Annotated in this window: 49 protein-coding genes, 2 tRNA genes and 1 pseudogene (1 of these 52 only partly in view); 20 read left to right on the top strand and 32 right to left on the bottom strand. The window is 44.9% G+C overall.

Annotation, left to right across the window (positions count from 1 at the left end; translation table 11 throughout):
* From ACJJIE_RS02925 to ACJJIE_RS02900, 6 genes are all read left to right on the top strand, one after another.
* Nucleotides 1-759: the 3' portion of an AAA family ATPase gene (locus ACJJIE_RS02925; RefSeq protein ID WP_282932305.1), read on the top strand. 213 nt of this gene lie to the left of the window's left edge; 759 of the gene's 972 nt are visible here — the last part of the coding sequence; its start codon lies beyond the left edge, outside the window; it ends in the stop codon at nt 757-759.
* Nucleotides 759-1,736, top strand: a complete 978-nt coding sequence (locus ACJJIE_RS02920) for a DUF58 domain-containing protein (RefSeq protein ID WP_444893493.1) — start codon at nt 759-761, stop codon at nt 1,734-1,736. Before ACJJIE_RS02925 ends, ACJJIE_RS02920 begins: the two co-directional genes overlap by 1 nt.
* Before the next feature lie 127 nt (nt 1,737-1,863).
* A complete protein-coding gene (locus tag ACJJIE_RS02915) occupies nt 1,864-2,409 on the top strand; it encodes a DUF4381 domain-containing protein (protein ID WP_444893492.1) in 546 nt (181 codons plus the stop codon).
* Entirely contained in the window at nt 2,402-3,442 is a 1,041-nt protein-coding gene (locus ACJJIE_RS02910; protein ID WP_444893491.1) for a vWA domain-containing protein, read from the top strand. Before ACJJIE_RS02915 ends, ACJJIE_RS02910 begins: the two co-directional genes overlap by 8 nt.
* A 2-nt stretch (nt 3,443-3,444) precedes the next feature.
* Complete coding sequence (locus tag ACJJIE_RS02905; protein WP_444894740.1) at nt 3,445-5,310, top strand: vWA domain-containing protein; 1,866 nt, start codon at nt 3,445-3,447, stop codon at nt 5,308-5,310.
* The gene (locus ACJJIE_RS02900) at nt 5,304-7,073 is read left to right on the top strand and encodes a BatD family protein (protein ID WP_444893490.1); all 1,770 of its coding nucleotides are present in this window, start codon (nt 5,304-5,306) and stop codon (nt 7,071-7,073) included. Before ACJJIE_RS02905 ends, ACJJIE_RS02900 begins: the two co-directional genes overlap by 7 nt.
* Before the next feature lie 38 nt (nt 7,074-7,111).
* Here ACJJIE_RS02900 and ACJJIE_RS02895 read toward each other — a convergent pair whose 3' ends face one another.
* The 7 genes and pseudogenes from ACJJIE_RS02895 to ACJJIE_RS02865 all read right to left on the bottom strand — a co-directional run bounded on the left by ACJJIE_RS02895 (nt 7,112) and on the right by ACJJIE_RS02865 (nt 13,489).
* A complete protein-coding gene (locus tag ACJJIE_RS02895; RefSeq protein ID WP_282932300.1) occupies nt 7,112-7,882 on the bottom strand; it encodes a glycosyltransferase family 2 protein in 771 nt (256 codons plus the stop codon).
* Nucleotides 7,883-7,963: 81 nt separating this feature from the next.
* Nucleotides 7,964-8,920 carry a GDP-L-fucose synthase family protein gene (locus tag ACJJIE_RS02890; RefSeq protein WP_444893489.1) on the bottom strand — a complete coding sequence of 319 codons (957 nt, stop codon included), beginning with the start codon at nt 8,918-8,920 and terminating at the stop codon, nt 7,964-7,966.
* 3 nt (nt 8,921-8,923) lie between these two features.
* Complete coding sequence (gene gmd / locus ACJJIE_RS02885; protein WP_444893488.1) at nt 8,924-10,039, bottom strand: GDP-mannose 4,6-dehydratase; 1,116 nt, start codon at nt 10,037-10,039, stop codon at nt 8,924-8,926.
* A 77-nt stretch (nt 10,040-10,116) separates the two neighbouring features.
* A complete protein-coding gene (locus ACJJIE_RS02880) occupies nt 10,117-10,656 on the bottom strand; it encodes a glycosyltransferase family 2 protein (RefSeq protein ID WP_444893487.1) in 540 nt (179 codons plus the stop codon).
* Nucleotides 10,657-10,704: 48 nt separating this feature from the next.
* Nucleotides 10,705-10,818 (bottom strand): annotated as a pseudogene (locus ACJJIE_RS02875) (glycosyltransferase family A protein); the annotation flags it as partial.
* Between the two features lie 528 nt (nt 10,819-11,346).
* Complete coding sequence (locus ACJJIE_RS02870) at nt 11,347-12,438, bottom strand: glycosyltransferase family 4 protein (protein WP_444893486.1); 1,092 nt, start codon at nt 12,436-12,438, stop codon at nt 11,347-11,349.
* Entirely contained in the window at nt 12,431-13,489 is a 1,059-nt protein-coding gene (locus ACJJIE_RS02865) for a glycosyltransferase (protein ID WP_444893485.1), read from the bottom strand. The genes ACJJIE_RS02870 and ACJJIE_RS02865 overlap by 8 nt, the downstream gene beginning before the upstream one ends.
* A 274-nt stretch (nt 13,490-13,763) precedes the next feature.
* Between ACJJIE_RS02865 and ACJJIE_RS02860 the strand changes: the two genes are divergently transcribed.
* The 8 genes from ACJJIE_RS02860 to ACJJIE_RS02825 are packed head-to-tail and all read left to right on the top strand — an operon-like array spanning nt 13,764 to nt 22,332.
* Entirely contained in the window at nt 13,764-14,471 is a 708-nt protein-coding gene (locus tag ACJJIE_RS02860; protein ID WP_444893484.1) for an ABC transporter permease, read from the top strand.
* Nucleotides 14,468-15,166: an ABC transporter ATP-binding protein gene (locus ACJJIE_RS02855; RefSeq protein WP_444893483.1), complete on the top strand. Its 699-nt coding sequence runs from the start codon at nt 14,468-14,470 to the stop codon at nt 15,164-15,166. Before ACJJIE_RS02860 ends, ACJJIE_RS02855 begins: the two co-directional genes overlap by 4 nt.
* The gene (locus ACJJIE_RS02850) at nt 15,163-16,185 is read left to right on the top strand and encodes a hypothetical protein (RefSeq protein ID WP_444893482.1); all 1,023 of its coding nucleotides are present in this window, start codon (nt 15,163-15,165) and stop codon (nt 16,183-16,185) included. The genes ACJJIE_RS02855 and ACJJIE_RS02850 overlap by 4 nt, the downstream gene beginning before the upstream one ends.
* 17 nt (nt 16,186-16,202) lie before the next feature.
* On the top strand, nt 16,203-17,138 hold the full coding sequence (locus ACJJIE_RS02845) for a glycosyltransferase (RefSeq protein WP_444893481.1): 936 nt from the start codon (nt 16,203-16,205) through the stop codon (nt 17,136-17,138).
* Nucleotides 17,135-18,250 (top strand): UDP-galactopyranose mutase, encoded by a 1,116-nt coding sequence (gene glf / locus ACJJIE_RS02840; RefSeq protein ID WP_444893480.1) that lies wholly within the window; start codon nt 17,135-17,137, stop codon nt 18,248-18,250. The genes ACJJIE_RS02845 and glf overlap by 4 nt, the downstream gene beginning before the upstream one ends.
* 13 nt (nt 18,251-18,263) lie before the next feature.
* Nucleotides 18,264-20,045: a glycosyltransferase family 2 protein gene (locus tag ACJJIE_RS02835; RefSeq protein WP_444893479.1), complete on the top strand. Its 1,782-nt coding sequence runs from the start codon at nt 18,264-18,266 to the stop codon at nt 20,043-20,045.
* A 1-nt stretch (nt 20,046) separates the two neighbouring features.
* Nucleotides 20,047-21,195: a hypothetical protein gene (locus ACJJIE_RS02830; protein WP_444893478.1), complete on the top strand. Its 1,149-nt coding sequence runs from the start codon at nt 20,047-20,049 to the stop codon at nt 21,193-21,195.
* A 21-nt stretch (nt 21,196-21,216) separates the two neighbouring features.
* Nucleotides 21,217-22,332, top strand: a complete 1,116-nt coding sequence (locus ACJJIE_RS02825) for a hypothetical protein (protein WP_444893477.1) — start codon at nt 21,217-21,219, stop codon at nt 22,330-22,332.
* Between the two features lie 182 nt (nt 22,333-22,514).
* Here ACJJIE_RS02825 and ACJJIE_RS02820 read toward each other — a convergent pair whose 3' ends face one another.
* From ACJJIE_RS02820 to cysC, 6 genes are all read right to left on the bottom strand, one after another.
* Complete coding sequence (locus ACJJIE_RS02820) at nt 22,515-23,384, bottom strand: NAD(+) kinase (RefSeq protein WP_282932288.1); 870 nt, start codon at nt 23,382-23,384, stop codon at nt 22,515-22,517.
* 180 nt (nt 23,385-23,564) lie between these two features.
* Nucleotides 23,565-24,542, bottom strand: a complete 978-nt coding sequence (locus tag ACJJIE_RS02815; protein ID WP_444893476.1) for a 1-aminocyclopropane-1-carboxylate deaminase/D-cysteine desulfhydrase — start codon at nt 24,540-24,542, stop codon at nt 23,565-23,567.
* A gap of 411 nt (nt 24,543-24,953) precedes the next feature.
* Nucleotides 24,954-25,030: transfer RNA gene (locus ACJJIE_RS02810), tRNA-Asp, on the bottom strand.
* Nucleotides 25,031-25,057: 27 nt separating this feature from the next.
* A tRNA-Val gene (locus tag ACJJIE_RS02805) sits at nt 25,058-25,133 on the bottom strand.
* Between the two features lie 100 nt (nt 25,134-25,233).
* Nucleotides 25,234-27,600 carry a DUF6351 family protein gene (locus tag ACJJIE_RS02800; RefSeq protein ID WP_444893475.1) on the bottom strand — a complete coding sequence of 789 codons (2,367 nt, stop codon included), beginning with the start codon at nt 27,598-27,600 and terminating at the stop codon, nt 25,234-25,236.
* A gap of 196 nt (nt 27,601-27,796) precedes the next feature.
* On the bottom strand, nt 27,797-28,426 hold the full coding sequence (cysC, locus tag ACJJIE_RS02795) for an adenylyl-sulfate kinase (protein WP_282932285.1): 630 nt from the start codon (nt 28,424-28,426) through the stop codon (nt 27,797-27,799).
* Between the two features lie 1,258 nt (nt 28,427-29,684).
* Between cysC and nhaA the strand changes: the two genes are divergently transcribed.
* Nucleotides 29,685-31,115: a Na+/H+ antiporter NhaA gene (nhaA, locus tag ACJJIE_RS02790; RefSeq protein ID WP_282932284.1), complete on the top strand. Its 1,431-nt coding sequence runs from the start codon at nt 29,685-29,687 to the stop codon at nt 31,113-31,115.
* A gap of 121 nt (nt 31,116-31,236) precedes the next feature.
* On the opposite strand, the gene ACJJIE_RS02785 is transcribed toward nhaA, so the two are convergent.
* The 6 genes from ACJJIE_RS02785 to ACJJIE_RS02760 form a co-directional block, all read right to left on the bottom strand.
* On the bottom strand, nt 31,237-31,632 hold the full coding sequence (locus tag ACJJIE_RS02785) for a universal stress protein (RefSeq protein ID WP_282932283.1): 396 nt from the start codon (nt 31,630-31,632) through the stop codon (nt 31,237-31,239).
* 762 nt (nt 31,633-32,394) lie between these two features.
* Nucleotides 32,395-33,456, bottom strand: coding sequence for a hypothetical protein (locus tag ACJJIE_RS02780; protein ID WP_444893474.1), 1,062 nt, complete (start codon nt 33,454-33,456; stop codon nt 32,395-32,397).
* A gap of 90 nt (nt 33,457-33,546) precedes the next feature.
* Nucleotides 33,547-34,614: a hypothetical protein gene (locus ACJJIE_RS02775; protein ID WP_444893473.1), complete on the bottom strand. Its 1,068-nt coding sequence runs from the start codon at nt 34,612-34,614 to the stop codon at nt 33,547-33,549.
* A gap of 69 nt (nt 34,615-34,683) precedes the next feature.
* A complete protein-coding gene (locus tag ACJJIE_RS02770; protein WP_282932280.1) occupies nt 34,684-35,754 on the bottom strand; it encodes a hypothetical protein in 1,071 nt (356 codons plus the stop codon).
* 7 nt (nt 35,755-35,761) lie between these two features.
* Nucleotides 35,762-37,090 (bottom strand): hypothetical protein, encoded by a 1,329-nt coding sequence (locus ACJJIE_RS02765; protein ID WP_282932279.1) that lies wholly within the window; start codon nt 37,088-37,090, stop codon nt 35,762-35,764.
* 644 nt (nt 37,091-37,734) lie between these two features.
* A complete protein-coding gene (locus ACJJIE_RS02760; RefSeq protein ID WP_444893472.1) occupies nt 37,735-38,565 on the bottom strand; it encodes a glycerophosphodiester phosphodiesterase family protein in 831 nt (276 codons plus the stop codon).
* Nucleotides 38,566-39,458: 893 nt separating this feature from the next.
* On the opposite strand from ACJJIE_RS02760, the gene ACJJIE_RS02755 reads away from it, so the two are divergent.
* Entirely contained in the window at nt 39,459-39,737 is a 279-nt protein-coding gene (locus tag ACJJIE_RS02755; protein ID WP_444893471.1) for a hypothetical protein, read from the top strand.
* A 411-nt stretch (nt 39,738-40,148) separates the two neighbouring features.
* On the opposite strand, the gene ACJJIE_RS02750 is transcribed toward ACJJIE_RS02755, so the two are convergent.
* The 10 genes from ACJJIE_RS02750 to ACJJIE_RS02705 form a co-directional block, all read right to left on the bottom strand.
* Nucleotides 40,149-41,018, bottom strand: a complete 870-nt coding sequence (locus ACJJIE_RS02750; protein ID WP_444893470.1) for an RbmA family biofilm matrix protein — start codon at nt 41,016-41,018, stop codon at nt 40,149-40,151.
* Nucleotides 41,019-41,114: 96 nt separating this feature from the next.
* A complete protein-coding gene (locus ACJJIE_RS02745) occupies nt 41,115-41,978 on the bottom strand; it encodes an RbmA family biofilm matrix protein (RefSeq protein ID WP_444894739.1) in 864 nt (287 codons plus the stop codon).
* Between the two features lie 152 nt (nt 41,979-42,130).
* Nucleotides 42,131-43,000, bottom strand: coding sequence for an RbmA family biofilm matrix protein (locus ACJJIE_RS02740; protein ID WP_444893469.1), 870 nt, complete (start codon nt 42,998-43,000; stop codon nt 42,131-42,133).
* Between the two features lie 143 nt (nt 43,001-43,143).
* Nucleotides 43,144-44,013 carry an RbmA family biofilm matrix protein gene (locus tag ACJJIE_RS02735; RefSeq protein ID WP_444893468.1) on the bottom strand — a complete coding sequence of 290 codons (870 nt, stop codon included), beginning with the start codon at nt 44,011-44,013 and terminating at the stop codon, nt 43,144-43,146.
* 142 nt (nt 44,014-44,155) lie between these two features.
* A complete protein-coding gene (locus ACJJIE_RS02730) occupies nt 44,156-45,031 on the bottom strand; it encodes an RbmA family biofilm matrix protein (RefSeq protein ID WP_444893467.1) in 876 nt (291 codons plus the stop codon).
* A 1,374-nt stretch (nt 45,032-46,405) separates the two neighbouring features.
* Entirely contained in the window at nt 46,406-46,741 is a 336-nt protein-coding gene (locus ACJJIE_RS02725; protein WP_444893466.1) for a hypothetical protein, read from the bottom strand.
* Nucleotides 46,742-46,963: 222 nt separating this feature from the next.
* Nucleotides 46,964-47,086, bottom strand: a complete 123-nt coding sequence (locus tag ACJJIE_RS02720) for a hypothetical protein (RefSeq protein ID WP_282932271.1) — start codon at nt 47,084-47,086, stop codon at nt 46,964-46,966.
* Nucleotides 47,087-47,669: 583 nt separating this feature from the next.
* The gene (locus ACJJIE_RS02715; RefSeq protein WP_282932270.1) at nt 47,670-48,011 is read right to left on the bottom strand and encodes a hypothetical protein; all 342 of its coding nucleotides are present in this window, start codon (nt 48,009-48,011) and stop codon (nt 47,670-47,672) included.
* Between the two features lie 1,015 nt (nt 48,012-49,026).
* Nucleotides 49,027-49,353 carry a DUF5992 family protein gene (locus ACJJIE_RS02710; RefSeq protein ID WP_444893465.1) on the bottom strand — a complete coding sequence of 109 codons (327 nt, stop codon included), beginning with the start codon at nt 49,351-49,353 and terminating at the stop codon, nt 49,027-49,029.
* 508 nt (nt 49,354-49,861) lie between these two features.
* Nucleotides 49,862-50,119, bottom strand: coding sequence for a hypothetical protein (locus tag ACJJIE_RS02705; RefSeq protein WP_444893464.1), 258 nt, complete (start codon nt 50,117-50,119; stop codon nt 49,862-49,864).
* Nucleotides 50,120-51,619: 1,500 nt separating this feature from the next.
* On the opposite strand from ACJJIE_RS02705, the gene ACJJIE_RS02700 reads away from it, so the two are divergent.
* The 4 genes from ACJJIE_RS02700 to ACJJIE_RS02685 all read left to right on the top strand — a co-directional run bounded on the left by ACJJIE_RS02700 (nt 51,620) and on the right by ACJJIE_RS02685 (nt 54,721).
* The gene (locus tag ACJJIE_RS02700; protein WP_444893463.1) at nt 51,620-51,877 is read left to right on the top strand and encodes a hypothetical protein; all 258 of its coding nucleotides are present in this window, start codon (nt 51,620-51,622) and stop codon (nt 51,875-51,877) included.
* 77 nt (nt 51,878-51,954) lie between these two features.
* Nucleotides 51,955-52,194 carry a hypothetical protein gene (locus ACJJIE_RS02695; protein ID WP_444893462.1) on the top strand — a complete coding sequence of 80 codons (240 nt, stop codon included), beginning with the start codon at nt 51,955-51,957 and terminating at the stop codon, nt 52,192-52,194.
* Nucleotides 52,194-53,231, top strand: a complete 1,038-nt coding sequence (locus ACJJIE_RS02690; protein ID WP_444893461.1) for a tyrosine-type recombinase/integrase — start codon at nt 52,194-52,196, stop codon at nt 53,229-53,231. The genes ACJJIE_RS02695 and ACJJIE_RS02690 overlap by 1 nt, the downstream gene beginning before the upstream one ends.
* Nucleotides 53,232-53,281: 50 nt before the next feature.
* Nucleotides 53,282-54,721, top strand: coding sequence for a hypothetical protein (locus ACJJIE_RS02685; RefSeq protein WP_444893460.1), 1,440 nt, complete (start codon nt 53,282-53,284; stop codon nt 54,719-54,721).
* A 358-nt stretch (nt 54,722-55,079) separates the two neighbouring features.
* Here ACJJIE_RS02685 and ACJJIE_RS02680 read toward each other — a convergent pair whose 3' ends face one another.
* The 3 genes from ACJJIE_RS02680 to ACJJIE_RS02670 form a co-directional block, all read right to left on the bottom strand.
* A complete protein-coding gene (locus ACJJIE_RS02680; protein WP_444893459.1) occupies nt 55,080-55,541 on the bottom strand; it encodes a hypothetical protein in 462 nt (153 codons plus the stop codon).
* 389 nt (nt 55,542-55,930) lie between these two features.
* Nucleotides 55,931-57,184: a Y-family DNA polymerase gene (locus ACJJIE_RS02675; protein ID WP_444893458.1), complete on the bottom strand. Its 1,254-nt coding sequence runs from the start codon at nt 57,182-57,184 to the stop codon at nt 55,931-55,933.
* On the bottom strand, nt 57,184-57,573 hold the full coding sequence (locus ACJJIE_RS02670; RefSeq protein WP_444893457.1) for a LexA family protein: 390 nt from the start codon (nt 57,571-57,573) through the stop codon (nt 57,184-57,186). Before ACJJIE_RS02670 ends, ACJJIE_RS02675 begins: the two co-directional genes overlap by 1 nt.
* Nucleotides 57,574-57,671 lie beyond the last annotated feature (98 nt).

Here is a 57,671-nt window from a genome sequence, read left to right as displayed (position 1 = left end):
TTTACGCCAGATCTGCTTCCGGCGGATATTACCGGCACCGACATTTACCGGCCGGAAACCGGAGAGTTCCATTTTCAACCAGGTCCAGTGTTTCACAACCTGATACTGGCCGATGAGATTAACCGTGCGCCAGCCAAAGTTCAGTCGGCGCTGCTCGAAGCTATGGCAGAACGGCAGATCAGTGTCGGCCGAAAAACTTATCCCCTTCCCCAGTTATTTTTGGTAATGGCTACCCAAAACCCTATTGAGCAGGAAGGGACTTATCCTCTGCCAGAGGCACAATTAGATAGATTCCTAATGCAGGTAAATCTTGCCTATCCCAATGCGGAGGCGGAAGCAAAAATCCTGCGCCTGGCCAGATCCGAGGCTAGCCTTGGCGAAAATCGCCCCACTGAAATTATCAGCCAAGAAACCATTCTTCAGGCGCGCAACCAAATTCTGGAAATGCAGATGGTTGAGGCCGTGGAAACCTATACTGTCCAACTTGTCATTGCTACTCGCGAGCCGGCGAAGTATGACAGCGAGCTGGCGTCATGGCTAGATTTTGGTGCAAGTCCGAGAGCAACAATTGCATTGGATCGCTGCGCGCGCGCTCACGCCTGGCTCGCCGGGCGCGACTACGTCACCCCAGATGATGTGATGAATGTCGCTCCCGATATTTTACGCCACCGACTCCTGTTGAGTTTTGAGGCAGAAGCGGCGGGAATTACTACCGACCAGGTAATTGAGCGATTACTTCAACAGGTGCCTGCGATCTGATGTCCGCTGAAGCACCCCCAATTGAGCTCGAACTGCGCGGGGCATATCCCGAAGTAACGCCGTTGGTACAAATGCGCTACGCCGCACGGCAGTTGCAATTATTCAAACCGCGCCTGGCCCGCAGTGACCAGGCCGGCAGCCTGCTCACTCGCTATCGCGGCCGCGGCATGAATTTTGAGGAAGTGCGGAACTACCAGGCCGGCGATGATGTGCGCTCCATTGACTGGCGCGTAACAGCTCGAACCGGCCAAACCCACACCAAACTTTACCAAGAGGAGCGCGAACGCCCGGTAGTTATCCTGTTGGATTTGCGCTCGCCGATGTTTTTTGGCAGCCAAAGGGCATTTAAATCGGTGACGGCTAGCGGCATCGCTGCAGCGCTGGGTTGGGCTGGTTTACAGCACAGCGATCGGATCGGGGCGCTACTTTTCTCCGACCGGGAAATAGACACAGTGCGCCCGCGCCGCAGCCACCACGCCGTACTTTCGATGATTCACAGTACGGTTGCCCGCGCTGCGGAACTGAACAGCCCCATCCCCGAACAGGGCAGCCAAACACTGAAAACATTGCTGGAGGAAGCACGAAGAATCGCACGCCCCGGTAGTGCGCTCTTTTTAATCAGTGATTGTCACGATCTCGACGAGAGCTGCTCACAGCCACTCTATCTTTTATCCCGCCATGCCGACCTCCAGGTACTGAGGGTATCGGACCCGCTGGAGCAACATCTGCCCGGCCAATCCCTCACTATATCTGACGGTCGCCAGCGCACATTCCTTCATGCCGGCAATCGGCCGGTACACGAACATTTTGCCGAAAAGCAAGCCCGCGCCCGCGCCGAGGTTGAACAACTGTGCCGACGTTATCGGCTGCCGTTGCTGGACTTTGATAACACCCAACCGCTTATTCCAGCACTGATGTCCGTCTACGGCTCGCGGCAAAGAAATAATGGCTGGCAAAATACGAGAAGGCCCAAGTAGTAATGAGTTTGAAAGTGCAGAAAAAGCTAGTCGCCAGTGTTTTGGCGAACCAAGGAACGAAGGCAAAACGCACTGGCAATTTAATTGAGGGCCAGTCGTGATAAAAGGAAGTCTTCTGGCAAAACAAATGCAATCCCCAACACCGCAAGCGCCTTCGCCCGAGGCCCAGGAACTGTTATCGCAACTCCGCGATATACAAGAGCCCAATGCGGTTAATTGGTGGCCACCCGCTCCAGGCTGGTGGATGTTGGCCGTATTAATTCTTGTCTGTGTGGCCGCCGCTGCCCTATGGTGGCGGCAGCGGCGCAAAAAAATTGAACGCAATCGCTATCGTGTCGAAGCAGCCTCACTGCTCGCCGCAGTAAATACTGAGGAGCTGGATGCAGTTCCAGAAATTAATGAAATACTTAAGCGAGTGGCAGTTACAACATACAGTCGCACAGAGTGCGGCAATCTTATCGGCACAGCATGGGTCGAATTCCTGAAAAAGTCAGCCCCACTCGAGTGCCCCTCTGATGCGCAACAAGCACTCGTCGAAAACCTCTATCGTGGCAGCTGTGACCCAGACAAAAACCGAGCGCTACAGGAATATGCCATTTTGTGGGTGAAGCAGCATGGACAACCCACTAAAAACAACCCTCAACACCAGGGCGGGGAGGCCGCGCATGTTTGAATTCGCCTGGCCATGGGTTTTCTTTTTAGCCCCACTCCCGCTGCTCGCTCGCTGGCTGCTACCCCGCTCCAAACCCATGAGCAGCGCCCTGAAGGTGCCATTTTATTCTGAGCTATCCCAACGCGGCGGCGGCGAACAAAGCAATCTGCTCAATCTCTTTTTGCTGATTCTGATCTGGCTGCTTTTAATTAGCGCCGCAGCCCGTCCCCGATGGTATGGGGAGCCGATATCTCAACCCAGCAGCGCAAGGGATCTCCTTATTGCCGTAGATATTTCAGGCAGCATGGAAACGCCCGATATGGTAATTAATGGCCGACCGGCGATGCGTATCAATGCAGTAAAACAAGTGGTTGGTGACTTTGTTGAACGGCGCAAAGGTGACCGTTTGGGGCTGGTACTGTTTGGTACTCGCGCCTACCTGCAAGCCCCACTTACCTACGACAGAGAGACGGTAGAAACTCTACTAAAAGAGGCCCAGATCGGCTTTGCTGGACAGGGAACTGCTATCGGCGATGCCATTGGGTTATCGGTCAAACGCCTGACCCAACGCCCCGCAGAGCAACGCGTGCTGATACTCCTCACCGATGGCGCCAACACTGCGGGGGAAGTCTCCCCGCTCAAAGCTGCCGAGCTGGCACAACAAGCGGGCATTACGGTTTACACCATCGGTGTAGGTGCCGACGAAATGGTTCAACCTGGCCTTCTGGGGAGCCGTTTTGGCAGCCGTAGAATTAACCCTTCGCGAGACCTCGACAGCAAGACACTCAAGGAAATTGCCGACAAAACCGGAGGCCGCTATTTCCGCGCCCACAACCCGCAGGAGCTGGCAGAAATCTATGCCGAACTGGATAAATTAGAGCCTGTCGAACAAGAAGCGGAAAGTTACCGCCCCATGAAGTCCCTGTTCACCTGGCCCCTTAGTATCGCCCTACTACTGGCTGGAATTTGGGCCCTGATTCCCCTGGCGAGCAATTTTCAGCTTCCTGCCAGACGAGAAGAGTTAAGTCGTAACAATGGAGGTCAAGCCCAGTGAATATGCTCGACCTAATCCAATCCTTCCACTTCCTGCGCCCTGGGGTTCTGTGGCTGCTAATTCCCGCAGCACTACTCTGTTGGGGATTGGCAAAGATGGTGCTCAACAGCGCTCAACTGCAAAAGGTCATAGACCCAGATCTGCTGCCTCACCTTCTACTGCGCGGTGGCAGTAAAAGACCCTGGTTATTCGCATTAATATTTGCGCTGCTGGTCGCGATGATTATCGCTCTGGCCGGCCCCGCCTGGCGCAAGCTGCCAACTCCGGTGTACAGCAACCAGGATGCCCTGGTCATACTGCTAGACTTGTCACCGTCCATGATGGCGACAGATCTCTCGCCCAATCGACTAACCCGCGCCCGCCTTAAAATTTTGGATATTTTGCGCCAGAGAAAAGACGGCCTCACCGCGCTCGTCGCCTATGCCGGAGAAGCCCATGTCGTCACCCCTCTTACCGAGGACACGGCTACTATCGCCAATCTGGTACCCGCGTTGTCGCCCTCAATCATGCCCGTCCCCGGCAGCAACATCGAAATGGCCGTCGATACCGGGATTCGCCTGTTAAAGGACGGAGCTGCCGGACGCGGGCAATTACTTGCCGTTACCGATGGCATAGACTCAGTGGCCGCTGATGAGGTCGCCAAAGCTCTGTCCAACGCAAAAGTTGAGATGAGCATACTCGCCGTGGGCAGCGGTGAGGGCAGCCCCATCCCACGGGGGAATACCGGTGGATTTGTGACCGATAGTAAAGGGGCCATCGTCATCTCCAATTTCGATGCCAGTGAGCTTCGCCAGCTCGCCCAGTCCAGCGGGGGGCGTTTTGCCAAAATTACAGTAAATGACAGCGATATCGACTATTTACTGCCTCAAACTGACAGCCCGCAACAAGCGCAGCTCACTGAAAGGGAGTTCGACCAATGGCGGGATGAAGGGCCGCTATTACTCCTTTTAATACTACCTTTTGCAGCCCTACTCTTCCGTCGGGGAGCTCTGGCATGCGCCCTGCCCTTACTGTTGCTAACTGGGGTTTCAAGTGAAAGCCAGGCTATTGAGTGGCAGGATTTATGGCAACGCAAAGACCAGCAGGGCCAGCGCCTATTAGAAGAGGGACAGCCGGCAGAGGCCGCGCAAGAATTTCACAACCCCGAATGGAAAGGCACTGCCAACTATCGCGCAGGCAACTACGCAGAGGCCCAGGAAAATTTCGCCCAAAGTAATAATTCACAGAGTCTGTACAATCTTGGCAACAGCCTGGTGCAACAGGGGGACTACGACAAAGCTATCAAAGCCTACGATGAAGCCCTGCAAAAGCAGCCCGAGTTTGCCGATGCCGAGCACAATCGAGAAATTGCTGAAAAGCTGAAAGAGCTGCAAGAAAAACAGCAGCAATCCCAACAGCAGTCCGGTGAACAGCAGCAAAGCGAGCAGGAACAGAACCAGCAGGGCCAGCAGCAGAGCCAGGAACAACAGCAAAACCAAGAGCAGCAAGCTGAGAACAACGAACAGCAGTCCAGCGAGCAGCAACAACAGGGCAATAATCAACAGCCCTTTGGTTCATCAGAGTCCTCTGAGCAACAGCCCCAAGGTGAGGAGCAGCAGGGCTCCCAAGAAAAGGGCCAGGAAGAGCAGGAGAGCGAACAACAGGGTGAAGAACAACCGCTGCAAGGGGAATCGCAGCCTACTGGGGCTGAAGAAAGCCCACTCGACCAGGAAACCCAACAAGCCCTGGACCAATGGCTCCGTCAAATTCCCGATGATCCAGCCGGCCTGATGCGCGAGAAGTTCAAATACGAGAGCCTGCAAAGGCGCCGTGCCTATCGCAGCGGAGAGTGGGAGCCACCGGAAAATGGGGCGACACAAAGATGGTAAAGAACAGTAGAGCAATGTCGCTGGATTCAAGGACACTGATTTCAAAAATGCCTATGGACGCAATCATTAACAACCGAATAAAACTTTGGAGCCTCCCACTCAGCCACGCCTTCGCTTTGCTACTTCTTGCAATAGCACTTTGTCTGTCGACACCGGTTTTAGCAAGCGATCTCAGCGCAACGGTCGATAGAGATAAGATTGGAATTGATGAGACAGTCAATTTACGTGTGCGCTATTCAGGAGACAAAAGTGGTGGACAACCGGACTTTGACTTGTTGGAACAGGATTTCGATATTCTCTCACGCCAACAGTCCAACCAGTATCGCGTTATCAATGGCCGTGCAGAGAGTTTTGTCGAGTGGGTACTGGCGCTAGCCCCCAAACGGGAAGGCAAACTGTTTATCCCCTCTTTTAACTATCAAGGAGAGGTTTCCGATGCGGTTCCCGTCACGGTCACCGAGGCGCAAAGTGGACCTAACGGCGGTGAAAAGCAGGCTTTTCTGGAAGTAACACTCGACAAGGAAAAGGTCTATGTCCAAGAGCAACTGCTGGTAAAAATTCGCCTGTACACCACTATCGGCTTACACGATATCGCAACAGAGCCTCTCAAGGTTGCCGGCGCTCATGCAGAAAAAGTCGATGAGCAGCGATATGAGCGCAAGCTCAATGATGTGAGCCATGCGGTTTACGAAGTTACCTACGCCGTTTTCCCAGATAGCTCGGGCAAGCTCAGCATACCCGCACTAACCTACGTGGCCATCGCTGGGCGCAGGGACCCCTTCTCCCTATTTAATCGCAACAGTCAAAGGCTTCGACTTCGCTCCCAGGAGAAGTCTATTGAAGTGCTGCCAAAACCCGCTGACTACTCTGGCAGCCAATGGCTGCCCGCTGCCAGTCTCGGCATTGTTCAAAGCTGGAGCCAGGACCCGGACACCTTTGCCGTAGGCGAACCTATTACCCGAATTCTTACCGTACGTGCCGAAGGGCTCAGGGCCGCACAGTTGCCCCCACTTCCCAAACTCAACGTGGATGGCCTTAAAACTTACCCCGATCAACCGCAACAAGAAGACCAGGTTGGGCCCAACGGCGTTACCGGAAGCCGTATTGAGACAACCGCGATTGTGGCTACACAACCCGGGGACTACGAGCTTCCTCCCGTCACTGTGACCTGGTGGGATACAAAAAGCCAACGACAACGCACCACTCAACTACCGGCATTCCGCTTCTCAGTTTCCGGTACTGCTGCTGCAGTAACCAGCGACAATGAAACCAGTGCTAAAGTACCTCAGTCAGCTACACCCACCGAACAAGTCGGTACTGTGAGCCATTTTTGGCGCAACCTGGCTATTATCGCGATTGGCTCTCACTTACTGTGGGTGCTGTACTTTTTCTTTCAGAGGCACAAACCCGCCCAGCAAATACCTAGCAACCACACCCAGGCTCCCGACTTACAACGTGAAACCCGTGCCCTTAAAAAAGCTCTGGAGAGTGAGAACCCCATCCATATCCAGCAAGCCACTTTAAAGTGGCTTGCTGCAAAGTGGCCGCAAGTAAATGGGAAGAGCTTGGCTGAGACCGCGAGGCAACTGAACATCCATGAGCTGGATCAGCTCCAAGCAGTTCTGGACGCCGCTATTTACAAGTCACCGGCTAGTCCTTTGGACATCAATAAGGTGAAAGCAATAGTCGACTCACTAGTGAACGCGAAACCTGAAAGTGAACCCCGTGAAGCAGATAGCGCCCTGCCCTCACTGTTCTCTTAACAGGAGCCACTTCAAATCAAGCAGGGAAAGGTTGGCCTTCACCGCCTGTGGGTAAGGCCAATTCCTGTGTATTCGAGCAGTTTAAGAGGTACTTTAAATAGAATCAGGAAAAAGTTTGTGTAGATATGATTTTCTTTGCAAGCCCTAACAATTTCCAGGTTTTGATGAATCCGCCCCCAAATGCCTTGGGAACTAACACCCCCTTCACGCATCTTCACAATACATTTTGGCAAGCGCCTGAAGCTGATTTTATCCCGATGAAGAAAACGAGCTAGCAATTCAAAATCTGCTGCAACACGGTAGTTGGTTTTATATAAACCTAGCTTTTTATAACAGTCACGCCGTACAAAAAATGTAGGGTGGGGCGGCATCCAGCCCCAGCGAAATTTTGAAACCCTAAATTTACTGGAGCCATAGAAACGTACTCTTTGACTTAAATTATTACGAGCCACAATTTCCAGGTCTGCATAGACAGATTGGGCTCCCGAAACCAAAAATTCATTAACAACATTTGAAATTACACGACTATCAGAATAGACATCATCAGAGTTAATTGTGCCGACTATATCGCCAGACGCCAGGCATATACCTTTATTCATAGCATCATAAATACCTGAGTCTTTTTCAGACACAACTGCCGCGACTTGGTCTTTAAACTCAGATATTATCTCTAGCGTGCCATCAGTAGAGCCACCATCAATAATTATATGCTCAATATTTGCATAATCTTGAGCCAACACGGATAGTATTGTGTCGCGAATGGTGTCAGCACTATTTAGACAAACCGTTATCAGGCTTATTTTTATCACAAAAAGTCTCAAGTTGTCGTTTCGTGAAAAGTAAAACCTCTCTTGAGAACTTTAGTACAAATTACAATATCTGACATTCGATCAACGTAAAATACTTCTATACCAGTCGTATGTTTTCTTTAACCCTACTCCCAAGGAAGTCTGGGAATCCCACCCCAACTTCGATAGCTTTGAGGTGTCTAGCAACTTCCGCGGCACACCATCAGGCATCGACCTGTCAAATGTAATATTTCCCTCAAACCCAATGATCTCGGCGATTAAATAAGCCAGCTCCTTAACAGTGCAATCCACCCCAGTACCCACATTTAGGTGGGAGCACATAGGCTCTGTCACGGATCGATATACTCGATCTTCCAAACCCATTACAAACACCAACGCATCAACCATATCCTCTACATACAGAAATTCTCGTCGAACATCACCACTCCCCCAAATCCTGACATTCTGCAGCCCTTCATTTTTGGCCTTATGGAAACGATATATTAATGCAGGGATAACATGTGAATTTGCAGAGTCAAAGTTATCATGTGGACCATAAAGGTTTGTCGGCATAACACTGCGATAGTTACGTCCATACTGCCTTGAGTACGATTCGCACAACTTAATTCCGGCAATCTTGGCAATAGCATAAGGCTCGTTAGTCGGCTCCAGACTACCACCAAGCAAGTCCCGCTCCCGTATCGGTTGGGGGGAATTCCTTGGATAAATACAAGACGACCCAATAAACAACAAATTTTGGATATCGGCCTTGTGCGCCTGATGGATTACATTGCCTTGAATCATCAGGTTCTGGTAAATAAAATCAGCTGGGAGCCTGCTATTCGCCAATATGCCCCCCACCTTTGCCGCAGCCAAATAAACAGTATCAATCGATTCCGAATTAAAAAAATCAGAAACAGCATTAGCATCTGTCAAGTCCAGCGAATCTCGAGGGCAAGTAATGACCTCACAGTTTTTTACCGGTCTCAGCCTCCGAATTAATGCCGAACCAACCATACCCCGATGACCTGCGATAAAAACTCTCTGGGAGTATTTCACTAACTACTCCTCAAAAATAGGCTCAGTGCGATAACCATTGCCAGCCAACAACAAATTCCGCTTCGCTTCCCTCAAATCATACTTAACCATCTCCCCAACTAAATCTTTCAAGGTTGTTTTAGGTGCCCACCCCAGCTCTTGCCTAGCCAATGAGGCGTCACCTACTAGTGACACCACTTCTGTCGGGCGAAAATAACGAGAGTCCACTTTAACAATTACATCTCCACACTTAACTGCTGGAGCATCTTCTCCCACAATTGAAGCAACAACACCTACTTCTTTCTGCCCCTCTCCATGAAACTCTATCGCTATCCCCAACTCTTGAGCACAATTACGAACAAAATCTCGAACGGAGTATTGCAGCCCTGTAGAGATGATAAAATCCCTAGGACTTTCTTGCTGCAACATCATCCATTGCATTTCAACATAGTCCCTAGCATGACCCCAGTCCCTCAGTGCATTCAGCTCCCCCAAATACAGGCACCGCTCTAAACCTTGGGCAACATTTGCCAAACCCCGGCTTATCTTTCGAGTAACAAAAGTTTCACCACGCCGTGATGACTCATGATTAAATAAGATTCCATTGCAAGCATATAAGCCATAGGCCTCGCGGAAATTGACCACAGTCCAATAAGCAAATAATTTTGCTATTGAGTATGGAGAGCGAGGGTAAAAAGGAGTATTTTCATTCTGAGGGGTAGCTTTGGCAGCACCATAAAGCTCCGATGTTGAGGCTTGGTAAAATCTGGTTTTATCCAACCCCAGAAGACGCATCCCCTCTAGTATTCTGAGGGTTCCAAGCCCGTTCACATTTGCAGTATATTCAGGGCATTCAAAACTGACCGCAACATGTGACTGAGCGCCCAGATTATAGATTTCATCAGGCCGCACCTCCTGAAGAATTCGGGTCAAATTGCTCGTATCGGTAAGGTCTCCATAGTGAAGAAAAAACCTTCTACTGTCATCTTGCGGCCCTTGGTACAAGTGATCTATGCGGCTCGTATTAAATGAAGAGGACCTTCTTTTAACCCCATGAACCTCATACCCTTTCGCCAATAAAAATTCAGCTAAATAAGAGCCATCCTGGCCTGTTACACCCGTTATTAATGCTTTTTTCATGTCTCAGCCTGTTAGAATTATTGGTATACAAGCGCACCACCTCTCCACAACCAATACCGTCCAAACACTTACAAAAATCAATGTCGCTCAGGTTTCGCCCCTAACATCAAGCGAGCCACCTCCCATATTTCAACCCCCCACAACCTTATCTGAACGAAAGTTGCCAACAATCTATAACCAATATAAATTTCCCTTTTCTGCCAAAAAAATACGACCGACCTTACCGGCGGAAGAAGGGTATATAGGATCAACTTAAACCTCCCCGCCCCTTGAGAGAGAGAAAACTGCCCTCCCTTTATCCGCCTTGCTTTTGTCGCTACAGATTGCCAGGAACATCTAACTCGATGATGGACAAAAGCAGACTTCAGAAATAAAACTTGGTGCCCTCTAGCCCTCAACCTTTTGCAAAACTCAAAATCACCACTCGAAAAGGAATTCTCACTAAATCCGCCAAGCTTCAGGAACAAAAACCGATCCACTACCATATTTGCTGTAGCCGCTACTCCTGCAGATACGTAAACTTCTTGTGGTATCCCCCTCATAAAGTCATAGACTTCATAGATGTTAGAAAATCCATATTGCTTTTGGCTTCGGACATCACCGCCAAACAACTTCACACTCCCTCCCCAACACCCAATCGCCCTATCAATTCCAGCTATCCACTTTGAATCCGGCAGGCAATCAGCATCCGTAAATATAAGCCAATCACCTTCGGCTAACTCTGCCCCTTTGTTTCTTGCCGCATAAGATCCAGGCTTTTTGCACGTTCCCGTCTTAATATGAAAACTCCCCCCCCCCTAAAAAGGATGGAGAATTCCCGTCGTTTGATATCAGTACAAGCTCAAAAAGGCCCCTTGAAATGACCTGAGACTCCAAGCAACAAATCAGCTCCTCAATGAAGTGCCACTGCTGATAGACCGGAACAATCACGGAAAATTTAACCCGCATAGCAGCACCAATTGCAGATATTGTTAGACATTTGAATCATCACGCACTGACTAAACGATTAGCACAACACTTGGAATTAGCAACCTACAACATTGGCCAACAAACAGGATGGGCGGGGATTTCAACAACTGGATCAGGAGAGAGATAGATGGGAATTTCGACAGTAGCCAGGGCAGTTAGAACCTGACAACCTTAAGGGAAGACCGAAACAATCAATGAGAAAATAAATTTGGATAAGGCTTAAAGCCCCACAACCTTGAAACCGCAGAACACAAACATACTTCAGGGAATAGCCAGAGACCCGCCCGAAAAGAGAATGGTGTAGAAGCTAGCGCTATAAAAAGATGAACCAAAGCCAGCTACCCGTTGATAGCAGCCTCCTCCAACACCTTCAAGGTGGCTTCCGCTGCTCGATCCCAAGAAAACTCTTTTACCCGAGCGCATGCAGATTCCTGAAGGCTATGGACCAAATCCAAATCTGAATGCAGCTGATGGATACCATTAGCCATGCTAGAAACCGAAAGAGGGTCGACTAAAATAGCTCCATCTCCAGCCACCTCCCGCATAGCTCCAGTATTAGAGGTCAAAACCGGCGTATTCTGCGAAAACGCCTCAACAATAGGCAGCCCAAACCCCTCATAAATCGAAGGGATAAGCAAAGCTCTGGCATTATGATACAAGCCTCTTAACTCGTGATCAGGCACATAACCCCGCACCTTTACCATTTCACCTAAACCCAACCCCTCAATAACATCACTTAATCGAGGCAGCCCCCAGCCTTGCCCACCGCAAATATAAAGCGGCAATGCTCCTTGAGTAGCCATATCCAAGTAAGCTCGATATGCGGCCAGCAGGCGCTCCAAATTTTTCCGGGGCTCCAGAGTACCGACGAAAAGGAAATACTCCCCATCAATGCGGTCGTCAGTATTTTCCAGGAAAGGTGCTTCGGGAATAACAACAGTCTTACCCACAGACTTCGGCATTAACTCTGTGAGCTCATCGGCGGTAAATGCTGATACCGCTATCACCGTTTGCGCCGAGTTTACCGAAGGGGGCATCAACCCACGCTCTAGATGTTTACCAAATACAGACATAGTTTCAGGAAGGCGCGCCCAAACCATGTCGTGAATCGTCACCACCCGGCTTACTGAAGACGGCATCATCAGTGGCAAATGATGCCTGGGGGACCAGAATACCTGCAAGCCATCATGCCTAGCCCAGGATGGGAAGCGGGCTTGAGCAAAAAGAGTACCCAGTGATTTACGCCCAACCTTCCCTGTACGTACGACCACATTAGCTGCATCACAGAACCTCTCAGGGAGCGGCGCATCACTATAAAGGAACCATTCATGCCCGCTTTTTACCATACGTTCAATGAGGGCTTCCGTATAACGGCCAATACCTGTAGTGACAACTGACAACGGCCTGGCATCAACACCAATCCTAAGCACAGGAACTCCTGTCGGAGTCAATCACCTCACTACCAACATCAGACCCTAGAACTTCCCGATAAAGCTCTTGATACGATTCTCGCATCTTCTCGCCCGTAAACAGAGTCTCATAACGCTGGCGGGCTGCAGCCCCCATTATCTTAGCTCTTTCAGGGTTGGAGCTGAGGTCATTCATAGCCGCCCGGAGCGCGGAACTATCCGCTGGAGGTATCACATGGCCAGTTACACCATTCTCATTTACAAAGCTTGTACCGGTGCCTATCTCACAACTTATAAGCGGCTTACCGGCCATAAGCCCTTCAATCAAGGTGACCCCAAAGGCTTCAGAACGCAGATGAGAAGGAAAAACTACAGCACCACATAGTCTATACAATGCTGCCTTTTCTTCATCGGATACAAACCCCAGAAATTCAACGTTGTTCAGGCCCAGTTTAGAAACAAGAGCGCGCATACGCCCCTCTTCTGGTCCCGCCCCCGCAATCAATATGCGACAGCCAGTCCCCTCAGCTGCGCGAACCAGGTATTCAAGGCCTTTGTAGTAACGAAGAACACCAACAAAAAGCATGAAACCCTGGCCATAGGTGTCCTCAATACGCTTCAAGTCGTCTTCACGCGGGGGCGGCAAGGTATCCTCATCAACCCCCAAGGGAATCACAGAGACCTTATGCTTCCAGCGCTGCAAAACAGGGCTTGTTGCCACATACTGCTCAGAAGTAGCGACGATACGATCCGCTTTGGCAAAAAAACGATTCATGAGAGGGGTGTAAAGCTTCAGCAGCCACCTCTGCCTCACCACATCAGAATGGTAAGTCACAACCAAGGGGCGCCGCTTGCCTGCAAATAGGTAGGCAAGATCACCAAAAGGCCAAGGAAAGTGCAAGTGCAACACTTTCGCTTTGCTACGCCATACATCCAGTAGCAAACCCGGTCCAAAACACATTGAATTGAAAGAAAACCAGCGGCGACTAGCCCGAACTTGCAAGCCGGGCTCAATCTCATAAGAGCCGGGCTTGCAAGAGAGGGCTAATACCTCACCTCCGGATCGAGCCATCTGAAATATGGCCTGTTCCAGCCCTCCATGCGTTTCAGGAAGGAACGTCCTATAACAATGAGCTGCGGTTACTTTTTGTACCAAAACATACGGCCTTTACAAATTCAACGTACTAGTTTACAGCATGTAAGCTGTTGTTTCTAAAGCTTTTACTGTATATTTGGCGCTTCTGTGCCTTTATAATGCCACTCCTATTTGTAACCGTAACACCTGGATGCTTAAGAATCACTTCAATATTGTTTGGCTCAGGGGCGTAAACGCCTTAAAAGCGGACATGGAAAATACCTACCTAGGAACTGTCTGGTGGGTAATGGAGCCACTTCTTCTCACAGGGCTTCTCTACTTCGCATTCGCATCTGGATTCCGCGGCAACCAAGCTGGGCCAGAATTTTTAGCATTCCTGCTGTGTGGCATGCTCCCATTTAAATGGTTTGCGTCATCCATCAGCAATAGCGCCGAATCGATAGTTAACAACAAAGGGATACTTGGCCAATTTTACTTGCCCAAGTGGATATTTGCTTGCTCAATCAATCTATCTATGCTCTTGAGGTTTGTATGCGTCCTACCAATACTTTTTGGTGCGCTATGGCTCTCGGGGTTTGCCCCCTCCGTCGCATGGTTAGGACTTATCCCTGTCATTTTCTCCCAGCTTGTCATTAATCTCGGGCTAAGCTTGTTAGCTGCGGCTACCATACCTCTGGTGCCCGATTTACGACACTTGGTACCTCTATCCGTAACCGGGGTACTTTTCACATCAGGTATTTTCTTCGATATAGGCAGCCGCCCGCCAGAGGTTCAGGAGCTTCTATTTCTCAATCCATTTGCTGAAATTTTTGTTAGCTACAGAAAGGTTCTTCTAGAGAACCAAATGCCCGCGATTGGAGAGTTAGCCTACCCACTCATTGTTGGAGCTATATCCCTTATCTCCGCCCTAGCCCTGATTAAAGCGTTGGATAGAACTTACCCAAGAGTGCTGCTATGAGCTCGCCGATATTAACATTTTCAAAAGTAGGCCTCGCCTACCGTGGAAGGTTGAGCCTATTCACAAAGCCGAACTGGGTACTCAAGGATATCTCATTTGAACTGCTACCTGGCGAAACACTTGGCGTTATTGGGCGAAATGGTGCCGGCAAATCAAGCTTGCTTAAATTGCTTGCTGATATTATCTCCCCCAACAGTGGAAAAATTCACAGGCAACCCCAAATTAAGTCGCAATTACTATCACTTGGATTGGGATTCAATAAAAATCTGAGCGGTATTGATAATGCTCTTATGGCGCTGGTAACCCAAGGAAGCAGCATCCGTGATGCTAAAGAGTTAATTCCAGCTATTATAGAATTTTCAGGTCTTGGCGACACAATCAAAGAGCCCGTTGGTACATTTTCTGCTGGCCAAAAAGCTCGCCTCGGATTTGCCACGGCAATTCACGCAACGCCAGATATATTACTACTTGACGAGATCCTAGGGGTGGGCGACAAAGATTTTAAACGGAAATCAACAAAAGCGCTAAAGGAAAAAGTGCAGTCAAATCAGACTGTAGTTCTAGTATCCCACTCCACCCCAACATTAAGAAAACTCTGTGACAGAGTGCTGTGGATAGAGAACGGAATGGTTAACGCAATTGGGGGAGCCCAAGAAGTCCTAGATATGTACGAAACTGAGGCAGTATCCGCATGAAGATTTACGTACATATTGGTTCAGATAAAACCGGATCAACTGCTATTCAAGCTACTTTAAGCCAGAATCGAGCAGCCCTAAGAGCACAAGGTATAGAGTACCCCCAGTTTCAAAAGCAAGGAAACCACCACGAATGTCTGTTTCAAGAGCTTCGATCAGGTAAAAAAGGCGAGTGCTGGCTCAAGCTGGATAGAATAATCTCCAGCAAACCAAAGTACCTCATTCTTAGCTCCGAGGCCTTTTGCACTTTAAAGACTCCCGAGATAGCCCTACTTAAAAAATGGCTAAACTATTCTGACACTCGTGTAATTGCTTATATTCGTAGAGCCGATGAGTACCTAGAATCAGGGATAATGCAGAGACTAAAAACTGCTAAATCATACACAGCCTTTAAGTGGCAGTACATAGCGGCAAAGTATATCCCGACCCTTCTAGACCCTTATGTCTATAGAGCAGCATTCAAAACACTATTTGTTAAGCGCTGGGAAAAAGGATATCCCGATGGAGTAATTATCCGCCCATATGACAAAAATCAGTGGAAAGACGAAAACCTTATCTTGGATTTTTTAAGCAGCCTAAACCTTACGGAAGCTCAAAACTCAATCCAAACCAGCAAAGTCAACAGGAATATTACCTCTAGCATTGCAGGCATCTACGCAACTTCAATCCTAACGCGAAACAAACTTTTGGGGCTAAGACTACAACTCAGCCAAAGCCTTGCAAGAGACCCCAAACTCAAAAAGGAAGGCGCATTTTTAAGCTGGAACAAACGCGCATCTGCGCGCATGATTTCTCAAATCTTTAACTACTTCACAATTAGCCCTCAAAGAGTCAGCTTTTCCAGTGAGAAAACCCCCAAATCGCTTGGACTTCCAAGGCTATCGGAACTAGTGTCCGCTTCTGAAGACATTATTGCGAACCAATTAGCCGAAATAAATAAAGAGTGCACTAACCTTCGACGCACACTAGAAAATAGTTCGCCCACATCTAAAGAGCAGCCCACTGCCGCTAAAGATTAATATAGGAGAACACTGATTTGACGTTGCACATTACTGACAAATCAGCCTCTGCACCATTCATTGAGATTGTAATTGTAACCTACAATCGAAAGGCAGACCTACTTGATCAGCTAAAGCTACTTACACTCCTGGATTACCCAAAGGAAGCTTATGGCATTACAGTTATCAACAACAATAGCAGTGATAACACCGCTTCTGCAGTTGACGAATTTATTAAGCTCCATAACAATATCAAGCCTTCCATTAGGGTTCATACCTTACCCGAGAATCTTGGGGGGTCTGGCGGCTTTAGTGAAGGTATCAGGATTGCAATTTCCCAGGATAGCGCAAGCTACATTTGGCTTTTAGACGATGATGCAACCCCACAAAAAGATACGCTAAGGCTTTTAGTTGCCAGTGCAGAAAATGAATCAGGAAGATGTATCACTGGTGGGGTAATTATAGATAAGTCAAATACGAGGAAGGTTACAGAAGCCGGAGCTAAGGTGAATTGGTGGAAAGCCAGACAAGAATTATTTTTTAATGGTAAGGCTGTCGACAACCTACCCTTGGAACGCTTTGAAAGCGAATACTCATCCGCAGCTTGTATGCTTATCCCTATAACTGCGGCCAAGAAACTCCAGAAATTTGCAAATTACTTTCTGCATTTTGATGATGTGGAGTGGTGCTTAAGGGCAAGAAAGATCGGCTTTAAAACACTCATCGAACCAAAAGCTCGAGTCGCTCACCCCACAAAAAATGGAACCTTCCGTCCAGGCATTAGATACTACGATGTGAGAAACTTTTTATTTACTTCGGCAAAGCACTACAAAATAGCAACTCCTTACCTATTTTTTAGATTCTTTGTAAAAGCAGCTATTTGCAGCCTCTTTCCCAGCAAAAGGATTGAGAGCCTAGAAATTTTCAAAGCTTTATTACACTTTACAACTAAAACTCAGGGCAAAATGCAATGACTTCAGAAAATAACTCTATCGCCATTGTCGGTGCTGGATTCTCAGGGGCTGTTATCGGCCGAGAGCTAGCAGAAGCTGGATACAAAATTGAAATCTTTGAAGCACGAGATCATATCGCAGGGAACTGCCACACGGAGCGTGACAATGAGACAGGCGTAATGGTCCACAAATATGGGCCACATATTTTTCACACCGCAGACCAAGAAGTGTGGGAATACATAAATAGATATGCTGAGATGATGCCTTACAAAAACCGTGTCAAGGCAATCTACAAAGGTAACGTGTATAGCCTTCCTATCAACCTACACACCATCAATCAATTCTTTGGGAAAACATTATCCCCTAGCGAGGCCAAATCCTGGATTGAATCTCAGGCAGACCTATCCATCGAAAACCCCAAAACGTTTGAAGAGCAAGCACTCCGCTTTGTTGGGAAGGATTTGTATGAAGCCTTCTTCAAAGGTTATACAGAAAAGCAGTGGGGGCTCCATCCCTCAGAGCTTCCCGCCTCAATCCTTAAACGCCTACCAGTGCGGTTTAACTATGACGATAATTACTTCAACCACCCATATCAGGGCATGCCTAAGCATGGCTATACCGAAATCGTAACCAAGATCCTAAAGCATGAAAATATCACTGTCCATCTAAGTACCCCCTTCGACCCTAGTGAAAGGGAAAATTACAAGCATACATTTTGGTCAGGCCCTCTTGACGCTTTCTTTAATTATAAGCATGGCCGACTTGGCTACAGGACACTGGATTTTAAACGAAGCACGCAAGACGGAGATGCACAAGGAAATGCGGTAATTAATTATACCGAGGAGAGCATTCCCTACACCCGTATTACTGAGCACAAGCACTTCGCCCCGTGGGAGGATCATGATAAAACTGTAATTTATCACGAACATTCACGCTCATGTGAAGAGGATGACATCCCCTACTATCCTATTCGCTTAGCCGGCGAAGTGGAAATTCTAGAAACATATGAAAAGGCAGCAGATAGCATTAATGATGTAACTTTTGTTGGGCGGCTTGGGACTTACAGATACTTGGATATGGATGTAACCATTCGCGAAGCTCTCGATGCAGCAAAGAAATTCCTCAAGAACTAAACAGATTATGAACATGAATCACATATTCAAGTGCGCGCTCCCTAAAATTGGAATCTGCTCTGAAGAACACCTTTATCTCAGAAGAGATCCCAAAGCAACGCAATATAACTACGAAAACTCAGATATTCTTTTCCTTGAAAGAAGCACTATCAGCTTCGACACCTACTTTAACTTTTTTAGTAGCGCAAAATTCAAAAAATACACTGATGTAAAATCTCTTTTTCTTGAGTTGAAATTTTCAGGCGAGATAGTTGTCGAATTACATGACATTCTTGAGGATAATTCAAAGAAGCTCTTAAAGCAGATCAGCCTAAACGACGATGCGAAAATAATTGATATCTCTGAGGCTTACGTTAACTCCTCAAATATCTGCTTTTCTATAACTGCATCAAAAGGAAGCTCCTTTCATACATTTAGCCTTTTAACGCACGAAAGCCCAATTAACGAGGTTGAGCTAGGTATCGTAGTACCTACCTATAAACGTGAAAGCTATGTAAAAAAAATTGCAAGGTCAATTCATCAAGCATCCCTGGCTCACCCAAGAAATAAGGTTGAAACAATTATTGTTGACAATGGCTCAACCCTGGATGAGTTTGCCGAGGAGTCTGTTGAGCTTATACCTAACCCTAACTATGGCGGGGCGGGTGGATTTGCAAGAGGTCTAATTAGAGCTCGAGAACTAGACAAAACCCATGTTTTATTTTGCGATGACGACATCACTTTGGACCCCATCGTTATATCCCGAATAATAACCATTTTTGAATATGCCAAAGATCGCAAGCTCTCAATTAGCGGATCCATGCTTAGATCAGATCGTCCAAGCATGCAACATGAAAACGGAGCCCTTTTGAATGATGACTATCTATTCATCCCCTTAAAACATAATTTAGACTTAAATTTTTCAAGCAATTTAAAGATCAATGATACTGAAACGGCTCGGGACTACGCCGCCTGGTGGTGCTTTGCTTGGCCAATCAAAGAATTATCCGATGCCGGATATCCAAACCCTATCTTTTTCCGCTGGGACGATGCTGAATTTTCCCTCAGACTGAAGGAGAAAGGGGCGAGCATTATAGACTTTAATGGTATTGGAGTTTGGCATGACCCGTTTGAACACAAATATGCTTCTAGTTCAAATTATTACGAAGAACGAAACTGCTTTCTTGCTAGGTCGCAAAGGGATAAAGACTTCACCTATAAAAAGTTCTTGCGCCGAGCAAAGATCAAAGTCTTTCATCATGCGCTAATGTTTCGATATGAGACAGCAAATATGATTTTAGACGCATATAATCATGCGCTGGAAGGGGAGTCTCACTTCTCAGAAATTCGCCCAGATGAGTTTCATCAAGCCTTACTAAAAAGTCAAACTGAAAAAACTGGTGAACTCCCTCAGAATTACAACTTAATGCAGTCCATACATGCCCCCCATTACTCAACTTCACGTCTGAAGTGGCTTCTGGCAAAATTAACTTTAAATGGACACCTGCTGCCATCTGCTGCCCTGAGGAAGGGAACATCTCCAACCTCACCTGGCACAGTATTCGCCTCAACCCTTGAGTGGCAGCACCCGGTTTTACTGAGGGCACGAAAAGTCGTATTTGTTGCCGGTGATGGAAAAAATGGCTTTATTGCTGAAAGAAGTCGCCGGAAGTTTATGCTATTAATATATAGATTTGCGCTATTTTCACTCAAATCCAGGAAGAAGTTTTTATCAGCAAAGGAGAACCTTAAAAACTCCGAAAAACTAAACACAAAATCCTTCTGGCTATCCTACTTAGATCGCGCAAAAGACTAGCATGAAAAAGAAAAATTTATTTATTCATATCGGCTATTTCAAAACTGGGACAAGCACAATCCAAAGATTCTGCAGTGACAATACGTCACTGCTTTTAGATGCAGGAATCCTGTACCCAAGCCAATTCAGGCCTGAGAACAACAAGACGAACCACGGACTTCTTTCCCTTTCAGCAATGAGAGAAAAGGGGCTTACACTGCCCCTTTGGTTCTCCCGTTCTCAAAAAAACATGAGGAAGAGTTTCTCTGCCTGTTTATCTGAAATATCCAAAATTTCAGATAAACATGGAGATAAAAACATATTAATTTCCTCGGAAGAGTTTGTACATTTCTCTATTGACAGCTCATCTGAAAGATTAATTGGCGAAATAGCCAATGCCGCACAAAATCACAATATTGTTGCAATATGCTACCTCCGCAATCCACTTAGCTACCTAGCATCTTGGTATTTACAAGTTAGTAAAGAGCACCCCACCCCCAAGTTTTCAATCTTTGCCGCTAGGCAACCTGAATACCAAATAAACCACAAAAAAACTATAGATTTGTGGTCAAAGTCTTTGGGGAGAGAAAACGTTCATCTTTTTTCATATGACAAACTTAAAGATAAGCACCTAGAAAACTTTTGCAACTTTCTCCATATCCCACATCAAGGAATAGATTCCCCCAATGCAACCAAAATAATAGAAAACAAAAGCAAACCTTTCGGTGAGGCTGAAGTTCTCAGGCGGATAAAGTGTCTCAACAAGATAACAAATCCCCAATTAGCATACAATACTATCCATGATTCCCTTAGAGAAAATTCGCCCGAGTACAATCAATTAAAAACATATCTTGAGGTAGCAATAGAAGATTATTCATCCTTGAAACCTCACCTAGATTCGAGCGTCATCAACAACCTAAAGATAGATAGCATTTTTGAAGTTGAAGACAAGCTCAATCAACCCTCTTCAATGCAGCTACCCCTATCAATTAACCCCGACAACTTTATCAAATGCACTGAAATAGCTGACATTTACCGCGAATTGTTCTACTTAACTACAGGAAGAGATGATCTGTCTGCCCACAAGTTTATAGAAGAAGCACATCGCTTACGCCCTTCGGGACCACTGATCAAGCGACTTTTTGACTATAGCAAGCTTCTAAACAGCTGAATTTAATTAACTGGAATTCAGATGAAAAAACAGATTATCTACATTCACATCGGATGCCATAAAACTGGCACGACCAGCATACAGATAGGTTTACACAGCCAGAAAAAAGAGCTTCAACGGCTTGGTTTTTCTTACCACTGCTTTGAAGGCACACCTGCAGCCAATCGTTATCTAACCTTCAAGGATATGAAGGAAGGTTTTTTCATTAAAAACTATGACCTCCTCATTAAAAAACTCCGAGAAGAAAATAAAGAAAAAGTCATCATTTCTGCTGAAAACTTCTCATTTATATTTTCAAAAAGTGAACTCAGAACCCTCAAAAGAAGGCTCTCCAAAGAGTTCCATGAAATAAAAATAATTACATATCTGAGAAGACAAGACTCACACCTGGTCTCGCACCATCAGGAAGGAAGTAAGCCAGACAGAGTGCCCGAAGAGCTACTATGGGGATACTCTACAGAAGCCCTACCGAAATATACGCCCGGCCATGAGAAATATCTAAATTACTACCAACGTTTATCCATGTGGTCTGATGTTTTTGGTATTGGAAATGTTCTCATTCGTGTATTTGAAAAGGACAAACTCTACAGAGGGGACTCTTTTCTAGATTTTATTCAAAGTATAAATTTACCTTCAGAAAATTTTTCGCCCCCCACCAAAGAAAACAAATCTGAGGGAAGTGTAAAATCAAAGTATGGCCATCTAATCAACAAAACAATTAAAAATCCAGATATAAAAAGAGCTCTTTACCATTCGCTACCCAATAACCCTGAGAAGCATCTCCCTACAGCCAGCGCTGCAGAAGATTACTACCAGAAGTATGAGAAATCTAACAAGAACCTTGCATTGAATTTTTGCAACTCAAATAGGCCTCTATTCTCAGACAACTTCTCCATGTACTCAAACCCTGAGCTCTCACCTATAAGCTGCGAAGATGTTCTCACCACACTTCTTGAGAAGTGTAATGATATTTTCTCTTCCTTTTCGGTTGAAGCTCTTCGAGATTCAGCAATCCTTCTAGAAGGAAAATCTCCCGAGCTAAGCTTGGCACTTATGGAAATGGCAAAGACTCTCCGCCCTGACGGACCACTCATAAATAGAAAAATTTCACATTACAAGAGAAGTAGAAAAGGCTAACTACGACTCAGAATAAAAGGGTAAGTGCTGCTTGCTTATCGAGCAGCCCCCTACCTATATCAAACACCTGGACCCAATAATATTCCCGAAAAGTACCAACTACTCGCTGTTTTTAATATTTTTGAAGAGTTTTTATCTAGATAACAATAGAACGCAAGACTTGTTATTAAAAATACGAAATCTCATTCCGCCCACCCCAACTTAGACCTACAAGTCTCATAAAAGTTATGGTCAATAGGGTGAATCAATGTAAGGCGATGCGGCTTCTTATGGACCCGAATAACATCTCCAGGCTCCGTTACCACCTGATCATGTCCATCACAAGTAATATAGGGCTTTGCTACATTTTGCTCCCCCACGATCAACTTGAATTCGCTACTACCCTCCACAACAATCGGGCGACTGCTTAAAGTGTGGGGGTTCAGGGGGACCAGAACTATTGCATCTAACTTAGGATGCATAATGGGCCCCCCTCCGGAGAGCGCATATGCAGTAGAGCCCGTTGGGGTCGAAATAATTAGGCCGTCTGATCGCTGCGTATAAACAAACTGACCATCGATATAGAGATCAAACTCTATCATCCTTATAAATTCACCCGGGTGAAGAACCACGTCATTTAATGCCGAGCCCTTCCCAACAGGTCTACCGTCACGAGTGACCGACATATCTAGTAAAAACCGGCTTTCCGCCATGTATTTACCGGATAAGACTTCACCAACCTTTTGCTCTACCTGATCAGGCGTGATATCTGTAAGAAAACCTAAGCGGCCACGATTAATGCCCAGAAGAGGAACGCTATAGCGCGCCAGGGATCTGGCCGCTCCAAGGAGACTGCCATCTCCTCCAACAACAATTACAAGATCGCATAGCTCACCCAGTTTATCTCTGGTAGACACCCGCGCGCTGTGGGACGAAACGCAGGAAGCTGTGCCTTCCTCCAGCACCACACTGTAACCCTCTCTCTCAAGGTAAGCTATCAGGCGCTTTAAAGACGAAACTGCGTTTTTACTTTCTGTTCGGCCGATCAGCCCTATATTCTGAAATTCCGACACGGCCCCTCCCTTTCGGCACTTCAACCAGCCTTTTTGGCCACAACAACACAACGATCAAGTCGCACCTTCAGCACCGAGTAAGGCCTGGCAGCACAGAACTGACTATTATGCCGCAGGCCTATAGATGAGTCGAACACCGTAGTTCCATTGATCGCTGGCTTACCGAAAAATAGCAGATGTTCAAGCAATACCACGTCGGCCCTGCAATCCTCCTGAGTGGATAGCTAATATCTTACTACCCTTTCGAAGCCGACTATTTTTTGCACTATTTGATAATGCAAATAGCAACTTAGCTGTATAAACTGGGTCTAGTGGAATACCCGTCTCAACCTCTAACTCGTCCTGAAATCGCCGCAACTCCTCCGGGTACTTTGCATAACCTCCACAGTGATAACCCGAAAGCAGCCGGTGGTGAATGCCGCCTGCTTCGTCTGTAAGGATCTTATGAGCTGCGTCAAGACGTGCGATTTCTCCCTCCTGGGGCAACCAGGTAGCAGCATCTCTCAATATACTGTTTCCCGCCTTTAACACTTCAACACCCACTGTCGAAATACCCTTGAGGCCTGAGGCTAGCCCCGCGAAAGTAGCTCCTGTACCACAAGCCGTCCAGACCTGATCAAATCCGACTGGAGCACTCCTTAAAATTATTTCACCTAGAACCCTTGCCCCCCTCACGCCTATATAGTTAGATCCCCCTTCGGGAACAAATAACGCCGACTCCTCGTCCACTCCAATTTCACTAATGAAGCTCGCCTCCCCTCTTCGACGATATTGCTCTCTGGAGACAAAAATCAACTTCATCCCGAAACGCTCTGCATCTTGTAAAGTTGCACTTAACCTATGCGCTCGCTCCCCTCGAATTACACCCACTGTGTCAAAACCAAAACGAGCCCCCGCAGCTGCAACAGCATGAACATGATTCGACCAGGCTCCACCGCAAGTTACAACGGTCCTCAATTGACGAGCCTCTAGCTCCAATAGGTTATAAAGAAGTTTATAGGCTTTATTGCCAGAGATTAGCGGGTCAAGAAGGTCATCTCTTCTCACCCATAGCTCTATACCAGGAAATAAATCACTACCCACCAACTGATAAGGGACTTCCAGTGCAGCTTTTGTAAAAGCATCAACATTTAAACAAGACAGGAAACCAGAAAGCATTGAGCAACCATGCAAGACTATTAACTAGGAAAGAATGATAATTGTGTATCGCAAAATACCCACAAGCATCAAGCCAGGGAACCCCGAGCAACCCCACCCCCCCCTCAAACCTCGCGGACTCTCAAAACCCGCAGAGATATTTCAGAGACTACTTGGATACCCTTCCTCAAAGAGGCCGGAAACTTTCACGCAAATGATAGAAATGATGCTCTTAGCCTTTTCGGAAAAATTAAAGAAAAGCTTGAACCAAAAAAGAAGAATGGACCACTTACATAGAGAGCACTAACCCAAGCCCTTTACGAGTCTGCCGACCAAAAAAAAGTCCGCGTCAATCACAAGGTCCAGCAATAGAGCTAAACCTGCAACGGCCAGACACAAAAAAGCCCTCGCATGTGAGGGCTTTTTTGTGTCTGGCGGACCGGACGGGACTCGAACCCGCGACCTCCGGCGTGACAGGCCGGCATTCTAACCAACTGAACTACCGGTCCTCGGTAGCAAACTTCCTTTGGGAAGTTTGGTGGGTGGTACAGGGGTCGAACCTGTGACCTACGGCTTGTAAGGCCGTCGCTCTCCCAACTGAGCTAACCACCCGCTGCTCTTTGTTTTTGAGGCCGTGCCCCCTTGAGCGAGGCGAATATTACCCGACTGTAGATTTCTGTCAACAATTTTCGCGCCAAATATTTATACGCGGTCAATTTTCGTCCGAATCGTCTGGTAAAGAGACTGGCATTCCTCTCATTTCCACCTCATCAGTGCTTGCCCCTTGCAATACCTTCCCCTGACGATAGTCAGGGTCAAGTAGATGACCGGCAATCTTCACTGGTATCTCCCTCGGTATCAACTGCTCTTTAGGGCGGGCAAGGTCTTGCTCATTATAATTGCACACACCGGTTGGAAAAATCCGCTTTAGATCTACTACACGACTAGAAATTTCCTCTGTGAATGGACCATAAATACCCTTCGCCAAAGCTCGCTCAACCGGCTGCAGTGCACACTTAAAGACATCATCAGTCACTGGCGCTCCCGCCACTTGTCTTGAGGTACTATGGATCGGGTATACCCTCATACATTTACCAGGAGCTTGGCTGTTCCAGGAACCATTCCAGACATCATCCCCTGACGCCAGCAAATTTCCTTTCTTGTCGAAGCATCGATCATTAGCATCATCCGGACGGTTTTCCACCACACCTTTACCTGGATTTTTCATAATGTTCAGCATCCAGCGATCAATAAGGTCTAGCGCCTCATGCAATGGGTTATAACCTTTGTCACTCATCCAGATCAATTGATTTTCTGCATGCCCACGAGCGCGCCGAATACGCTCGCGTGCAGAGAAAGATGCTGAGCTATGGTGCATATCCGGCTCTTTATCCAAGTAATGCCGTAAATCAATGATGGGGATCTCTACATCTCCGAGGAAAACATGGCCGGAACGATATATCCCATTAATAGTCTCCAGGCTTGCTCGACTGCGCTTCGCCGGGTTTTGAAGTGTTCCCATATTAAGGTTTTGCTCACTCCAAAGAGATAGGCGAACAGGAAACATATTTCCATTCATAAACCACAATTGCTCTTGGCTCTGATTTTCTGGTGCTTTCCAGCCACCTACAGCAGCATTAACGCGTAGAAATGTATCTATGTTAATTTCGCCATTCACCAGGGCTTTTAGTCCGTATTGAACCCCCTCATTATCCCAAGAGCTATTTGCATACCCCGATGCACTGGCACCATAAAACTGTCGCAGGTCTTCCCAGTGAGTCCAATGTACTTTTGGGACAAGTTCCGATGCAAAACTCTTCGCAAAGTGAACAAAGTTAGGATTGTTGACCAGTGGTACCAAGCCTCGCCACCCCTCAACGCACTCAGTACTTCCTTGCATCTTATTTCGGTAGCGGCTATCAAAAATCCCAGCGAAAAAGCTCAGCACTCCAAATTTGCTCGATCCATTTTCACTGGCTGCCAACCCCTGAATAACAGTCCGCTCTTCAGCTTTTTTCCAACGCTGATTCGAACTATCCACTATGTCAAAGAAATACTCCAGCGGCTCACAGTCAAAGGCGTAAATAGTTTGGGATACCATATCCGGATAGGAATAGAGGGGGATAGCGGCATCCAAAAGGCCAGGAGCATTCTGTGCAAATAGATACTGCTGAATCGCCCCCCCTGACCCCCCAATACCAACCGTGTACATCGGTTCACCGTACAACGATTCAAATTGCTTTTTTACTCTGCGAGCAGTGTCTTCCGCCAGCCACATATTGTAGTGATTTCTAGTCTGATTGGCGGTCGAATAGACAATCGCATAACCGCGCGCAAGCTCATCCATTCGCCGCGTGGTGATATCTCCTTTGTTAATCTTTCCCTGGCGCCCCCCTATACCCACGCCACCACGAAACTGATAAATCAACCGTTTATTCCAATTGCTACCACTTGGCTTACTCGCAGACTCACCCTCTCCCCTTAACACAGCTATCGCATAAAAGTGACGATTGATCGTGCCCGTCTCCACGCGAACAATAAAATCCACCTGTTTTCCGTTTACCGTCACTTTGTCGATATCATTTCTGGCCTCATGCATATAGTGAAACTGGCCATCGGTAGTGCTTCGATAAAAATAGGTAACTTCAGTAGCGTGACTGCAATCCCGGCTATACCCAATAACCTCTTTTGTCTTCCTGCCCTTATCGTTTAGAGCAAAAATGGGCACCCCTTCCCCATTTTGGTTGTCTACCAGGGGCTGCTTATTTGTAATATTGTTTTTCCCGCAATAGAGAGGGTACCTAGACGGGCCACTAAATAGAGTCTCCACAGGTCCCAACTCCCCTAACCCAATAGGAAAGGGAAAATATTCAGGCGGGCGGGACATCATTCTCGGATGAGGGCCGGAGTAGGCAGCTATAGGTTGATAGTCCAGCCCCCCTTCAGGAACACCCAACACCGGAGCATCTACGCTCCCATGGACTTTTGGCAGCTGATTATACCCATACCATGCTGCCGCCCCCAGGCCTATTAGCACCAAGAGCAAAATAGAGAGTATCCAGCCTCTCCTTACGGACATAAGCGCCTCCACAGGGAACATCACTTTCTGTACAGCTTGAGTATATGAACGGATGTCCCAGGCTACTGACAGTTGGCGCCAAGAGAGACTTGAAGATAGGAAGGACTTGTTGAGCAATGCGCAACAGCGCAAATATCTTTGTGACAAAAACAAAAAAGGGAGACCGAATGATCTCCCTTCTCACGAATAGTACCGCTTAGTCTTTAGCGATAATACCTTTCTCCTGGAGAGTAGAGAGAATCACTTCAACCTCCTCCTCAAGAGTCATCTCAGCAGTGTTCAGGTGTAACTCAGGTGAAACTGGCGCCTCATAGGGGTCATCAATACCAGTAAAGCCTTTGATCTCACCTGCGCGGGCTTTCTTATACAGACCTTTGGGATCACGCGCCTCAGCTTCCTTCAGCGGGCAATCTACGAATACCTCCATGTAAGGAAGGTCACCTGCTTCGTGCATCTTTCTTACCAAATCGCGATCTTCGCGGTATGGACTGATAAAACTGGATAGAACAACCACGCCAGTATCTGCGAACAACTTGGAAATTTCGCCTACACGACGGATATTTTCCTGGCGGTCTTCAGCCGAGAAGCCAAGATTAGAGTTGATGCCCAAGCGGATGTTATCGCCATCCAGACGGTAGCTAAGCACGCCACGCGCAGCCAGAGCCTTCTCTACCGCAACAGCCACAGTGCTCTTACCAGAGCCCGAAAGGCCGGTAAACCAAAGGGTCACGCCTTTGTGGCCGAGGATGCTCGCCCGGTTTTCACGGGTGACATCACCCTCATGCCAATGAACATTGGTCGCTTTTTGCTCAACTGTAGCCGTCACTGATCACTCCACGTCTTGAATACAATTCCTAATGCCACCGGTACAAGACACTTCACTGTACCCTGTACAAATGTCTGCCTGTGGTATGGGCGCCAATTATCGAGTATTTGAGTGGCCAGCGTAAAGCCCCTTGTTATAACGTGTCTATTCAATCCAAAGCCTTGAGTGCATAAGAAGCAAGGGGTAAATTTCCTTTGCAGGAAAATCAGATTAGAAAAATAGTCCGGTCAGTAAACTCTCATTGGGACGTAGTTCACGAACTTTTCAGCGACATCTGCAGGAACACCCCTCTAGCACCTGCATTTAAACCGAGGCTGAATAATACAAGAGCGTTTCTTTGATTGTATCCCGAGCCTACTCTCTACAGGAAAGTCTGCACCTGGTTTTAACTATTAACCCCTCCACTAACGTTAAGATAGGACTGAACTCCTTTGACCTTGCGAAATATAAATATTCCCACTTTCAGAAGAAAACGAACTCATATCAAATCACTAACAACAAAATATAAGCTTCTTTGAAATTGCCACTTCACCCAGCCTCTAAAGCTCAAGCAATTTATATAAAAGGATCTTTTTGCTCTCTGTGCAAGTAAGCATATTCCTGTTTTGCAATGCAAACTCTCACCTAAAACTCCGACCTAATAATTCAGTCATTGTCATCCCCCTCAGATTGTCACTAATTGAGAGCCCAGCTCCTGATGGGCCACCAATAAAATCACCAAAGAGTGAATTCACTTCAGCACTGCAATCCTTCCCGCCCATATAAAAATGCCCCCTGGGAACCTCTACCTTCAACTGCTTGGAAACTTAGAGTCGAATTATGACCAAACCAACCGAGTAGAGGCGAAGAGAGTAAATTTGTTCAAGCCCCATATCTATTTATCTATGCGCATATAGACAAATCCTTATTGAGGCCAAAATAACAAATAATTCTCCGCTGCAACCCCAGCCCATCAATACACAATTAACGGCCATCTTACTAATGTCATTCACGGCAAAAAACCGACAACCAAGTTCAAATCGCCAATACCAAGAGCTACATATAGAATCACCCTTTGGACATTAGAGTATTAACAATAAATTAACAACGCCCACCAGCAACTGCATGAAACTTATTGCCCCCCCTTGCAACCAACCTCCGAATGACACCTTTTAATCTAGTTAAAAATACAAGATCCATGATAATCTCTCCCTCCTAAAGTGAGAAATAACAGCCCTATATTTCGTAGGGTTTAGCCAAGAAAGGAGGATTCTCGCCGATGAGTAAAGGGGTTTTAAATAGGTTTAAAATTCGCAAAGGAAAAATTTTTGAAGCCCCGCTAGAAGAGGCATTTGGTCGCCTGGTTACTCCTTTTGAGGAATTTATTCATCGACAAAGTAGCAGCGGTATTTTGCTAATGCTTTCTGCGCTTATCGCTTTGATCGTTGCTAACTCCCCACTGCAGGAAACCTACAAGCACCTTCTTCATATGCCTATTGCCATAGGTGCTGGGGGCTGGACCTTTTCCCTTTCCCTGCACCACTGGATTAATGACGGCCTAATGGCCATCTTTTTCTTTCTAGTTGGCCTCGAGCTAAAGCGAGAATTTCTTGTGGGAGAACTCTCAGATCTTCGCCAAGCGGTACTGCCTGTGATGGCCGCTATTGGCGGGATGGTAGTGCCAGCCTTACTGTACAGCTCCCTTAACTCAGGTACAGAAGCTGGTCCAGGCTGGGGCATCCCGATGGCAACAGACATAGCCTTTGCCGTGGGCTGTATCGCACTTCTAGGTAACCGAGTACCACGTGCAGTAGTAACCTTTTTGGTTGCACTGGCTATCGTAGACGACCTGGGGGCGATTCTCGTTATTGCCGTCTGGTACACCGAACAAGTAAACATGACTGCGCTTATCGTTTCAGGCGGCCTGGTTATGGTACTAGGCCTACTCAATGCCGCTGGTATACGCCGATCCGCAGCCTACGTCTTCGTTGGCGGCCTGTTATGGTATGGTCTTCACTCAGCCGGTGTTCACGCTACTCTTGCGGGCGTGATTACTGCCATGGCATTACCTGCCAAACCCAAATACGACCCTGTAGCATTTAGCACCTTCGTGAAAGATATAATTCGAAGTTTTGACCGCTGCTTCCGCCCAGGTGACAAAATTATCGCTAATGACGATTTACGAGCCCGAGTAATGGGCCTGGGTAATGGCGTAAACTTAGCCCAATCTCCACTACAACGCATGGAAACCCGCTTACATATTCCGGTTGGATTTGTAGTGATACCAATCTTCGCACTAGCTAACGCGGGGATTCCGGTCGACAGTTTCAGTAGCTCTGAAGCTATACTCAACCCAGTCACTCTTGGGGTTATTTTCGGCTTGGTAGTCGGCAAATTACTCGGAATTGTAGGGGCGACCTGGATAGGCTGGAAACTAGGCTGGGGGCAATTACCCAAAGCAGCAAATTTTCAGCATATTATCGGTGTAGCATTACTCGCAGGTATCGGATTCACCATGTCCATTTTTATTGCCGAGCTAGCATTCAGCTCACAAAATGAGCTTCTGATCCAAGCCAAGGCCGGTATCTTACTGGCATCGGTTATCGCTGGAACTGCTGGCTTTTTAGTCTTACGCAACGCTCCCGCTACAGAAGACAATGTCGTCGAGAACGAGGGCTCAGATCACCCACCTCAGGCTACCTCCAACTAAATTGCGGTAATCAAAATAGGCCGGGGCAAATATGCTTGCCCCGGCCTACTAAAAAGCACCATCACAAAGAATTGTGTGATTACGAGGCGAATTTTGATCCAACTATCTATGGCTCTAAAACTTAGATCCGAACTAAAGTTACATCGCAATGCGCATAGTTCACTATGCTATTGGCTGTAGAACCAATCAGGGAGCTCAAACCTTTCTTGGAGTGAGTACCCAGAACTATCAGGTCCACATTCCTCTTTTCAGCTTCCTTGCAAATAACCTCATAAGGCTTTCCAACTTTAAGAGCTCGGTTTCTTTTGCTAACCCCAAAGTCTTCTGTAATCTCCTCAAACTTTGGAATTGCGCTTTCTTTCAGCTCTTTTTGATAATCCTTGGGCAAGAAGCTATAAGGCAGTACATTTAACACTATCAACTTACTATCGAATTTCTTAGATAGTTCTACCGCTTTAGACAACACATACCTACCTTCTTGAGACGCCTCTATAGCGCAAAGGATAGTATTATACATATTTCCCCTCCAGCAAATGGCCGATATAAAATATCTGAACAAAATAGATATTAATCTAACTACAGGTTAAAAGAAATAAGGCTAATGCACAAAGACTATAGGATTCCTGAAAGCACTCCACGACTTTACGCTCTCCGATCTGCAGACAACTACCGAAGGAAATCTAACTTGGCGCAGAATAAAACCCTTGTGTACATAGCCTATTAAAACCATTAAGTGCTTGATTTAAATCACTCAAAAAGTAGAAACAACAGTCAGCATATCCGTATATTCAAGATTAAAAACAAATCTATAGCGAAATCACAGCATACCAACTAGAAAGTAAGGCATAAAACTGAATATATAACGGTAACGGGTGCTTTAGAGTCCGCATCCGACTGGAACTTCATCAACTCAAACTTTCCAAACTCAAAGCGCCCCGACCTTGCCTTCGATAAAGAAAGCAAAGAATTACCAAAAAAGCTATATATTCCTCCTAGACTCTTCAACACGACTTAAAGCTTTTCGGCTTGAAAAAAATTCTCAGTCTCAAGAATATTAAATTATTATACTCAACCCTCCCAATTCAAATATAGGACAAACGACAGGCTAATGCAGACCCAACAAAAGACAGCCTAAAGCCCGACATGTTTCTCTGGTCCCTTATCACACTAAGAAGGTTCGCCCCAGGAAAAATATTTTTCAAATAGCTCATGTGAAACCACAACCCAAAAGCAAAGTGACATTACAGTCCACAGACCTATCAAGAAGCCCTTTAGCTAGTCATCCTTGATGAATTAAAGGCTGATGGAGGCACTCTGTGGGAATTCTTGATACAACCTCTATTTTATCCCCCAAAGGATAGCTATTATGTAAAGGTCTATGCTGAATACGCTTATCGATAAAAGTAGAGACCTCATCAGCAGAGGCCCTATTATCACCGCTCCCTCCTTGATCAGGTGCGATATACCCAGAGCTGCTCCACATCCTCATCACATGCTTGGCATCGCTCTCTTGCCGGGAAGTAAACGATAAAATTGGTTTATCATTTGCCTCAGGCTCTGCTTGAACTTTAACAAGTCGATCGGACAAGTCAGAAGTAAGATTCAAGCATAACGAATCCACAACATCCTGAGCAAAGCTTATTTGATCTTCCCAAGGAATACACTGATTCACCCGGTATGCATTACCAGCATTCGAAGCTGAGCGTGTAATATCAAACCTAAAACTCAAAAAGTGCTTATCTGTTAATGCAGTATGCCAGCTAATCCTATCGGGCTTATTTCGTAAAGGCTGACTTTCAAAGTATAACCAGCTCTTACCATCCTGCTTTACCCATTGACAATTGATGGGACCAAAATAGCTCGGCCATCGATATTGAGTTAAGTCAAATGGATCTTTTTTCAAGCCCGGGTCGAAATTATGAAGATCTATCAATTCATATCTGCGGTAAACTTCCTTTGCCAACACGTTTGTATCAAATAAACTTTCATTGATGGGAAGGTCTTCTATTGAGACAACAGTTGCAAACAGTTTAATATTCCCCCCGTACCCTCCAAGAACAGGTCTACTCTTGACTCCCCAACAACTTGAAAATATTTTTAAATACTTAATGGCTGGAAAATTAATTTTCTCATCCAAGTTCTTACTTGATCGATATGAAATTGGGCGATAACTTTTAGCCTCATAGATATCAAACTCTTCAGGCTCCACGTCCCATTTTTGAGAGGAGGATAACGGGTCTGATGGAGGAGGCACCATGAAAGAAAGCTTAGAGCCAGATAGAGTCTTTTCAACTCTTCTAGCTCTACGGAAGTTCGGCCCACGGGAGAAAATTTCTTTCAAACAACTCATAAAGGACTTGCATTCAGAAAAGCATGATAAAATCCAGACTCTTGAGAAGAATAGAGGTTCATCGAGGAGCCCTTTGACTCTTCATTCCTGATAAATTAAAGGATGATGAAGATTCTGAGTAGGAATTCTAGACGCAACCTCTATTTTGTCTCCCAAAGGGAAACTATTATGCAATGGCCTAGGCTGAATACGCCTGCCAATAAAACTAGAAACCTCATCGGCAGAGGCTCTATTGTCATCCGTATCTTTACCAGGGGCAACATATCCGGAGCCACTCCACATTCTCATCACATACTTTGCATCGTTTACTTGCCTGGATGTAAAAGATAAAATCGGCTTATCATTACCCTCAGACTGACCTTGAATTTTAACAAGACGATCGGATAAGTCAGAAGTAAGATCGAACTCTAAGGAATCCATAATACGCTGTGCAAAACTAATATAATTTTCCCATGAAAGGCATTGATTTATCCGATATGCGTTACCAGCATTCGAAGCGGAGCGTGTAATATTAAATCTAAAACTCAAAAAATGCTTATCAGTGAGTGCAGTATGCCAGCTAATTTTATCAATTTTATTTCGCAGAGGTTGACTCTCAAAATATAACCAGTTTTTATTAGCCTGTTCCACCCACTGGCAATTAATGGGCCCCAAATAACTAGGCCAGCGATACTCGGTCAAGTCAAAAGGATCATTTTTCAATCCCGGATCAAAGGTGTGGAGATCTCCTAATTCATACCGGCGATATACTTCTTTTGCCAGCACTCTTGTATTAAATAAACTTTCATTGATGGGAAGATCTTCTATTGATGTAATAGCAACAACCAGCCCAATCTTGCCGCCATACCCCCCTATAATTGGCATTCCCTTAAACCCCCAACAACTTGAAAATACTCTTAAATACCTAATAGGAGGAAACTCGATTTCATCATCCAAGTCTTTACCCGGGCAATATGAAATTGGGCGAAAATTCTTAGCCTCAAAAATATCAAACTCATCAGGCTCTGTCTCCCACTTTTGAATAGAAGAAAATGGGTCGGCCGGAGGAGGCACCATAAAAGAAAGCTTAGAGCCGGATAGCGTTTTATCAATTCTTCTCGCACGACGAAAATTCGGCCCACGAGGAAAAATATCTTTAAAATAACCCATGTAAAACTTTCACCCAAAAGAACTGTACTATGTCCTCCATAGAGGCCTAACAAAAGCCCCTCTAACTCATCACTCGTGATGAATTAAAGGCTGATGGAGGTACTCTGTGGGAATTCTGGATACAACTTCTATTTTATTTCCCAGGGGATAACTATTATGTAAAGGTCTAGGCTGTATACGCTTATCGATAAAACTAGAAACTTCGCTAGCGGAGGCTCTATGGTCCTCACCCTCACCTTTACTTGGATCTGTATACCCTGAATCACTCCACATTCTCATCACATACTTTGCATCCTCAACCTGCTTGGCGCTAAACGATAAAATAGGCTTATCTTTAGCTCCTGACTGCTCCTGAACTTGATAAAGTCGCTTTGATAAATCAGAAGTAAGAACTAAATCTAAAGAATCTACAATACGCTGTGCAAAGCTAATGTAATTTTTCCATGATACACGCTGATTTATCCGATATGAGTTGCCGGAATTTGAAGCTGAGCGTGTAATATTAAATTTAATGCTCAGAAAATGCTTATCTGTCAATGCTGTATACCAGCTAAGCTTGTCAAACTTTCTTCGTAAAGGCTGACTTTCAAAGTACAGCCAATTTTTATTGGCTTGTTTTACCCATTGACAATTAACAGGGCCTAAATAACTAGGCCAGCGATACTGAGTTAAATCAAATAGGTCATCATTTAATCCTTTATGAAAATCATGTAAATCTTCTAATTCGTACTTACGATAAACTTCTTTTGCCAACACTCTTGAATCAAATAAGCTTTCATTTACAGGTATATCTTCAACTGAATTAACATCTATAATCAATCTAACATTACCACTATACCCCCCAATAATGGGCACTCCCTTAAACCCCCAACAGCTAGAGAATATCCTTAAATAACTTATATGTGGAAAATCAATTTTATCATCCAAATTCATACTCGAACGGTATGAAATTGGTTGAAAATTCTTAGTGTTAAGAATATCGATCTCATCTGGCTCCACTTCCCATTTTTGAGCAGAGGAAAATGGGTCGGCAGGAGGAGGCACCATAAAAGAAAGTTTAGAGCCAGATAAAATTTTCTCAACTCTTCTCGCACTACGAAAATTTGGCCCTCGGGGGAAAACCTCTTTTAAAAAACTCATATAAATCCTATTTCTTGGCCAAACTTTTCTGCAATAATTGCTTTAGAGGCATGGTTGCCCCACTATGATACTGCTCATTAAGGCTTGGAATACTTGCTAATGTTGTACTAGCGGCAAGTTTCAACCCTTTGGCGCCAAGCGCAACAAGTAGCGCCTTTGTTCCAGCAAAAGAATACCCCATTGTTGATGCGGACACCGCCGTAGAGACAGCCAAAATTGTCGGAGTAGCTACTTTTTTAGCCTCTTTATAGAAATTTGTGGCCGACTGTCCAGCATCTACGAACTTATTGATACGATCTTCGCCCGTTGATGCCCTGCAAAGCGCACTTACCGCCATCGCTATATTTCCGAGCCCCAATTCCGAGCCACCGACAACCTGGGCAACACCGGGGGTGGCCTTAAACCATGTAGAATCCTGTGTATTCATCCCAACCTTACGGCGTAAATTATCGGCCACATAATGACTTGAAGTAGCATCACTAAGAAATATTGTTTGCTTCTCATCTACGTTCACCCGCCTTAACGCAAGTTGTTCCATAGCTTTAGTTAGCACTTTTGAACCACCCCGATGACTTATCCAGTCAACATATAGACCTTTGTCATGCGCCTCTTTCATATATCCGGCAAGAATCCTTGCAGCTTCCATATCCTTTGCAGTAGTACCACGCCCTAGATTTTTAACATATCGCCAACCTGCCTTTGCAGTGCCATCTTGTGGCACGTAAAAGAGGGTATAACCTTTACCCTGCAATTTTTCTAATTCTACAGTATCACCTCGAGTAATATGGGATGGTAAGATTTCAGCAGCATGATTTAAATCCTTACAATATCCATTGATACCAATTTTTAATGGAGAGTCCTTCTTGCCTGTTACATTGCCGCTTGTATTTAAAAACATAGCTGGATCCTCTTTTCTTGACCAGCTACCACCACTATCTTTAGATTCCCACTCAATCTCCCAAAGGGCAGCCCGCCGCTCCTTTTCCGCTTCACGCCTTGCTAATCGAATATCAAGAATAACAACATCAGTCTGCGGTCCACCATAGTAATTGATTAATTCATACTCAATCTCAAAACCATCCCCAACAATACACCTTCGAGTTGCACTTCCATTCTTTAAGTAGGAATTAACCGGTGCGGCAGCTCCTCTTAAGCCATTTACTGCATTAGTCAATGCAAGGGCATGGTAGCCATCGCTACTAGGTACACGGCTAAGCTCCTGAAACCCCTCCAGCATTTGATGAAGTTGGTCATTAGCTACTATTGAACGACCAGAACCAGATTGACCAAAGGTTTTAAGTCCCATGCCGGCAGCTGATGAAGGTAAAGAGTTCATTGTTCATCCCTATTCAATAAACGCAGTTTCTCCTGTGAATTAAGTCACATAAAGATATTCTGCAGGAAGATTTGTGACTCAATTTATCAGTGGGGCCATTCTAAGTACATTTTTTGAAATTGTCGCACAAAATCGAATTAATTCGATTTGCTTTAGAGGCTTAAAAGTCAAAATTCAATAAGTATGCAGGGTAAAAAATTGGTGCCAGAGTGGAATTTACTCTACCCATGACATTGAGCGAAAAATAATCACCTAAAATTAGAAGCAATGTAATTGTATGTAATTGGTCTCCCACCACTTTTGAGACATATATCTCATGCAAGAAATTCACAATTTTTTCACAATTACAACCCTCGTACTAGTTATCAGCTAGCATCTCTGTTATTATTGCACCATGGTACAGCTTAGAGTCAATCAATTACGCTGCAAAAATAACCCAATAGCACCAAAAAAGTACTAACTAAATCTGTACAGATGTTACCCCACCTTATTATTGTTGCTTCAAATCGCAGGTACTAAGCATCTATACTCTGACTAAAACCAGCCATTTAGAATTTAAACCTCTCACACAAAACCAGCACGAAGCCGGCCTTGTATGAGTCAATGTTAGCAATAAAGAAAATCTTGATGTTTCGTGAATATTGCTAACGCTCACCAGCACTCTCAAGTGCTTGGTAGACCCGCCCGGGAAAATCGCCAATAATCCCGTCTACACCGAGCGATATACTGCGCTCGATATCCTCCATGTCGTTAACAGTCCAAAGATCCACCGCCACACCTTTACTCTGAAAAAAACGAACATAAGGCTTCGTCGTGATACTGTATGGTAATTGGGCAACATCAAAATCCGGTTTAAAAGCCCATCCAAACCCCGAACTCCAGGCAAGGCTCGCTTCTATAAGTTCCCCAATAGTTGCGCTAGTCCTAATATATCCTCCGCTGATATCACGAAAATGCCCCATTGCCTTGTTATGCTGACTAGCCACCGTGACTTGCTGCTCCATTCTATAATCAACAATTACTTGCCATAGTATTTCCGACAGCACTTTATCATTTGGCTTGATTTCAATATTAAATATAGCGCTGGGGTAGCGTTCAAACAGCTCATTCAAAGTTAAGAGTGTATGCCCTTGATTGCGGAACGGGTAAGTGCTGCCATTATCCGGGGAGAATTCGTGTCCAGCATCTAAGGCCTTAATTTCGCCTAAAGTCAAATCTTCAATTTTATCCGCAACACCTGTATTCTCTTTAAGGTCTACATCATGATTGATAATAATGTATTGATCTTTCGACAGATGTATATCTAACTCGAGGATATCTGCTCCCTGCTCTAATGCCATATCAAAAGCCAGGGCTGTACCCTGGGGGTACTCACCAGATGCCCCCCTGTGAGCAAGAATATCAATAGCCCAAACCTGACTATAAATGATCATTGAGAAAGCCAGACAAGTAACGACCTTGAGTATGTTGTTCATTTAGAATTTTCCTTTATTTTAAGAGACAAACCACTACTCAGAGACAACTAAAAACCAATCAAAAAATCGAGCCTGCAGATTTCTGGTATTGCGCATATTTTACTATCATACGCAAATAACTTATTAAGCATCATATTATCAGTAAGATAAAGAAGTTACTCCTACAACCTTCACCACCTCTATCACCAAATGCACTTGGTAAAAAAAATTATGGTATGAATGACAGTTAAATTTAATTTAGCCAACGGAATTTTCGATACAAAAGCTCCGTTTATTCATGTACCTTAATATGACTAACCATCCCTACACACTTACCTCACCTAAAGCTGCTTTTCACTACACCTCTAATGAACTTTCCTATTCTGAGAAACACTATACCTTTGAATATTCAACACCAATGCACAAACTGAAAGATTAGTCATTTTATTCATTTTTAAGGCAAATTTTTCGCTATCAATTAAGGAAAGATTCATCACTTTTATTATCTAAGAGGTTTCATCCATTAGGTAATACATCAAAGATATGAGCCAACCTAAAAAGATGAAGTGAATACATAAAAGGGCAAAAATCGATTCCTTTCGTCTACATGGGTAATTCCCGCACGCACAAACTAAAAATAAATTGACTAACACAGGCTATAGGTAATCGGTGTAGACATCCTCGCTACAGCCATGAAGTAGGGCACGACAAAATTCTCCCCATACTATAAGAAAATGTCTTGGTTAAGCTCCCGTACATAAACCTTATGATTAACTTAAAGTGCATGGACAGTATCTAATTCTTATTTAAAGAATAGTCCAAGCAACTGTCTTAGCTGCTCCTCGGTGTATTTGGCCAAACTGGCTATGCAGGTTGCGGGCTCGGCACCCTGATTTATAAATGTGGAGAATCCCATGGAAAGATACGCATTGCTCACAGGCACTTATAACCTACTTATGGGTGGAATAAAGGATTTCAAGCGGTCATTTCATAATGAGGAGGACGCCTACAAAGAGATAGAGCAGATTGCCAATACTGACCCTTTTACTCAATGGGCACAGATATTCGACAAGAAAACTGACAAGGTAAGAATTTTCAGCATTATCGATAAGAAAGTAATTGAGAGGAAAACCAATGGCTACGCAGAGCAATCTGCAGAATCTATGGTGAAAGCTGTCACAAAGTTTAGCTAAATGATAATCAGGCAGTTGTAGGCCTGCTTAAAGTAGGCTTACAACCCTAACCCTTATTAGCAATTCTATAAATCAGATGCCCAGTTGGCTGTTTATCAGATTAAGAGTCTTTTACTTGCCCTAGTACCTGTACACAATGTTTCCTTCAGGTTCTTCTACCCAATAGCACAGATAGCGGCTGTTATGAAAATCAATCCAGCTTCATTGCTGCTCATGTGATCTGGATGGGGTTGCTGGAACACAGAATGTTCCAGCATACAACGCTTTATAGTATTCGTAGTAAAACATACTGGCCATAGGTATATTTCATTGGTATGGAGGTTTCACAAAAAAACCTTACGACCAAAACAGAGAGCTAAGCAAGATCGGCAAATCTTACAACAACATCCTGACCTCAAATACTGAAAAACCTCAGTCAACACTTTTAGTGAAAGACAGACTGTCTTTCACTCGAACCCCGATATTTGGGTCAGTCACATACCAAGTCAGTTCGTAATCTCCAGCCTCAAACCAGGCAGGTATATTTAGATAATTTTGATTGTAGCCCTTTGTCTCAGAATAATTCAACACCACATCCCGTGACTTATGAATGGGGTAATTATCCCCGTTGGGAAATTTAAGTACACTCCATTGTTCGAGTGTCACCAAAGATTGTGTAGAGTCTAAATTACGAATACTTGCATCATAATTGACTCTCCCTCCATAGGAAGGAACTGTGAACTCAGCAGGTTCGGCAATATCAATCGCCAACTGAATATCAGAAACATCACCCTCAACTACTAGCTCAATACCCCAGAACTCTACATAGCCAGCCAGTACACCGAGCTCAATTTCACTTTCTCCATCAAGAAGGTTCTTTAGCAACAAAGCATTTCCTTCTGCACAGATGCTAAAATCTTGCAACTGAGGAATAGGATTAGGATTTTCCGGAGTTGGCAAAATGTCGTCATAAATCAGAAACGCCGGATATAATTGAGCGTTTCTCCTAAGGGGATCTGAAAATTCACTTTCCACCACGGAATGTGCTGAACTCGCATTTCCGCCTTTAACCTCAGCATTAATACAGACCCTTTCAATACTATGGAATCGATAACCAATATCTACATCTACGTAATATTTAACTCTATCTTCCATTATAAAGGGGTACGGCTCAGCCAAGTCTATACTTGTAGTAATCGTATCCGCCTGAACCAATGGCGACACCCAGATGAAGGTGGTACTAGCGATAAAATTTTTCAACACAGCCCTGTGCAGAGGTTGATTTATAGTCAGCTTTTTCAAAGTTACAGTCCATTACATATATTATAGGGTACAACAACACTTATTAATCGAACGGTTAAGACACGAGATCGGCTCGACCTACCAGCAGCCAAAAATTTAGTCAGCGTTCTTTATAAAATGCAGGCTATCTTTCACTCTATTCCCAGTGCTTGGATCAGTGACATACCAAATTAGCTCATAATCTCCAGCTTCGAACCAAGCAGGTATGTTTAAATAATTTCTAGTGTAATCTTTCGACTCAGAATAATTTAATACCACATCCCGTGACTTATGGATGGGATAATTATCCCCGTTGGGGAGCTTGAGTACACTCCACTGCTCGAACGTAACCAATGACTGCGTAGAGTCTAAATTACGAATACTTGCATCATAATTGACTCTCCCTCCATAGGAAGGAACTTTGAACTCAGCAGATTCGTCAATATCAATCGCCAGCTGAATGTCGGAAACAACACCCTCAACAACCAGTTCAATATCCCAGAACTCTACAAAACCACCAGACACAAAGAGTCTAAACTGACCCACCCCATCCAGGAAGTTATTTGCAAAAAAACTATTCCCATTTTCACAAAAATTGATATCTCCAATTTGGGGTACGGGATCAGGGTTTTCTGGTGTTGGAAGGTCGACTGAATAAGTTAGCATCGACATTTCCATAACTTCGTTTAAGAAACCGTCAGGCCCGACTGTTTCACTTCTAAACCCATAGCCTGCCCATGAGGCATCACCATCTTTAGGCTCAGTATTGATACAAATTTTCTCGATAGAATCGAACTTATAGCCGATATCTAACTCCACCTCGTAATCAATTCCACTTTCCATCTTAAAGGGGTATGGTTCACCTAGATCTATTTTAGTACTTATCGTGTCTGCTTGAACCAATGCCGATGCAGATACTAAGGTGACACCAGCGATAGATTTTTTCAACACAGCCTTGTGCAGAGTGCAGCTTGCATTCATTTTTTTCAAAATCACATTCCATTAGATACATTATGAGGCACAACAATACTTTGGACAGTTTTTAAAATTCAGTCCTAGTAATGCAAGACCTGTGACTTGATACGGGGAAAACTGGGACACATAAGCACCCCAGCCTGCCGGGAGATTAAAACTTAGTCGGCACTTTTAGTGAAATACAGGCTATCTTTCACCCGAACCCCGGTACTTGGATCAGTGATATACCAAATTAGCTCATAATCTCCAGCTTCGAACCAAGCAGGTATGTTTAGATAATTTCGAGTATAATCTTTCGCCTCAGAGTAATTTAATACCACATCCCGTGACTTATGGATGGGATAATTATCCCCGTTGGGAAGAGTGAGTACGCTCCATTGCTCAAATGTAACCAATGATTTCGAAGAGTCTAAATTACGAATACTCGCATCATAATTGACTCTTCCTCCGTAGGAAGGAACTGAAAAATCTGCAGATTCATCAAGCACGATCGCCAGCTGAGCATCAGAGGGATCACCTTCAATAATCAGCTCAAAGTCCCAAAAATCCACATAACCACCGGACACATAGAACGTAAATTTACCTTCTCCATCAAGAAAGTTATTCGCCGAAATACTGTTTTCACCTTCACAGAAGCTGATATTTTGCATCCGTGGAGCCGGATCGGGATTTTCTGGAGTTGGAGCATCGACAAAATAAACCATGGGCGTTCCTAACGTTAACTGTACACTTTCAGAGCCTGGAACAGGTTCACTTCCCACACGATAGAATGCCGCAGAGGCAAATCCTTCTTTAACTTCAGTTTTAATACAAACTTCTTCAATGCTATCGAATCGATAGCCAACATCTAAATCTATCTCGTACTCAATTCCATCTTCCACCCTGAAAGGGAATGGCTCACCCAGATCTATTTTTGTGCTGATTGTATCTGCCTGAGCCAGTGCCGATGTGCAGATTAAAGTGATACCACCGATAGAATTTTTCAATGCAGCCCCGCAATGGGGGTATTTATTAGTTAACTTCTTCAAAATCACATTCCATTAGATACATTATGAGGCACAACAATACTTTGGACAGTTTCTAAAATTCAGTCCTAATAATGCAAAGCCCGCAGCTTGATACAGGGAAAACTGGGACACATAAACGCCCCAACCTGCCGACATCTTAAACCTTATTCAGCACTTTTAGTGAAATACAGACTATCTTTCACTCGACTACCGGTGTTTGGATCAGTGACATACCAAATTAGCTCATAATCTCCAGCTTCAAACCAAGCAGGTATGTTTAGATAATTTCGAGTGTAATCCTTCGCCTCAGAATAATTTAACACTACATCCCGTGACTCATGAATGGGATAATTATCTCCGTTGGGAAATTTAAGTACACTCCATTGTTCGAGTGTCACCAAAGATTGTGTGGAGTCTAAATTACGAATACTTGCGTCATAATTGACTCTCCCTCCGTAAAAAGGAACTGAAAACTCGGCAGACTCATCAATTGCAACTCTTAACTGAGTATCAGAGACATCACCTTCAACAAGTAATTTAAAGCTCCATAACTCTACATAGCCACCAGATACGCTGAAATTAATCTCACCTTTTCCGTCAAGAAGATTCTTTGGCAACACATTACTTCCATCCATACAATGATTGAAGTTTTGCACCTGTTTACTCGGGGTGGGATTTTCTGGAGTTGGGAGAACAATGGAAGGGTACAAAGGTACCGAAATCCATTGTCCAACTAAAGGCGGGTAACCTGGGGATTCATTTTCCACTTTAAAAACTGCATAGTCCGCATCTCCACCTTTAACTTCAGCATTGATACAAAGCCTTTCAATACTATTGAATTGAAAGCCAACATCTAACTGCACCTCATGAGTAATTCCATCCTCCATCATAAAAGGATACGGTTCACCCAGATCTACTTCGGTACTGATCATATCTGCCTGTACAGATGCCGATGCGCAGATTAAAGTGATACCACCGATAGAGTTTTTGAATACAGTCCGGCAATGAGGGTATTTATTAGTTAACTTCTTCAAAATCATATTCCATTAGATACATAATGAGGCACAACAATACTTTGGACAGTTTTTAAATTCAGTCCTATTAATGCAAAGCCCGTGGCTTGATACAGAGAAAACTGGGACACATAAGCGCCCCAGCCTGCCGAGAGTTTAAAACTTAGTCGGCACTTTTAGTGAAATACAGGCTATCTTTCACTCGACTGCCGGTGCTTGGATCAGTGACATACCAAATTAGCTCATAATCTCCAGCTTCAAACCAAGCAGGTATGTTTAGATAATTTCGAGTGTAATCCTTCGATTCAGAATAATTTAATATCACATCCCGTGACTTATGGATGGGATAGTTATCTCCATTGGGAAATTTAAGTACACTCCACTGTTCGAGTGTCACCAGAGATTGTGTAGAATCTAAATTACGAATACTTGCATCATAATTAACTCTTCCTCCGTAGGAAGGAACTAAAAATTCAGCAGATTCATCAAGTACAATCGCCAACTGAGTATCAGAGACATCGCCCTCTACAACCAGTTCAAAGTCCCAGAAATCTACATAACCACCGGACACATTGAATGTAAATTTACCCTCACCATCGAGAAAATTCTTTGCCAAGACACTATTTCCATTCCCACAGAAATTTATGCTTTTTTGTAGCTGTGGTTCGGGGTTTGGATTTTCCGGCGTTGGGCTAGGCATGCTAATTGCGAGTGTTTGCGCAACAGACTCAAAACGTGGGAAAGTGAAAGGCTCTGCAGGTTCACTTTCTGCTGAATAGAATGCTGAGCTAGCATTTCCATTTTTAACTTCAGTGTTAATACAAATTTCTTCAATGGTATCGAATTGATAACCAATATCTAAATTTATCTCCTGCTTAATTCCATCTTCCATCCTAAAGGGGAACGGATCACCTAAGTCTATTTTTGTACTAATTGTATCTGCTTGGACCAATGCCGATGCGCAGATTAAAGTGATACCAGCGATAGAATTTTTCAACACAACCTTGTGCAGAGGGGAGTTTATAGTCAGTTTTTTCAAAATCAAAATCCATTACATATTTTAAAATTTACAACAATAATTCAAACAGCTTTTTAGGCCCAAATCCTATTAAAGTAAGACTTACACATTAACAATCAGTATTTATCGAACCCCTTGGGCATCTTCGAGTTACGAAAATATTCTAATAAAAATGCAGCCCTCAAGAATGACCAAACAAAAACTATCCGAGGCATTGTATTTCACTGCCCCCCATCCCTCCAAAATTTTTTCCCTTCCGACCGTACCAAGTAAATCGATGGCTAGCTCAACTACTATCAACCAACCAACATAATCGGTTAACATTTTTAATAACGATGGGAAATTACTCTCTATATTTTTCTAAATTGTGCTTTACATCACTGCAATGTACTAACCCTATAGCAAACACATCGTAGCAACATTCAGGGAAATAGCTCCCAGTTAAATTACCTCACGTTACTACAGATATTCATGGATGTTTGTGGATCAGAGCATAACGGTAGAAAACCGAGAAAGAACTATTCTAGTTATTATGGTGAAGCGGGATGAAGCCAGAGGTTCCATAAGAATCGGGGCCCCAACAACAGTAGCTATACTATCGGGAAATAGCTGGTAGATGAGTGGAGAGCTGAAGCCTTTTGACAATGACTTAATAAGCACAGATCACATCATACGCCAGTACATCATGTAGGTTAGATCTTTGCCTGCAGCTAGACAGCAGGACTGTGCTCTCCCCTGCTCAAGCAGTTGTAAAAGAAGAGGGCAGCAAATTATTCAGTAGGTGACTGAAAAGTGTAGATAAAATTCGTTGATGTGCAGAAATTTACCATAGACAAAGTCTACCCCATGACAGTAAAACAGCTGGTTAAGTGAATTAGCACAGAGAAAATATTACATATCTGCTTTAGATATAACTGATATTCACACCTATTCAAACTTAGCAATACCCAGGCAGTATTTAGACTATTCTCTAACCACTTTTTATAGCATACGTACAAGATGAGAGGTCAGGCTGACTGGTAGATAGACAAGTTCTCATTGTAACTACTCACATTGTTAGATGCTAATATTTATTTGATTTTCTTGAGGGTATATGGTGTGGCTCGATATTTAAGCTGAAAACTCTAGGCTCGCGCTTACGGAATTCATAGAATCGGGAGAAGATGAACAATGCACAACGGAGAGTTGTGGTACCTCAAATCTCAAAACCAACTTCAGCTACTCTATCTTCACTCTCATAGGCATATTCAACTCCTTGTAACGGCTAATCTCGGTGAGTTTAAAGCGGCATCACGGATTCATATACTTTGGATCATTAGGATATGCTTGGGGGTTTTGGGCATAAAAAAACCCGCTAGTGCGGGTTAGAAAAAATTGTCATAAAATAATTGTTTGTCAGTTTATTTGAAAATTACTAAAGTCCCAGGATAAAGAATTGGCATCACAAGATAACGTGTATGTCAATGAAACCTCACTCATTGACATTTTTGCTGCTAGTACAGCAGACAACACTGCGTTATGTGAAGGGTTATCGCTAGTAATGGCAACCCTCTGATGCCCATCACTAAGATTACACGCATTAGGCAGGTTATCCATATATATAAAGACACCTCCTTCGGTTCCGACGTTGAAAAATTTAACTTTGTCTATCTCCCCTGTTACAGTTGCCGTTTCCGCGAAAGAAATTGCTGGGAAAATCACTGCAAAAAAGATCAATACAATTTTTTTCATTTTACTCTCTTTTAATTTACGGTAAAAAATAAACTCATCATTTCGCAATTTTATACTAGCTAGGGAAGCCTTTGAAGGAGCAGCTGCTACTGAACACTCGAAGGGAGGGGAGCGAAAGTGGGCGAGCGCCAATTCATTTCAGCATTGTATTCTAACTCAAGGCTACCGTGACCCGAAACAACTTTGACGAGGGAGCCCCGCGTAACTCATTCCAATACCACTTTACGCCATTTTAGCTTCCACACGGGAAGCTTTTCCGGAGTGGTCGCCGGTACCGCAGTAACAGACAAACTCTTCACTCTTCGGCTTTAGCTCCCAGCGCTTTTTGTGCAGCTTATACTCCATATGCTTCTGCAGCTCCATACGCTATAGGATAGCTCTGAGTTCCTCAGCCCTCATTTGGTACATTTCACCAAAATAGCTCAGTCCAGCAGTTCATAGATATCCCACCCACTATGAATCACTACTGCTACAACAAGATCCGGTCAGAGGGTAGTGTCCGAGAGTCCCTGCTCGATTTGCCCCATGGCAAAGTTCACAAGGATTGCCGGCAAATTTCTCGTTTAATGTATTCAGTACTACTCGCTGAGGGGGAGGTTGTAACAAAATAGCTTTTCAAATTATTCAGATCGGCACGATGGATTATTATGCGCTGGGTCACTGGCGGTCGTTCCAGGAATTTCGGACATAAGAAAACCCGCTTGTGCGGGTTTTGGTATCCATCGTTATAATATATCTTTTGTACTAACCGTTTATTACAGTAGCTCCCCAAAAACTCAAAGAGCCATATATATAAAATTTTAGATTCTTTGATCTAATGCTACGCTTGATAGCATTGTTAGCCGCCTTGACTCTCCTGATGCTGTGCATGATTTAGAGTACAGCTTCAAAAGACTTGGATTCAATGGATTTTCACCTGGTCAACCCACTAATTTGAGGTCGCCTTCAAATTTACATTTGTTACATTAAGTGTGGAGTCATCAAAACCAATCCATACTGTTTTTCCGCTAACAAGAGCCGATGTTACGAGTGAATGAATCCGATTTACTCCGTTGTGCCCAAAGATAGAATGTTTAACACGCAACCATTCTGTCACCCCGGCATCTTTTGACCCACTTCCAGTCCATGTAGCCTTCACTCTTATATCGAAGTCCGGAGAGTAACTATCATATACTGCAACTTCTTCAATTTTTGCCTCTGCGGCACCAGCCAAACAATTTGCAGAAGAAACAAATATACTAACCAATGCTAGGCATACTAATTTTTTCACTTATGAATTCTCCTATTTAATGTTATAAAGCAAGAGTATCCTATTATTATAATCCTTGCGTAAAAAAAAAAGGATACTAAAAAATCTTCTTCGAGCTTCTAGAGCCCACACCTGAAACGAATGTGCAGAATTGGATTTAAAGTAGCCTATTTATATCTCAGTGTTTTCACTACTCTAAATTATTTTACAAAAACTTGGAAAAGGCGATATCCACTTAACACCCAAAAGGGAGTGAAAATGGGGAAGCACATTTCCTTGCGGTATTTTATTCACGCCCATGGCCGCCCTAAAACTTAAACTACCTTAAGGAAGTAGCCCCACGAGTTATTCCACGTGCCAGGCAATCTATTCTAATACCGCTTGACGCCATTTGAACCGCTGCGCTGAAGCGCAGTTGGAGCTATTCATACCGGTACGCAATAACAACCAAACTCTTCACTCTGCTGCACTAGCTCCCAACACTACTCACATGATTTCTAGCCCTAATGCTTCTGAAATCTCATATACTATAGAATGGCATAAACTCTTGAGCACTCAATTCGTACGCTTTACCCAGATAGTCTGATCTAGTAGTTCATAGATACCCTATTCTAGGACTATATACTACCTGCGCGACAGAAAGATCCAGCCAGTGGATAGTGCTAGAGAATGCTTTTTTTGCTTGCTTCATAGCAAAGTCCACAAGGATTACCGGCAGTTTTCCCGCCCCATGAATTCAGTGTTGCCGGCTAAGAGAAATCATAGCCGGATAGGGTTTCAACTTGTTTAGAGCAGAATCGACAAATGTTATGCACTGGTTCATTGGGCGGTACTTCCAGAATCTCGGATATAAAAAAGCCCGCTTATGCGGGTTCAAGTATTAACAGTGCAGCAGAGCCTTATTACAAAGGAACCATTTAAATCAAAATAGAAGTTTTGGATTTAAACGCCTCCCTGTTAATCAGAAACCACTAACCGCGTCATGCTCTCAAACACATAGATCTGTCCGACTTCAACAGTGAGTTACACGAGGGCACTATTGGTTTAGATCTATTGAAACTGCCGATACACAATCAGTGTCATCTGTATAGCTATAAACATCGACTTTTTTACCCGAAACTAAAGCAGTCGTTGCTAGCGTGAAAGTTCGCTGAAACACCCCCTCAGTTCCGGCATTATCTAGTTGGAATTTTACTTTGCCCGAACAATTATCTGTATTTGACGAATACCATACCCAAAAGGCGTCTTTATTTTGTGAAGTTGCCGATACCTTTGTTACTGTAGCCCCCAAGGCAAGATATCCTTCACCAGCAAATGTATTCATAGAAAAAAAGAACAAAACTGCCACCAAGTACTTTTTCATTTGTTTCCCCATCTACAAGTTGAAGTACATTCAAACTATGCTTAATTACTATTCTACATTATCGCCTGTACTCATCTCCTTGGGAACTATTTTCTAGTTTATCTAGAACTTACTGGTTTTTATGCATAAATAGAGAAAGCGGTGACTGACTTCTGGATTTATAAGACTTCTGTACCTTTTTTCGCCCCATTAAACTTTCTCAAATAGCTAAAAACCGACGTACTGTCACGTATTGACTATCCATCCGCTTACGCCCGCCAAACAACCCCTTCATCCGGCGAATGCTTGCGTACCGCATGCCGCTCACCACCAAGCATGATCACTCCCCCATAACTGTAAACTCACCTGCAGGCATTCCTCATCATCAAAACTTTCAATCTCCTACCCAAAGATCACCCGGCAATCTATTGGCTCTCCGCCGCTACCATCATCATAGGTAGCAGCTCTGCCCATTTGCAAAATGCACACCCTACGGCTATCTGGTCCAGATCTATAGTTCACTTCGCATTTAATGGAGCCGGGTATGCCAGTAAATGACTGCAAAGCTATTTACACTGGAACCTGTATTCTCAGCAACAAAGGTCACAGCGCCGGCAATATTACTAATAGCTGAAAGTGCCTGCATTTTTGCCAAATGAACTGGAACAAGCCACCCAAGTAAAGGTCCCCCCCCCGTATCTAGTCCTGTGGCAGATACCTTAGACACTGTGAATACGCTATCAATACCAATCACACTGAACTCACCCACGGCAATATCAATCAGCACCCACCATGCCGGCACTTGACCAGAAGTGATTCACACGAGTGTTATTGATGTAATCCAGCACTCGCCCTTCTTGCACAGAATTAATAACCATTCTATGACCCCCGCTGAAATTAATATAGAAATAAAAAAGGCCGCTTTATGCGGCCTTCTGCAACAAATTGCACTACTAATTAGTAAATAAGCTGCGTATAAATTAACTCACAGTTAGAGGAGCTTTCTTCAATTCTAAATTTTAAGGACTTTTGAGCAATAGCGGCTGATAAGATCATTGAATAGATCTCTGAGTGTAGACCATTATCTTTTGTCAAAGTAATAAATCTACCTTCATTTAGAGTGCAATTCAGCGATGACATATCAGCATCAAGCTCAATATTAATATTCTCTGTACTACCATGCGGGTAAAGAGTCGTGACATTTGCCGAGCAAGAGTTTGCACCACAGGACCCAGCGAACACAAAATTAGAGGCTAAGAAAAATAGAAGGAAAATTGATAACTTTCTCATAGTCCACTCTGAGTAATATTAACTTCAAGAAAAATGACGAGAACACAGTTTATTGTTCTTTTGGCGTTTTTACCATTCCTTTAGTATCCCAGACTTTCACAACAGTATCCAGGCGCAAATTGAACTCCACCCCTTCAACGCTTCAACGCTTCAACGCTTCAGCCATTTTTCCCTCCAAGATCTGAACTTACTAACTGTCCAAATAGAGTACCTTGATAAACTCATGCATTATTAGATCAGCACTAAGGTACCAACCGTTATGACTACTGAGGTGTAAATCATAAATGCGCTTCAGCGATATTGCGCGCTAGTCCGGATAGTATTGTTTTTAATTTCGACTTCAGGTTCCAAGGCAACCTTTGCACTGCTCTCATCGGCTATATCAAAAATCAGGAAATTGGACCAAATGTTGAGTACTGCGTCGCCACCCCTTGCTTATCCATTAATACCCGGTCGACATCAATACTGTTGGCATTGATGTCCGCTATGCTGGCGAGGCTACTGTGACTAGCGTGGAACACGGGACGTACTATCTACCATATTCGAATTTTTAACCAGAATGCTGTATACAGAAATCCCATCACACATACGACAATCGGGCCCATCTTTTGTGGGATGCTGGAGAATGTGATGAGATTATCGATAGCGATGGGTTCGCGGGTTATGGAGTAGAGTTCACCGAAAGTTGCTAGCACGGGAGTATCGGCGCGCTCCTCAAGACTCTCACTACTTTACGCAATGAGGGACGCTGCCCAGGTCCGTGCGCGTTATCAATTTAATGTCGCTGAGATCGCGCCCCTATGCCTCCTCATAACCTTTGTGCATGGGATTCTTGGCACTATTGCCAAGGACTGTCATTTAACCACCAAAATCACGGGTGAACGCTGTGGCGGCCACCCTCATTCGAACAAGCCCTGGTCATAAGCCTGCATCAAGATGCGGGCAATCTCCATTATGGCGTAACCGCTCCTCGTGCTCTTTTCACAGAGGACGCACAATGCTTACTGGTACCTACAACCTATCGATGGGCGGTATTAAAGATTTCAAGCGCTCCTACGCCACTGAAGAGAAGGCCTTCGAAGAAGTACAGCGCATCGCTCAAAATGACCTGTTTACTCACTGGGCGCAGATATTCGATAAGAAAACCGACAAGGCAAAAATTTATCGCATAGTCGATAAGAAAATCATCGAAGAGAAACCCAAAGACTGCCCTCACTCGGCATCAAAACCGGAAACAGAACCGCAGTACGCCTGAGGTTATTTAAAAATAGTTTTCTCAGCCCGCCAAGTGCGGGCTTTTTAGGTGGAAGACAACAACGCGAGGGATGTGCGATGGGTAACTTGCTAACCAAGCATGAGATAGCCCGCCTAACGGGTGCTGGCGCCGAGAATGCCGAGGAGCAAAAACGCATTCTCGATGCCAATCGAATTCCCTATGTGCTGAAAAAGGACCGATCCCCTGCACTCACCTGGGAAATGGTTAATCAAGCCATCCTAGCCCGAGGGGCCTCAAAACCTGACTTAACCGGTGTTAACCTACCCCCAGGCTTTAACCTTGGAGCAGCAAGCTAATGGGCAGAAGGCGCAACCCCGAAAATGCATGGATGCCACCTTACGTTGTCCGCTACCCTCGCGGATACCGCGTAAGGCGCAGAGGCTGGCCTATACAGCATCTAGCCGACCTCAACGCTAGCAAATCAGAAGTGTGGGCCGCTTACGAAAAGTATCAGGCAGGCTTGGTACAGAAGACATTCACCCTCACAGACCTAATAGAACTCTACTTCGCCTCCCCTCAATACACTAAGCACATCAAGCCTCAAATCCAGAAAGATTATCACCGCTATAGCTTGCGTATTCTGGCGGTATTTGGGGAAATGGAACCGGATAACATCACCTCCCCTCTGGTACAGATGTTCCTTGATGCCCGCGGAGCTGAGCACCCTACAGCCGCAAACCGTGAGAAAACATTCCTCGGCATTGTTATGAAGTGGGGTAAAGCCAGAGGATTCGTAAAAATTGAAGATCCAACGGCGGTAGTTAAAAGCCTGAAAGAGAAAGCAGGCGGGCGCTACGTAGAAGACTGGGAATACCAAGCCTTCTGGCAATGGCTGGGCGATCGCGGCCATGTGATGCACCAATGCGCCATGGAAATCAGCTATTTGTGTGCAGCCAGGCAGCAGGATGTATTGGCCCTTACGCGCGCAGATATGAAAGAAGATGGTTTATTTATTATTCAAAGCAAGACCGGGAAAGCGCAGATAAAACTTTGGAGTCCGGCTCTAAGGGAAGCTATAGAGCGAGCACTTACGAGCAATGTTAATGCACAGATTCAAACAGCTCATATTATTCGCAGCCGCACCGGGCACCCCTTCACCCGCATGGGCTTTAATGCCACCTGGCTAAGAGAACAGCGAGCCGCACTTGAAGCGAGAGTTATTAAGAAGCGGTTTCGATTTCACGATTTGAAAATTAAAGCCGCCAGTGATTTTGACGGTGACGTGCAGAAATTTACCGGACATAAAACTCGTTCCATGGCAGAGCGATACAATCGAACAGCGGATCGGGTAGTTAGCTTAAATTACAAAAAGAGCACTAATGGAACCCCCTAAATCATTTAGTGTAAAATTGCAAAAACACACATAAAATCAAGCACCACCTTATGAGCAATAAGATATACAGATTCAGACCGATTGAAAATCTATTAGAAAAACACAAAGAGCTAGAAAATCAAAGTATTTTCTTTGCCCCTCCAGAATCCCTCAATGACCCTATGGAGGGGTTTCAAGATATATACTGGAGTGGAGACAGTATAATTTGGAAAAATTTTTTTAGACACTACCTTTTGTGCCTAGATAGGGCATGCTCCTTACGGCTAATTTCAAACGGAAAGCCCCCCTCATCAAGAGAATCTATACCAGTATTTATTGGAAAGGAAGACCTCCTAACACCTCAGTATAAGAAATTATTCGAAGAAATATCTAGCGCCTTCTTTAGAGACAAACAGGCTTCAAATCTTTTAGAAGCAATACTACAGCGATCAACGCCAATCAGAAGAGATGAACTTTCTTTCTACTTAAGAAGCATCCACACTCTCGCACTCGACTCTATTTACAATACGTATGAAAAACATAAATTAATAGCTCAAAGAAAAGGAAACATCGGCAGCGAGCACGTTAAAAGCATAGTAGACATCGCTTTCATTGAGAACCTAGAGAGGGAGTTAACACACGGCACTTACAATGGGGAGGCTGAAAAAATGTTCTCCAAACTAAAGAACCAACAATCCCAAACGAGCTTAATGTACCGCTATAACGGGATAATGGATGACGATGAAAGCAAAAATCTATTAGCAATTGATTTTCCAGATGAATACATATCGCGAATTGAAAAGTTAGTCTTCCCTGAATGGTATACAGCATGCTTTATGTCCGAATGCACAAACTCTTCAATCTGGGGAAGTTATGCAAATAACCACACTGGTGCATGCTTAATATTTAATACCGAAGAAGAAAATGAGTGCTCCTATTTACGCTTAACATGCAAGAGTGGAATGAATGCCAACTCAAAACCATCTTATGGCTTAACTAGATTTAATTTTTTCTCCATTGACTATACAGAAGGCTTTGGAGAAATCGATTTTTTCCGAATGCTTGGTAGACTTCCAATCCCCAAATTAAACTCCACTTGGTACTCACTAGATGGAAAGATGAGTTCATGTGCAGATGATATGGCCACTTCAGAAGACAAGTGGAGAAAGGAATACTGGGATAGATTTTACCGATCCATAACAAAAAAAACAGAAGACTGGAAGTTTGAGAATGAACACAGACTAATTCTTTCTGGGCAATCAGACTATTCCAGCAAGGAGGATAGAACCCTTAAATATGAATTTAAATCATTGAAAGGCATTATTTTTGGAATAAAAACACCAATAGAGAGAAAAATAGAGGTTATCAGGATAATAGAGAAAAAATGCAAAGAAAATAATAGGAATGACTTCAAGTTTTATCAGGCTCATTACTGCCCAACTAAAGGTAACATAACTCACACCGAGCTATCCCTCATCCAGCTCAAAAAAGAAACTGAAACGTTAGCCTAGCCTAGAGCCACAAAAACTTAGATGAAGCCTTTTATCACTTAAAACAGAGACTTAAATTAGGAGCTGACAAGAATCAAGTGCGCCAGCTCCTGCAAGCCTACACCACCACTACTGCTATCGAACCTGACGGCCGAGCCTCACAAAAGATTAAAGCAGAAGATATAGAAGACCTAGACCCCATCATTTCCTAGCTACAAGCATGCGACTTAGTAAACTTCAACATAGATTGAGCGCAAAATTACCACACCGAGGCCCAATACTAAAAAACCCCGCATTAAGCGAGGTTTTACGCCCTTGATAAACAAGGAAGAATTCGGGACAGGCGAGCGGGGCCGAACCTAAAGATCCACCACCTACGCTACCACTGATAAGCAAACTTTACACTTGCACCGGTAGTATGCTCATCAAAATACGGCTCATCACCTAACCTGGTTCCCGCATGAACAGCGGCACCGAGCACAAATGAGGATTCAGAAAATCCTGAAAAGTAATAATTGTAAAGCAAAGCAATCCCGTTATAGCGCGCTGCTTCATCTCTACGATAGTTAACCTCTACAAGCCCCAGGAAAACTCCTAAAGAATGGCTATCGGAAGCTACAAGTCGCTCCCAACCCAACCCGTAACCCGCAACTGAACCAGCCTCATCGGAATAGCCCTTCCAACCCAAAGAGCCGAAGTACTTATCTTTACCGCGGTTAATTGAATACTTTGCTCCTATCCCAGCATGATCCTGGCCCCCGCCTAATGAAAAGTTTGAGTCCCCAGCCGCAGAGGCGAAAGCAGAACAGGTTAAGAAAAATACGGACAGCAGATACTTCATTACAGCTCCAAGCTACTTCTTAGTGATTTAAAAAGGGGAGGGGATTTTTACCGCCAGATAGACATGACTCACGATCTGCCAAAATTAAACCTCAACATAGATTGAGGCTAAAATTGGCACCATGAATTGGCACCACGAGGCCCAAAACTAAAAAACCCCGCACTAGGCGAGGTTTTAAGTCCTTGATAAACAAGGAAGAATCTGGGGTGGCCGACGGGGATCGAACCCGCGACCTCAGGAGCCACAATCAAACATAAAACCTTAGCGTAATCATACACTTACAACCACCTATGTGGAAATGGTAAGGCGGCTTACACCTCCTTTAAACCCTAAGATCACTCAGCCGCTCAGTTTTTACCACACTCAAAAGCTGTATATTTACACAAGATTTAGACTGTTATCTCTGGCAACTGATCCCACTGCGTTGTATAAGCTGGAGACCGATGCTCTTGCCGCATCTTCCACTTCTTGTTGATACCTTCAGCCCCCAGAAACAAGGTACCCCGGCCAAACCGCTGATTGATCTGATCGATGGCCTGCATGGTCTCGCCTGATCGTGTTGGCTGACCTGCGGTGAACATGTCGCCTTGCCCCAGCGATCGGGGGATAAGCTCTACCAGTCCTACCCCGGCTTTCAGGAATCGGTGCCCCTGCAGGAACAGTTCTGTAATCGCTCGCTTTACCAATTGCACTATCAGCCGAGTGTCATCCGTGGGGTATGGGGTTTGTACCACCGTGCTGCGGCTGTAGTAGTGCGGTTCATGGGGTGAGGTATGTAGGAATACATGGACAGACTTCACCAGGGAATCCTGGGCGCGCAGTTTCTCTGCTGCCCTGCTCGCATACAGGGTGACGGCCTGCAGTATCGGCTGGAGGTCGGTGAGCTTTTCGCCGAATGAGCGTGTGCAATAGATCTGCTTCTTGGCCGGGGGTTGTTCCTCCAGGCTTAAGCAACTGATGCCATTCAGCTCTTCTATCGTGCGCTCAATGTTTACGTTCGTGTGGCTGCGCAGTATTTTCGGGTTGGCTTGTGCCAGGTCATAGGCGGTCTTGATTCCCAGGGGCCCGAGCCGCTTTGATAAGCGCCTGCCTACGCCCCACACATCACCCACCTCAGTGCGCCGTTGCAGCCATTGCCATTTTTCGGGGGAATCCAAGACGCACACGCCCTCACACTTGGGGATCTTCTTGGCGGCTCTATTTGCCAGCTTGGCCAGGGTTTTACTCGGGGCGATACCAACGCCCACCGGCATACGTATATCTCGCCAGAGAGTTTGCCTTATCTCCTGACCGTAATCCGACAAGCTCTCTTGCAACCCATGCAGATCCAGAAACATCTCGTCGATGCTGTAGACCTCAACCTCTGGGCTGTATTGCTTTAGGGTTGTCATTACCCGGTGAGAGATATCGCCGTACAGGGCGTAATTACTCGAGAAGATCCTTACTCCATGCTTGCGCAGCAGGTGCTCAATCTTAAAGAACGGCTGTAAGTCGGGGATACCTAAAACCTTGGCCTCTTTCGAGCGCGCCACTACACAGCCGTCATTATTGGAAAGGACTACCACCGGAAGCCCGCGCAGATCCGGCCTGAATATTTGTTCACAGCTGGCATAGCAGCTGTTGCAATCAACCAGCGCCAACATCAGCAGGACCGGTGATACCGTACGGAAGCCTTGACCACTCCCTCGACAATCAATTCCTGCCCTTCCCAAATGGGGATCGGCGTGTATTTGTCATTCGCGGACAGTAGCTGCCCTTTTTGCCGATCAAGCACTTTGCAGGTTAGCTGCCCATCCAGGGCAACCACCACTACATCACCGTGAACCGGGGTTAAGGATCGATCAACTACCAGCAAATCCCGGTCAAAAATGCCGAGATCCCGCATGGAATCACCGTTGGCCCTAGCCAAGAAGGTGGCAGCCGGGCTGGTAATCAGGTGTTGATCCAGGCTGAGCGCCGCTTCTTTGTGGTCATCCGCTGGCGAAGGGAAACCGCAGCTGACACCGCTGGCGTATAGGGGGGATAGTTTCATACCGGTATTACTTCAATAATTCTCCGAGTTGGGCCTGCTTCTCGTTAAGAGCGTTCAACTCATCTACAAGGGCGTTGGTTGCCGCATCCAGCTTGTTC

Source organism: Microbulbifer maximicatervae (SeqCode) (assembly GCF_052467325.1).
Note: the sequence above shows the minus strand (reverse complement) of the source record. Positions and strands in the feature narration are given on the sequence as shown.

Bases quoted from the DNA above. Each gene is read 5' to 3' on its own strand.
- ACJJIE_RS02670 (WP_444893457.1), bottom strand. From the start codon at position 57,573: ATGAAACTATCCCCCCTATACGCCAGCGGTGTCAGCTGCGGTTTCCCT.
- ACJJIE_RS02775 (WP_444893473.1), bottom strand. From the start codon at position 34,614: ATGGGTTATTTTAAAGATATTTTTCCTCGTGGGCCGAATTTTCGTCGT.
- ACJJIE_RS02915 (WP_444893492.1), top strand. From the start codon at position 1,864: ATGCAATCCCCAACACCGCAAGCGCCTTCGCCCGAGGCCCAGGAACTG.
- ACJJIE_RS02900 (WP_444893490.1), top strand. From the start codon at position 5,304: ATGGTAAAGAACAGTAGAGCAATGTCGCTGGATTCAAGGACACTGATT.
- ACJJIE_RS02770 (WP_282932280.1), bottom strand. From the start codon at position 35,754: ATGAGTTTTTTAAAAGAGGTTTTCCCCCGAGGGCCAAATTTTCGTAGT.
- ACJJIE_RS02785 (WP_282932283.1), bottom strand. From the start codon at position 31,632: ATGTATAATACTATCCTTTGCGCTATAGAGGCGTCTCAAGAAGGTAGG.
- ACJJIE_RS02800 (WP_444893475.1), bottom strand. From the start codon at position 27,600: ATGTCCGTAAGGAGAGGCTGGATACTCTCTATTTTGCTCTTGGTGCTA.
- ACJJIE_RS02815 (WP_444893476.1), bottom strand. From the start codon at position 24,542: ATGCTTTCTGGTTTCCTGTCTTGTTTAAATGTTGATGCTTTTACAAAA.
- ACJJIE_RS02685 (WP_444893460.1), top strand. From the start codon at position 53,282: ATGAGCAATAAGATATACAGATTCAGACCGATTGAAAATCTATTAGAA.
- ACJJIE_RS02700 (WP_444893463.1), top strand. From the start codon at position 51,620: ATGCTTACTGGTACCTACAACCTATCGATGGGCGGTATTAAAGATTTC.
- ACJJIE_RS02860 (WP_444893484.1), top strand. From the start codon at position 13,764: ATGGAAAATACCTACCTAGGAACTGTCTGGTGGGTAATGGAGCCACTT.
- ACJJIE_RS02830 (WP_444893478.1), top strand. From the start codon at position 20,047: ATGAAAAAGAAAAATTTATTTATTCATATCGGCTATTTCAAAACTGGG.
- nhaA (WP_282932284.1), top strand. From the start codon at position 29,685: ATGAGTAAAGGGGTTTTAAATAGGTTTAAAATTCGCAAAGGAAAAATT.
- ACJJIE_RS02695 (WP_444893462.1), top strand. From the start codon at position 51,955: ATGGGTAACTTGCTAACCAAGCATGAGATAGCCCGCCTAACGGGTGCT.
- ACJJIE_RS02910 (WP_444893491.1), top strand. From the start codon at position 2,402: ATGTTTGAATTCGCCTGGCCATGGGTTTTCTTTTTAGCCCCACTCCCG.
- ACJJIE_RS02855 (WP_444893483.1), top strand. From the start codon at position 14,468: ATGAGCTCGCCGATATTAACATTTTCAAAAGTAGGCCTCGCCTACCGT.
- ACJJIE_RS02850 (WP_444893482.1), top strand. From the start codon at position 15,163: ATGAAGATTTACGTACATATTGGTTCAGATAAAACCGGATCAACTGCT.
- ACJJIE_RS02755 (WP_444893471.1), top strand. From the start codon at position 39,459: ATGGAAAGATACGCATTGCTCACAGGCACTTATAACCTACTTATGGGT.
- ACJJIE_RS02865 (WP_444893485.1), bottom strand. From the start codon at position 13,489: ATGGCTCGATCCGGAGGTGAGGTATTAGCCCTCTCTTGCAAGCCCGGC.
- ACJJIE_RS02720 (WP_282932271.1), bottom strand. From the start codon at position 47,086: ATGGAGTATAAGCTGCACAAAAAGCGCTGGGAGCTAAAGCCGAAGAGT.
- gmd (WP_444893488.1), bottom strand. From the start codon at position 10,039: ATGAAAAAAGCATTAATAACGGGTGTAACAGGCCAGGATGGCTCTTAT.
- ACJJIE_RS02760 (WP_444893472.1), bottom strand. From the start codon at position 38,565: ATGAACAACATACTCAAGGTCGTTACTTGTCTGGCTTTCTCAATGATC.
- ACJJIE_RS02920 (WP_444893493.1), top strand. From the start codon at position 759: ATGTCCGCTGAAGCACCCCCAATTGAGCTCGAACTGCGCGGGGCATAT.
- ACJJIE_RS02680 (WP_444893459.1), bottom strand. From the start codon at position 55,541: ATGAAGTATCTGCTGTCCGTATTTTTCTTAACCTGTTCTGCTTTCGCC.
- glf (WP_444893480.1), top strand. From the start codon at position 17,135: ATGACTTCAGAAAATAACTCTATCGCCATTGTCGGTGCTGGATTCTCA.
- ACJJIE_RS02745 (WP_444894739.1), bottom strand. From the start codon at position 41,978: ATGAATGCAAGCTGCACTCTGCACAAGGCTGTGTTGAAAAAATCTATC.
- ACJJIE_RS02835 (WP_444893479.1), top strand. From the start codon at position 18,264: ATGAATCACATATTCAAGTGCGCGCTCCCTAAAATTGGAATCTGCTCT.
- ACJJIE_RS02725 (WP_444893466.1), bottom strand. From the start codon at position 46,741: ATGAAAAAAATTGTATTGATCTTTTTTGCAGTGATTTTCCCAGCAATT.
- ACJJIE_RS02765 (WP_282932279.1), bottom strand. From the start codon at position 37,090: ATGAACTCTTTACCTTCATCAGCTGCCGGCATGGGACTTAAAACCTTT.
- ACJJIE_RS02675 (WP_444893458.1), bottom strand. From the start codon at position 57,184: ATGTTGGCGCTGGTTGATTGCAACAGCTGCTATGCCAGCTGTGAACAA.
- ACJJIE_RS02690 (WP_444893461.1), top strand. From the start codon at position 52,194: ATGGGCAGAAGGCGCAACCCCGAAAATGCATGGATGCCACCTTACGTT.
- ACJJIE_RS02710 (WP_444893465.1), bottom strand. From the start codon at position 49,353: ATGAAAAAGTACTTGGTGGCAGTTTTGTTCTTTTTTTCTATGAATACA.
- ACJJIE_RS02825 (WP_444893477.1), top strand. From the start codon at position 21,217: ATGAAAAAACAGATTATCTACATTCACATCGGATGCCATAAAACTGGC.
- ACJJIE_RS02905 (WP_444894740.1), top strand. From the start codon at position 3,445: ATGCTCGACCTAATCCAATCCTTCCACTTCCTGCGCCCTGGGGTTCTG.